Source organism: Oerskovia sp. Root22 (genome assembly GCF_001429135.1).
Taxonomy (GTDB): Bacteria; Actinomycetota; Actinomycetes; order Actinomycetales; family Cellulomonadaceae; genus Oerskovia; species Oerskovia enterophila.
In genome coordinates, this window is the sequence record NZ_LMIL01000007.1 from 692060 (window position 1) to 749730 (window position 57671).

The 57671-nt window shown below is 72.8% G+C and carries 49 protein-coding genes, 3 pseudogenes and 1 riboswitch (2 of these 53 running past the window's edge); of the genes and pseudogenes, 30 read left to right on the forward strand and 22 right to left on the reverse strand.

Annotated features, from left to right (window positions below; all coding sequences use genetic code 11):
• Window positions 1-1815, reverse strand: partial view of a DNA helicase PcrA gene (pcrA, locus tag ASE15_RS07955; RefSeq protein ID WP_056647585.1) — the 5' portion only. The gene continues 846 nt to the left of window position 1, outside the view; only the first 1815 of its 2661 coding nucleotides appear in the window; it begins with the start codon at window positions 1813-1815; its stop codon lies beyond the left edge, outside the window.
• A gap of 186 nt (window positions 1816-2001) precedes the next feature.
• Between pcrA and ASE15_RS07960 the strand changes: the two genes are divergently transcribed.
• Both ASE15_RS07960 and ASE15_RS07965 read left to right on the forward strand, forming a co-directional pair.
• Window positions 2002-2385, forward strand: coding sequence for a VOC family protein (locus ASE15_RS07960; RefSeq protein ID WP_056647582.1), 384 nt, complete (start codon window positions 2002-2004; stop codon window positions 2383-2385).
• Between the two features lie 162 nt (window positions 2386-2547).
• Window positions 2548-3150 (forward strand): GNAT family N-acetyltransferase, encoded by a 603-nt coding sequence (locus tag ASE15_RS07965; RefSeq protein WP_056647579.1) that lies wholly within the window; start codon window positions 2548-2550, stop codon window positions 3148-3150.
• Between the two features lie 124 nt (window positions 3151-3274).
• Here the strand turns inward: ASE15_RS07965 and ASE15_RS07970 are convergent, their stop codons facing one another.
• Both ASE15_RS07970 and ASE15_RS07975 read right to left on the reverse strand, forming a co-directional pair.
• Window positions 3275-3757, reverse strand: a complete 483-nt coding sequence (locus tag ASE15_RS07970) for a DUF456 domain-containing protein (protein WP_056647576.1) — start codon at window positions 3755-3757, stop codon at window positions 3275-3277.
• An 89-nt stretch (window positions 3758-3846) separates the two neighbouring features.
• Complete coding sequence (locus tag ASE15_RS07975; RefSeq protein WP_056647571.1) at window positions 3847-4197, reverse strand: hypothetical protein; 351 nt, start codon at window positions 4195-4197, stop codon at window positions 3847-3849.
• Window positions 4198-4465: 268 nt separating this feature from the next.
• On the opposite strand from ASE15_RS07975, the gene erm reads away from it, so the two are divergent.
• From erm to cobA, 9 genes are all read left to right on the forward strand, one after another.
• Window positions 4466-5287, forward strand: a complete 822-nt coding sequence (gene erm, locus ASE15_RS07980; RefSeq protein WP_056647888.1) for a 23S ribosomal RNA methyltransferase Erm — start codon at window positions 4466-4468, stop codon at window positions 5285-5287.
• A 398-nt stretch (window positions 5288-5685) separates the two neighbouring features.
• On the forward strand, window positions 5686-7509 hold the full coding sequence (locus ASE15_RS07985; protein WP_157277171.1) for a nitrite/sulfite reductase: 1824 nt from the start codon (window positions 5686-5688) through the stop codon (window positions 7507-7509).
• On the forward strand, window positions 7506-8423 hold the full coding sequence (locus ASE15_RS07990; protein WP_082618287.1) for a phosphoadenylyl-sulfate reductase: 918 nt from the start codon (window positions 7506-7508) through the stop codon (window positions 8421-8423). The genes ASE15_RS07985 and ASE15_RS07990 overlap by 4 nt, the downstream gene beginning before the upstream one ends.
• Window positions 8420-9460: a sulfate adenylyltransferase subunit CysD gene (cysD, locus tag ASE15_RS07995; protein ID WP_082608609.1), complete on the forward strand. Its 1041-nt coding sequence runs from the start codon at window positions 8420-8422 to the stop codon at window positions 9458-9460. Before ASE15_RS07990 ends, cysD begins: the two co-directional genes overlap by 4 nt.
• Window positions 9461-9483: 23 nt before the next feature.
• A complete protein-coding gene (locus ASE15_RS08000; RefSeq protein ID WP_082618318.1) occupies window positions 9484-10860 on the forward strand; it encodes a GTP-binding protein in 1377 nt (458 codons plus the stop codon).
• Window positions 10861-10989: 129 nt separating this feature from the next.
• Window positions 10990-12120: an ABC transporter substrate-binding protein gene (locus tag ASE15_RS08005; RefSeq protein ID WP_056762546.1), complete on the forward strand. Its 1131-nt coding sequence runs from the start codon at window positions 10990-10992 to the stop codon at window positions 12118-12120.
• 4 nt (window positions 12121-12124) lie between these two features.
• Window positions 12125-12940, forward strand: coding sequence for an ABC transporter ATP-binding protein (locus ASE15_RS08010; protein ID WP_082618288.1), 816 nt, complete (start codon window positions 12125-12127; stop codon window positions 12938-12940).
• Window positions 12930-13979 (forward strand): ABC transporter permease, encoded by a 1050-nt coding sequence (locus ASE15_RS08015; RefSeq protein WP_082618289.1) that lies wholly within the window; start codon window positions 12930-12932, stop codon window positions 13977-13979. The genes ASE15_RS08010 and ASE15_RS08015 overlap by 11 nt, the downstream gene beginning before the upstream one ends.
• A 7-nt stretch (window positions 13980-13986) precedes the next feature.
• Entirely contained in the window at window positions 13987-15378 is a 1392-nt protein-coding gene (cobA, locus tag ASE15_RS08020) for a uroporphyrinogen-III C-methyltransferase (RefSeq protein ID WP_056762549.1), read from the forward strand.
• 274 nt (window positions 15379-15652) lie between these two features.
• On the opposite strand, the pseudogene ASE15_RS21830 reads toward cobA, so the two are convergent.
• The 5 genes and pseudogenes from ASE15_RS21830 to ASE15_RS08035 form a co-directional block, all read right to left on the reverse strand.
• A pseudogene (locus ASE15_RS21830) lies at window positions 15653-15734 on the reverse strand (ferredoxin family protein); the annotation flags it as partial.
• Between the two features lies 1 nt (window position 15735).
• Window positions 15736-16035 (reverse strand): annotated as a pseudogene (fdxA, locus tag ASE15_RS20320) (ferredoxin); the annotation flags it as partial.
• Between the two features lies 1 nt (window position 16036).
• Window positions 16037-16283 (reverse strand): annotated as a pseudogene (fdxA, locus tag ASE15_RS20325) (ferredoxin); the annotation flags it as partial.
• Window positions 16284-16429: 146 nt separating this feature from the next.
• Window positions 16430-17113 (reverse strand): response regulator transcription factor, encoded by a 684-nt coding sequence (locus ASE15_RS08030; protein ID WP_056762732.1) that lies wholly within the window; start codon window positions 17111-17113, stop codon window positions 16430-16432.
• 5 nt (window positions 17114-17118) lie between these two features.
• A complete protein-coding gene (locus ASE15_RS08035) occupies window positions 17119-18633 on the reverse strand; it encodes an ATP-binding protein (RefSeq protein ID WP_082618290.1) in 1515 nt (504 codons plus the stop codon).
• A gap of 156 nt (window positions 18634-18789) precedes the next feature.
• On the opposite strand from ASE15_RS08035, the gene ASE15_RS08040 reads away from it, so the two are divergent.
• Complete coding sequence (locus ASE15_RS08040) at window positions 18790-20484, forward strand: PspC domain-containing protein (RefSeq protein ID WP_056762551.1); 1695 nt, start codon at window positions 18790-18792, stop codon at window positions 20482-20484.
• Entirely contained in the window at window positions 20481-21185 is a 705-nt protein-coding gene (locus ASE15_RS08045; protein WP_056762553.1) for a hypothetical protein, read from the forward strand. The genes ASE15_RS08040 and ASE15_RS08045 overlap by 4 nt, the downstream gene beginning before the upstream one ends.
• Before the next feature lie 149 nt (window positions 21186-21334).
• Here ASE15_RS08045 and ASE15_RS21835 read toward each other — a convergent pair whose 3' ends face one another.
• A complete protein-coding gene (locus ASE15_RS21835) occupies window positions 21335-22096 on the reverse strand; it encodes a hypothetical protein (RefSeq protein ID WP_369800572.1) in 762 nt (253 codons plus the stop codon).
• Between the two features lie 139 nt (window positions 22097-22235).
• Here ASE15_RS21835 and ASE15_RS08055 point away from each other — a divergent pair, with 139 nt between their 5' ends.
• Window positions 22236-23399, forward strand: coding sequence for a glycosyltransferase family 4 protein (locus tag ASE15_RS08055; RefSeq protein WP_056762556.1), 1164 nt, complete (start codon window positions 22236-22238; stop codon window positions 23397-23399).
• A gap of 4 nt (window positions 23400-23403) precedes the next feature.
• Here the strand turns inward: ASE15_RS08055 and ASE15_RS08060 are convergent, their stop codons facing one another.
• The 3 genes from ASE15_RS08060 to thiE form a co-directional block, all read right to left on the reverse strand.
• A complete protein-coding gene (locus tag ASE15_RS08060) occupies window positions 23404-24096 on the reverse strand; it encodes a DUF2314 domain-containing protein (protein ID WP_056653932.1) in 693 nt (230 codons plus the stop codon).
• Between the two features lie 200 nt (window positions 24097-24296).
• Window positions 24297-25874, reverse strand: coding sequence for a glutamine-hydrolyzing GMP synthase (guaA, locus tag ASE15_RS08065; protein ID WP_056653929.1), 1578 nt, complete (start codon window positions 25872-25874; stop codon window positions 24297-24299).
• A gap of 73 nt (window positions 25875-25947) precedes the next feature.
• Window positions 25948-26568, reverse strand: coding sequence for a thiamine phosphate synthase (thiE, locus tag ASE15_RS08070; protein WP_056654008.1), 621 nt, complete (start codon window positions 26566-26568; stop codon window positions 25948-25950).
• 207 nt (window positions 26569-26775) lie between these two features.
• A riboswitch (TPP riboswitch) is annotated at window positions 26776-26853 on the forward strand.
• A 6-nt stretch (window positions 26854-26859) separates the two neighbouring features.
• Between thiE and thiO the strand changes: the two genes are divergently transcribed.
• The 3 genes from thiO to ASE15_RS08085 all read left to right on the forward strand — a co-directional run bounded on the left by thiO (window position 26860) and on the right by ASE15_RS08085 (window position 29478).
• A complete protein-coding gene (gene thiO / locus ASE15_RS08075; protein WP_082609117.1) occupies window positions 26860-28170 on the forward strand; it encodes a glycine oxidase ThiO in 1311 nt (436 codons plus the stop codon).
• An 83-nt stretch (window positions 28171-28253) separates the two neighbouring features.
• A complete protein-coding gene (thiS, locus tag ASE15_RS08080) occupies window positions 28254-28565 on the forward strand; it encodes a sulfur carrier protein ThiS (protein WP_082609116.1) in 312 nt (103 codons plus the stop codon).
• Window positions 28566-28641: 76 nt separating this feature from the next.
• The gene (locus tag ASE15_RS08085) at window positions 28642-29478 is read left to right on the forward strand and encodes a thiazole synthase (RefSeq protein WP_157277186.1); all 837 of its coding nucleotides are present in this window, start codon (window positions 28642-28644) and stop codon (window positions 29476-29478) included.
• Window positions 29479-29564: 86 nt separating this feature from the next.
• Here ASE15_RS08085 and moeB read toward each other — a convergent pair whose 3' ends face one another.
• Complete coding sequence (gene moeB / locus ASE15_RS21460) at window positions 29565-30968, reverse strand: molybdopterin-synthase adenylyltransferase MoeB (RefSeq protein ID WP_056653926.1); 1404 nt, start codon at window positions 30966-30968, stop codon at window positions 29565-29567.
• Complete coding sequence (locus ASE15_RS08095; RefSeq protein ID WP_056653922.1) at window positions 30965-31402, reverse strand: DUF3817 domain-containing protein; 438 nt, start codon at window positions 31400-31402, stop codon at window positions 30965-30967. Before ASE15_RS08095 ends, moeB begins: the two co-directional genes overlap by 4 nt.
• Window positions 31403-31460: 58 nt before the next feature.
• Between ASE15_RS08095 and ASE15_RS08100 the strand changes: the two genes are divergently transcribed.
• The 3 genes from ASE15_RS08100 to ASE15_RS08110 all read left to right on the forward strand — a co-directional run bounded on the left by ASE15_RS08100 (window position 31461) and on the right by ASE15_RS08110 (window position 35882).
• On the forward strand, window positions 31461-33323 hold the full coding sequence (locus tag ASE15_RS08100) for an ABC transporter ATP-binding protein (protein WP_056653919.1): 1863 nt from the start codon (window positions 31461-31463) through the stop codon (window positions 33321-33323).
• Complete coding sequence (locus ASE15_RS08105) at window positions 33320-35053, forward strand: ABC transporter ATP-binding protein (protein ID WP_056653916.1); 1734 nt, start codon at window positions 33320-33322, stop codon at window positions 35051-35053. Before ASE15_RS08100 ends, ASE15_RS08105 begins: the two co-directional genes overlap by 4 nt.
• A gap of 118 nt (window positions 35054-35171) precedes the next feature.
• On the forward strand, window positions 35172-35882 hold the full coding sequence (locus ASE15_RS08110) for a YceI family protein (protein WP_056653913.1): 711 nt from the start codon (window positions 35172-35174) through the stop codon (window positions 35880-35882).
• Here the strand turns inward: ASE15_RS08110 and ASE15_RS08115 are convergent.
• A complete protein-coding gene (locus tag ASE15_RS08115) occupies window positions 35863-36840 on the reverse strand; it encodes an SURF1 family protein (RefSeq protein WP_235534258.1) in 978 nt (325 codons plus the stop codon). The two genes, ASE15_RS08110 and ASE15_RS08115, sit on opposite strands and share 20 nt — an antisense overlap.
• A gap of 243 nt (window positions 36841-37083) precedes the next feature.
• Here ASE15_RS08115 and ASE15_RS08120 point away from each other — a divergent pair, with 243 nt between their 5' ends.
• The 5 genes from ASE15_RS08120 (at window position 37084) to ASE15_RS08140 (ending at window position 45102) form a co-directional block, all read left to right on the forward strand.
• Window positions 37084-39579 (forward strand): phosphoketolase, encoded by a 2496-nt coding sequence (locus ASE15_RS08120; protein ID WP_056653910.1) that lies wholly within the window; start codon window positions 37084-37086, stop codon window positions 39577-39579.
• Window positions 39576-41777 (forward strand): phosphate acetyltransferase, encoded by a 2202-nt coding sequence (pta, locus tag ASE15_RS08125; RefSeq protein ID WP_056653906.1) that lies wholly within the window; start codon window positions 39576-39578, stop codon window positions 41775-41777. Before ASE15_RS08120 ends, pta begins: the two co-directional genes overlap by 4 nt.
• A complete protein-coding gene (locus ASE15_RS08130) occupies window positions 41774-43135 on the forward strand; it encodes an acetate/propionate family kinase (RefSeq protein WP_082618293.1) in 1362 nt (453 codons plus the stop codon). Before pta ends, ASE15_RS08130 begins: the two co-directional genes overlap by 4 nt.
• Window positions 43136-43251: 116 nt before the next feature.
• A complete protein-coding gene (locus ASE15_RS08135; protein WP_056762558.1) occupies window positions 43252-44250 on the forward strand; it encodes a DUF4031 domain-containing protein in 999 nt (332 codons plus the stop codon).
• A 114-nt stretch (window positions 44251-44364) separates the two neighbouring features.
• Window positions 44365-45102: a vancomycin high temperature exclusion protein gene (locus tag ASE15_RS08140; RefSeq protein ID WP_235534260.1), complete on the forward strand. Its 738-nt coding sequence runs from the start codon at window positions 44365-44367 to the stop codon at window positions 45100-45102.
• A 72-nt stretch (window positions 45103-45174) separates the two neighbouring features.
• On the opposite strand, the gene ASE15_RS08145 is transcribed toward ASE15_RS08140, so the two are convergent.
• Together ASE15_RS08145 and ASE15_RS08150 are read right to left on the reverse strand one after the other, a co-directional pair.
• Window positions 45175-46812 (reverse strand): succinic semialdehyde dehydrogenase, encoded by a 1638-nt coding sequence (locus ASE15_RS08145; protein WP_056762733.1) that lies wholly within the window; start codon window positions 46810-46812, stop codon window positions 45175-45177.
• A gap of 121 nt (window positions 46813-46933) precedes the next feature.
• Window positions 46934-47548, reverse strand: coding sequence for a TetR family transcriptional regulator (locus ASE15_RS08150; protein ID WP_056762561.1), 615 nt, complete (start codon window positions 47546-47548; stop codon window positions 46934-46936).
• A 93-nt stretch (window positions 47549-47641) separates the two neighbouring features.
• On the opposite strand from ASE15_RS08150, the gene ASE15_RS08155 reads away from it, so the two are divergent.
• Complete coding sequence (locus ASE15_RS08155; protein ID WP_056653897.1) at window positions 47642-48403, forward strand: SDR family NAD(P)-dependent oxidoreductase; 762 nt, start codon at window positions 47642-47644, stop codon at window positions 48401-48403.
• A 103-nt stretch (window positions 48404-48506) separates the two neighbouring features.
• Here ASE15_RS08155 and ASE15_RS08160 read toward each other — a convergent pair whose 3' ends face one another.
• A complete protein-coding gene (locus tag ASE15_RS08160; RefSeq protein WP_082618295.1) occupies window positions 48507-49016 on the reverse strand; it encodes a GNAT family acetyltransferase in 510 nt (169 codons plus the stop codon).
• Window positions 49016-50140: a GuaB3 family IMP dehydrogenase-related protein gene (locus tag ASE15_RS08165; protein WP_056653894.1), complete on the reverse strand. Its 1125-nt coding sequence runs from the start codon at window positions 50138-50140 to the stop codon at window positions 49016-49018. The genes ASE15_RS08160 and ASE15_RS08165 overlap by 1 nt, the downstream gene beginning before the upstream one ends.
• Before the next feature lie 292 nt (window positions 50141-50432).
• Between ASE15_RS08165 and ASE15_RS08170 the strand changes: the two genes are divergently transcribed.
• Both ASE15_RS08170 and ASE15_RS08175 read left to right on the forward strand, forming a co-directional pair.
• Window positions 50433-51131, forward strand: a complete 699-nt coding sequence (locus ASE15_RS08170; protein WP_056762562.1) for an exonuclease domain-containing protein — start codon at window positions 50433-50435, stop codon at window positions 51129-51131.
• A gap of 123 nt (window positions 51132-51254) precedes the next feature.
• On the forward strand, window positions 51255-52796 hold the full coding sequence (locus ASE15_RS08175) for a UDP-N-acetylglucosamine 1-carboxyvinyltransferase (protein WP_082609110.1): 1542 nt from the start codon (window positions 51255-51257) through the stop codon (window positions 52794-52796).
• 73 nt (window positions 52797-52869) lie between these two features.
• Here the strand turns inward: ASE15_RS08175 and guaB are convergent, their stop codons facing one another.
• Both guaB and ASE15_RS08185 read right to left on the reverse strand, forming a co-directional pair.
• Window positions 52870-54393, reverse strand: coding sequence for an IMP dehydrogenase (guaB, locus tag ASE15_RS08180; RefSeq protein WP_056653888.1), 1524 nt, complete (start codon window positions 54391-54393; stop codon window positions 52870-52872).
• 94 nt (window positions 54394-54487) lie between these two features.
• Window positions 54488-55594 (reverse strand): MerR family transcriptional regulator, encoded by a 1107-nt coding sequence (locus ASE15_RS08185; RefSeq protein WP_056653884.1) that lies wholly within the window; start codon window positions 55592-55594, stop codon window positions 54488-54490.
• A gap of 210 nt (window positions 55595-55804) precedes the next feature.
• Between ASE15_RS08185 and ASE15_RS08190 the strand changes: the two genes are divergently transcribed.
• On the forward strand, window positions 55805-56092 hold the full coding sequence (locus ASE15_RS08190; protein WP_056653881.1) for a WhiB family transcriptional regulator: 288 nt from the start codon (window positions 55805-55807) through the stop codon (window positions 56090-56092).
• A gap of 182 nt (window positions 56093-56274) precedes the next feature.
• On the opposite strand, the gene groES is transcribed toward ASE15_RS08190, so the two are convergent.
• On the reverse strand, window positions 56275-56571 hold the full coding sequence (gene groES, locus ASE15_RS08195; RefSeq protein WP_056653879.1) for a co-chaperone GroES: 297 nt from the start codon (window positions 56569-56571) through the stop codon (window positions 56275-56277).
• Between the two features lie 207 nt (window positions 56572-56778).
• Between groES and ASE15_RS08200 the strand changes: the two genes are divergently transcribed.
• Window positions 56779-57671, forward strand: partial view of a class I SAM-dependent methyltransferase gene (locus ASE15_RS08200; protein ID WP_056762563.1) — the 5' portion only. Its footprint extends 406 nt past the window's final position; 893 of the gene's 1299 nt are visible here — the first part of the coding sequence; its start codon is at window positions 56779-56781; its stop codon lies beyond the right edge, outside the window.

Genomic DNA, 57671 nt, shown 5'->3' on the forward strand with positions numbered 1-57671 from the left:
CTCGCTCGCACGGAGCTCGGCGAGGTAGCCCGAGCGGTCGAGGACCGCACCGAGGATCTCCGCGGGCGTCGCGCCCGTCGCGTACAGGTCGAGGAGCCCGTGGAACAGCTCGCGGAAGGTGCGCAGCGGGTTGAGGGTCCGGGTCGTCATGCCCGGGATCTCCTCGGCGCGGTCGAGCGACGCGGCGAACGAGATGCGCTCGCGCTCGGCGAACGCCGCGACGAGCGCCTCTGCGCGGTCGCCGAGCCCGCGCTTGGGCACGTTGAGGATGCGCCGCAGGTTCACGTCGTCGTCGGGGTTCGCGATGGCGCGCAGGTAGGCGATCGCGTCCTTGATCTCACGCCGCTCGTAGAAGCGCGTGCCACCGACGACCTTGTACGGCAGGCCGACGCGGATGAGCACCTCCTCGAGCGCACGGGACTGGGCGTTGGTCCGGTAGAAGATCGCGACGTCGCCCGGGCGCACGCCGTCCGAGTCGCCGAGGCGGTCGATCTCCTCGGCGATGAACCGCGCTTCCTCGTGCTCGTTGTCCGCGACGTAGCCGATGATCTTGACGCCCGCCCCCGCGTCGGTCCACAGGCGCTTGGGCTTGCGGTCGATGTTGCGCGAGATCACGGCGTTCGCTGCCGAGAGGATGTTCTGCGTCGAGCGGTAGTTCTGCTCGAGCAGGATGGTGCGTGCGTTCGGGTAGTCGGCCTCGAACTCGAGGATGTTGCGGATGGTCGCACCGCGGAACGCGTAGATCGACTGGTCGGCGTCACCGACGACCGTGAGCTCCCCGGGGGGGACGGTGCCCGGCGCCCACGTGCCCTCGCCGTCCTCCGGCGCGGGGGCCGAGGCCCCTGCGAGCTCGCGCACCAGCACGTACTGCGCGTGGTTGGTGTCCTGGTACTCGTCGACCAGCACGTGCCGGAACCGGCGGCGGTAGTGCTCCGCGACCGCGGGGAACGCCTGGAGGAGGTTGACCGTGGTCATGATGATGTCGTCGAAGTCGAGCGCGTGGGCCTGCGCGAGGCGGGCCTGGTATCGCGTGTAGACGTCGGACAGGACCTGGTCGAACGCGTTGGCGGGGGCGTGATCACCGGGAGCGCCGTCGGCAGCCGACGCGCCGCTCTCCCGCGCGTAGCGCTCGGGGTCGATCAGCTCGTTCTTGAGGTCCGAGATCTTGTTGGACAGCGTCCGCGCGGGGTACTTCTTCACGTCCAGGTTGAGCTCGCGGCTGACCAGCGTGATGAGTCGCTGGGAGTCCGCCGCGTCATAGATGGAGAAGCTCGACTTGAGCCCGAGCGCCGAGGCCTCCTTGCGCAGGATCCGCACGCACGCCGAGTGGAACGTCGAGACCCACATGTACTTGGCCGCCGGGCCGATGAGCGACTCGACGCGCTCGCGCATCTCCGCCGCAGCCTTGTTGGTGAAGGTGATCGCGAGGATCTCGCCCGGCCGGGCACGCCCCGTCGCGAGCAGGTAGGCGATGCGGTGCGTGAGCACGCGCGTCTTGCCCGAGCCGGCCCCCGCGACGATGAGCAGAGGGCTGCCCGAGTGCACGACGGCCTCGCGCTGCTCCGGGTTGAGCCCGTCGAGGAGCGACTCCGGGTCGATGTGCGAGAACCCGCCCGAGCGGTGCCCGTCCTCGTCGTGCGCCCCGGCGCCGCCCGCCCCCGACGAGCCGCGCGCGGGGCGCTTGCCCGCGCGGGCGGAACCTCCGCCGTCGGGCGCCTCGTCCCACCGCGGCGCGGTGGACGGCAGGCGCGACGAGTCCCCGAGGGACGCGAGGTCGAATCCGGGCAGCGGCAGGTTCTCGAAGAGCGATGTCATAGCCCTCCAAGGGTAGGCGCGGGCACCGACACTTCCGGCATCGAGGTCCGTGCCGCCACCGGCACCAGGTCTCGCGCGTCCGCCTCCACCCGACGCCGCGGGCCCACGACCGATGACTTCGCGGCGGCCACGCGGTCCTACCGACGACGCCCTCGCCCGAAGGCGTACCGCAGCGAGGGAGGAATCATGACGACGACCCACTTCACAGGACTGCACACGGTCGCGGTCCCGGTCGACGACCAGGACGCCGCGCTCGCGTTCTACCGCGACACCCTGGGCTTCGAGGTCCGCATGGACGGCGACCTGCAGGAGGGCTTCCGCTGGATCGAGGTCGCCCCGCCGGGCGCAGCGGTCTCGGTCGCGCTCGTCGCGGCCGGCCCGGACCAGACCGCTGGCGTCGACACGGGTATCCGCCTCGCGACCTCGGACGCCGCGGCCGACCACGCGACGCTCGGCGCCCGCGGCGTGCGCGTCGAGGAGCTGCTGCGCTGGGACGGCGTGCCGCCGATGTTCTCGATGCGCGACCTCGACGGCAACGTGCTCTACGTGACGGAGATCTCGGCGGGCTGAGAGGGCGGGCGGTCACCCGGCCCGGCGAGACGGCTCGGGCGCAAGATCGGGGCGGTTGCAGCGCTGAGGGCGACCGTGGACACTTCTCGGCACGCGACCACCCGCCGACCACGATCAGGTCCTCCGGACCAGCCGGGCCCCGCGCCCGATAGTGTCCGAGGCGTGAACGCCTTCACCGAACCAGTGACCCTGACCGGCCCCCTCGTGCGCCTCGTCCCGCTGCGCCCGGACCACCACGACGCGCTGGTCGAGGCCGTGCGCGACGGCGAGCTGTGGAACCGCTGGTACACCTCGGTCCCGACCCCCGAGGAGATGGCGGTGTACATCCAGGACAAGGTCGCGGCCCGCGAGGCGGGGACGGCGAACCCCTGGGTCGTGGTCCGCAACGCCGACGACCAGGTGCTGGGCGTCACGACGTTCCTCGGGATCGACCCGCTCAACCGCCGGGTCGAGATCGGCGCGACGTGGCAGCGGGCGGGCGCCCAGGGCACGGGCGCGAACCCCGCCGCCAAGCTCCTGCTGCTCGCGCACGCGTTCGACGACCTCGACGCGATCGCGGTCGAGTTCCGCACGCACTTCCACAACCGGGAGTCCCGCTCCGCGATCGAGCGCCTGGGTGGCAAGCTCGACGGCGTGCTGCGCAGCCACCAGATCGGGTACGACGGCACGCTGCGGGACACGGCCGTCTACTCCGTCACGGCCGCCGAGTGGCCGACCGTGCGTGTGGGCCTGGAGTACCGGCTGCGGGCGCGGCTCGAGGCCTGAGCCTCTGGGGGCCTACGCGAACCTGCCGAGGAGTTGCCGAGGGACTGCCGAGAACGACGTTGCGGTCGTCCTGCCGCTCATTGCGACGGCAACCTCGTGCTCGGCACCGCGAGGCCTCCGGGTTTCACGTCAGCGCGAGCCCCACACCCCACGCCGCCGTCGCGAGCAGTCCGCCCAGGAGCTGGACCACGATCGTGATGCCGGTCGCCTGGAGCGCGGCGACCGTGGCCCGCCAGGCCGCCCGGCGGTCACGACGGCGCAGCAGCTCGGCGACGAACACCGCGAGCACGAACCCGATGAACAGCCCGACCACGGGGATCACGAAGAAGCCGACGACGCCCAGGAGCCCGCCCCAGGCGAGCGTCGACCAGGGCACGTCCGCCCGGCGCATGTGCCGTCCCGCGAGCAGGAGCTGCCCGCCCTCGGCCGCCACGATGAACGTGGCAGCGACCGCGAAGCACACCCAGGCCGTGGTGCCGCCCGTCATGATCGCCCAGACGAGGATCGCACCGCCCACGAGGGTGTTCCCCGGCAGCACCTGCACGACGATCCCGGCCAGCCCGACCAGGATCACCAGCCCGACGACGATCTCTCCAGCGATGCTCACGGGGCCAACCTTCGCACGACGAAGGCCCCCGGCGGTCGATCCGCCGGAGGCCTGGTCCCGTGCCGGCGCGCCGTGCGCGCCGCAACCCGTCAGACGAAGACGGCCACGATGATGTTGACGAGCGTGAGGCCGCCGATCGAGTGCTTGAGCGCGGGCGAGATCTTGTCACCCTGACGCACGCCGACGAACGCGAGGACGGCGATGATCACGGCGATGACCAGCTTGATGCCGATCTTGACCATGCTCGGCCCGCCGTCGTCCCACATGCCGCTCATCTCGGCCACGCCGACCATGAGGATGCCCGCGACGGCAGCCGTCGCAGCACCGTGGAAGACGCCCTTGTTGAGCGCCGCGGACTTGAGCGACACGAAGTAGCCGCCGAGGACGATGGCCCAGCCGACGAAGTGCAGGACCGCGAACACGTTGTAGACGATTTCCATGGCTCCATCCTAGTTTGCTGACGCGACTGTCGGAAAAATCTCCGCGTGTCGCCGCACGCCATGACGCGCCCCCAAAAAACCCTGGCAGCTCAGCGCGGGACCGCCGTACGGTCGCCCTATGTCAGCCTCCGGCGCGTCCTGCGCGTTCTACGCCCGCCTTCGCCGCTCCTAGCGGCGGGCCCTCTCCTCTCGGCTCCGCCGCCCCGGTCCCTGCCGGAGCGGTCACCTCGTGCTGCCCGGCGCCCTCCACGCCCTGCGGAGCCCCACGTTGCGCCACCTTGAGCACCTCCCGTCCGACGGCCGGCACGAGAACGGCCAGAACTTCCTCACCGACCCCCGCGTCCCGCGGCAGATGGTCGACCTCGTCGCCCGGACCTCGGGCCCGATCCTCGAGATCGGCGCGGGGGACGGAGCGATCACCGTCCCGCTCGCGCGCCTCGGCCGCCCGGTCGTCGCGGTCGAGATCGACGAGCGCCAGGTGCGACGCCTGCGTCGTCGGCTGCCACGGACGGTCGAGGTCCGGCACGCCGACTACCTCCGGTCCCCCCATCCTGCCGAGCCCCACGTGGTGGTCGGCAACGTCCCGTTCCACCTGACGACCGCGATCCTGCGCAGGCTCCTCGACGAGCCCGCCTGGTCCCGGGCCGTGCTGCTCGTGCAGTGGGAGGTGGCCCGACGACGCGCAGGCGTCGGCGGTGCGACCATGCTGACCGCGCAGTGGTGGCCCTGGTACTCGTTCGACCTGTGCGCCCGCGTCCCGGCGCGAGCGTTCCGCCCGGCACCGTCGACCGACGGGGGCCTGCTGAGCATCTCCCGCCGCAGGTCCCTGCCCGCGAGCGAGCGCGTCGCCTACCAGCGGTTCGTGGCCGAGGTCTTCACGGGCCGAGGGAGGGGCCTGTGCGACGTCCTGCGGCGACGCGGTCTGCTGGACGACGCGGTGCGCGCCTGGCTCGCCTCGCACCGGGCCGCGACCGCCCTCCCCCGAGACCTCACCGCCGATCAGTGGGTCACGCTCTGGCGTGCCGTCCGGGGTCCGGACGCCGCGCGCGGCGACCACGGCGGCATCCGCGGCGGCGTCCGTGCGCGATAGGCGGTCCGGCCTCGCCGGGCCGCCGCCGACCACCTGACGCGCGCACCGAGCAGGGCCGTCGGCACCCCGGCCCTGCTCGGCCCCGGGGGGCCGAAGTCTGAGACACCCATCCACCATGCGGACAGGGGCTACCCATACGGTCGCGGCCTCTGTAGCGTTCCCGCCATGACCACGGCAGCGCACCTCCTCCTCGTGACGGCACGTCACGAGTCGACGGCGTGCGCCCGCAACAGCTTCTGCTGTTGTTGTTGACCCGCGCCTGACTCAGCCCGAGCCGTCCTCGCCGACCGCTCGCCATCTTTCTGAGCCGAGGGCGCGCGTGGTCGGCCCTCAGCCACTCCCCTCGTCGCGCTGAGACCTCTGGCCCCGTGTGCCCATGTCCCCCCATGAGGAGCACGATGACGCCGCCGCACACCACCACCGAGGCGACACCCGTCGCCGACCGGTCGGCTGGCAGCAGCCGGGCCACCCCGGCGGACGCCCCCGCCGGCACGGCCGCTGGAACCACCGCGCAGACGCCCGACGGCGCCGCTCCCCCCGCGCGTCCGGCCCGCCCCGCACGCGTGGCCCGGCCCAACGGCCAGTGGGCCGTCGACGGCAAGGAGCCGCTCAACGGCAACGAGAAGTGGAAGCAGGAGGACGGCGGGCTCTCGGTGCGGCAACGCATCGAGGAGGTCTACTCGCGTGAGGGCTTCGACTCGATCTCGGGGGACGACCTGCACGGCCGTTTCCGCTGGTGGGGCCTCTACACGCAGCGCAAGCCCGGGATCGACGGCGGGCGCACGGCCCAGCTCGAGCCGCACGAGCTCGAGGACAAGTACTTCATGCTCCGCGTGCGCATCGACGGCGGCGCGGTCAGCACCGAGCAGCTCCGGGTCATCGCGGACATCTCGCGGGACTTCGGTCGCGACAGCGCCGACATCACCGACCGCCAGAACATCCAGCTCCACTGGGTCGAGGTCGAGAACGTCCCGGAGATCTGGCGCCGGCTCGAGTCCGTGGGGCTGCAGACGACCGAGGCCTGCGGCGACGTGCCGCGCGTCGTGCTCGGCAGCCCCGTGGCCGGGATCGCAGCCGACGAGCTGATCGACCCTGCCCGCGTCATCAAGGAGATCACCGACAAGTACATCGGCGTCCCCGAGCTCGCGAACCTTCCCCGCAAGTTCAAGACCGCCGTCACGGGCCACCCGTCCCAGGACGTGGTCCACGAGATCAACGACGTCGGGTTCGTCGCGCTCGAGCACCCCGAGCTGGGCGTCGGGTTCGACCTGTGGGTCGGCGGAGGCCTGTCCGCGAACCCCCGCCTGGGCGAGCGCCTCGGCGCGTTCGTGACCGAGGCGCAGGTCGCCGACGTGTGGCACGGAGTGGTCCAGATCTTCCGCGACTACGGGTACCGCCGGCTGCGCAACAAGGCGCGCCTGAAGTTCCTGCTCGCGGACTGGGGGCCCGCGAAGTTCCGCGAGGTCCTCGAGACCGAGTACCTGGGCTACGCGCTCCCGGACGGCCCGCCCGCCCCGCAGCCCACCCAGCCGGGCGACCACGTCGGCGTGCACAAGCAGAAGGACGGCCTCAACTACGTCGGCGCGGCCCCGTACGTGGGTCGGGTCTCGGGCAGCATCCTCGCGGCCGTCGCGGACCTCGCCGAGTCGGCCGGATCGCAGCGCGTGCGGTTCACTCCCCACCAGAAGCTGCTCGTGCTCGACGTCCCCGACGAGCACCTCGAGCGCGTCGTCTCGGGGCTCAAGGAGCAGGGCCTCGACGCCAACCCGAGCCCCTTCCGCCGCAGCACCATCGCGTGCACGGGCATCGAGTACTGCAAGCTCGCGATCGTCGAGACCAAGGCCTCGGCGAGCCGCGCGATCGACGACCTCGAGAAGCGCCTGGGCGACCTCTCCGCGATGAAGCCGCTCTCGCTGCACATCAACGGCTGCCCCAACTCGTGCGCCCGCATCCAGACCGCGGACATCGGTCTCAAGGGTCAGCTCGTGCTGGACGACGAGGGCAACCAGGTCCCCGGCTTCCAGGTGCACCTCGGTGGCGGGCTCGCCTCCGACGACCGCGCCGAGGCGGGCATGGGCCGTACGGTCCGTGGCCTCAAGGTCACCAACGACGACCTGCCCGAGTACGTCGAGCGTGTCGTGCGTCAGTTCGAGAAGGAGAAGGACGGCACCGAGACCTTCGCCCAGTGGGCGCACCGTGCGGACGAGGAGTCGCTGCGATGAGCGGGACGACCACGACCCCGAGCGGCGCCCTCGACGCGACGGGTGGGACGCCGTCGGGCATCCCGGTCGCCACGGGCAACGACCCGCTCGCCGCGCTGCGTGCCGCCGCCAAGGCGCGCACCGAGGCGCGCGCGGCGTCCAAGGCCGCGCACGCGGCCCGCCGGGCACAGGACGCCCGCCCCAAGCGGTCCGCCGACGAGCTGCGCGCCATCGTCGAGCGCGGCCAGGCCGAGCTCCACGGGCGCGGCACGCCCGGCGTCGTCGACAGCGACCACCCCGAGGCGACCGCCGAGCAGGTCGTCGCGTGGGCCGTGCGCGAGTTCGGGGACTCGATCGCCGTCGCGTGCTCCATGGCCGACGCGGTCCTGCCGCACGTCGTCGCGCAGCAGGCACCCTGGGTCGACGTCCTGTTCCTCGAGACCGGCTACCACTTCCCCGAGACCACGGGGACGCGCGACGCCGTCGAGCAGCAGATGGAGGTCACGATCGTCGACGTCCTGCCCCAGCTCACCGTGGCCGAGCAGGACGAGGCGCACGGCAAGGACCTCTGGTCGCGCGACCCCGCCGCGTGCTGCGCGATGCGCAAGGTCGAGCCGCTGACCCGCACGCTCGGCGGGTACGAGGTCTGGGTCACGGGCGTGCGCCGCGACGAGGCACCGACCCGCACGAGCACCCCGCTCGTGACCTGGGACGAGAAGAACGGGCTGGTCAAGATCAACCCGCTCGCCGCGTGGTCGTTCGACGACCTGCTCGGCTACGCGGCCGACCACCAGGTGGTCCTCAACCCGCTTCTCAACGACGGGTACCCCTCGATCGGCTGCGCGCCCTGCACGCGGCGGGTCGCCCCCGGCGAGGACCCGCGCGCGGGCCGCTGGTCGGGGCTCGACAAGACCGAGTGCGGGCTCCACGTATGAGCGCGCCCACCGCGACCACGGCGGCGTCCCTGCCGACCGCACCGACCACCGCGACCGCACCCCCCACGCACACCGACGAGAAGAGCGACGCCGTGACCGCCCCAGTGGCTTCCCCAGCGGATACCGCCCAGACGTACCGCCTGACCCAGCTCGAGTCCCTCGAGTCCGAGGCCATCCACATCATCCGCGAGGTCGTCGCGGAGTTCGAGCGCCCCGTGCTGCTCTTCAGCGGCGGCAAGGACTCGGTCGTCATGCTGCACCTGGCGACCAAGGCGTTCTGGCCCGCCCCCGTGCCGTTCCCGCTGCTGCACGTCGACACGGGCCACAACTTCCCCGAGGTGCTCGCGTACCGCGACGCGACGGTCGCCCGCCTCGGCGCCCGTCTCGAGGTCGCGAGCGTCCAGGACTACCTCGACGACGGCCGCCTGCTCGAACGTGCCGACGGCACACGCAACCCGCTCCAGACCCAGCCCCTGCTCGACGCCATCACGGGGCACAAGTTCGACGCCGTGTTCGGTGGCGGCCGCCGCGACGAGGAGAAGGCGCGCGCCAAGGAGCGCGTCATCTCGCTGCGCGACGAGTTCGGGCAGTGGGACCCGCGCAACCAGCGTCCCGAGCTGTGGAACCTGTACAACGGCCGCCACCGCCCGGGCGAGCACGTCCGCGCGTTCCCCCTGAGCAACTGGACCGAGCTCGACATCTGGCGCTACATCGCCGCCGAGAAGATCGACCTGCCCAGCCTGTACTACGCGCACGAGCGAGAGGTCTTCGAGCGCGACGGCATGCTGCTCGCCGTCGGGCCGTACTCCCAGCCGCGCACCGACGCCGAGGCCGCGAACGTCCGCACCGAGACCGTGCGCTACCGGACCGTGGGCGACATGTCGTGCACGGGCGCCGTGGAATCCGACTCCTACACGGTCGACGACGTCATCACCGAGGTCGCTGCGACCCGCATCACCGAGCGCGGCGCGACGCGCGCCGACGACCGGATCTCCGAAGCCGCCATGGAAGACCGCAAGAAGGAGGGGTACTTCTAGTGAGCGCCGCCACCACGCACCCGCTGCCCGCCGAGGGCGCCTTGCCCGCCGAGACCACGGACCAGTCCCCCGTGCTCCCCACGAGCACGCTGCTGCGCCTCGCGACCGCCGGATCCGTCGACGACGGGAAGTCGACGCTCGTCGGCCGCCTGCTGTTCGACTCCAAGTCCGTGCTCGCGGACCAGCTCGACGCCGTCGAACGCGTCTCGCGCGACCGCGGCCTCGCGACGGCCGACCTCGCGCTGCTGACCGACGGCCTGCGCGCCGAGCGCGAGCAGGGCATCACGATCGACGTCGCCTACCGCTACTTCGCGACCGCCAAGCGCTCGTTCATCCTGGCCGACTGCCCCGGGCACGTGCAGTACACGCGCAACACCGTCACGGGCGCCTCGACGGCCGACGTCGTCGTGCTGCTCATCGACGCCCGCAAGGGCCTGCTCGAGCAGACGCGCCGCCACCTCGCGGTCGCGAGCCTCCTGCGCGTCCCGCACGTGATCGTGGCCGTCAACAAGATCGACCTCGTCGACTACAGCCAGGAGCGCTACGAGGAGCTCGCCGACCAGATCCGCGAGGCCGCGGCCTCGCTCGGCGTCGCCCACATCCTCACGCTGCCCGTCTCGGCGCTCGAGGGCGTCAACGTGGTCGACCGCTCGGGCGGCCCCGAGGGCAAGACCCCCTGGTACGACGGACCGAGCCTGCTCGACCTGCTCGAGGAGCTCCCCCCGGCCGAGACCCCGGACACCGAGGCGTTCCGGTTCCCCGTCCAGGTCGTCCTGCGCCCCCAGGGCGCGGCGCTCGAGGAGCGGTTCCGCGACTACCGCGGGTACGCCGGTCAGATCGCCTCGGGCGTCGTCCGCGTGGGCGACGAGATCGTGGTCCTGCCCAGCGGGAAGAGGAGCACGGTCGAGGGCATCGACACGGCCGACGGCACGCTCGCCGAGGCCTTCGCCCCCCAGTCGGTCACGATCCGCCTCGCGGACGAGATCGACATCGCCCGCGGTGACCTCATCGCGGCCGCGGCCGATGCCCCGCAGGTCACGCAGGACGTCGAGGGCACCGTCGCGTGGCTCAGCGACAAGACGCTGCGCCCCGGCACCCGCGTCCTGCTCAAGCACACGACCCGCACCGTGCAGGCCGTGGTGCGCGACGTCGTCGGGCGCCTGAACCTCGACACGGCTGAGCTCGAGCCCGCCGAGGCGCTCGACCTCAACGACATCGGGCGCGTCACGCTGCGCCTGGCCTCCCCCGTCGCGGCCGAGGAGTACATCACCTCGCGTCGCACCGGTGCCTTCCTCCTGATCGACGGTCAGGACGGCGGCACCCTCGCAGCAGGAATGGTCGGAGACGCTCTGGCGGCCGTGCGATGTCCTTCGCAGCGTCCCGTGCAGTACGCGATCTGAGGTCCCCCGACCACCGCAGGTCGGGGCCCGGACCCCCGGGCCCTCGGATCGCGTACTGCATGGATCGGCGCTGCCGGGACACGACACGTCCACCGCCAGGCAACCACCGACCATCCCGAAGGAAACTCCATGAACACGTCGTCCCGCCCGACCCGCCTCACCCGAGCCGGCACGTCACGACACCGCTTCGCCCGCACCCGCTCCGCGGTCGCGGCGCTCGCCGTCGCGCCCCTGCTCCTGCTCGCCGCCTGCTCGACGGGCACGTCCGACGCCGCCGACAGCCCCGCCGCGTCCTCCGGCCCGGCCGACGAGCTGCGCCTCGGCTACTTCGCGAACGTCACCCACGCCCCCGCGCTCGTCGGGGTCGCGGGCGGCCAGTTCGAGGAGGCGCTGGGCGACACCAAGCTGACGACCCAGGTCTTCAACGCCGGGCCCGCCGCGATCGAGGCCCTCAACGCCGGGGCCATCGACGCCACGTTCATCGGCCCCAACCCCGCGATCAACAACTTCGTGAAGTCGAACGGCGAGGCCGTGCGCATCATCGCGGGCTCCACGTCGGGCGGCGCGCAGCTCGTCGTGCGCGACGGGATCGACACGGCCGCCGACCTCAAGGGCACCAAGATCGCCTCGCCCCAGCTCGGCGGGACCCAGGACGTCGCGCTGCGCGCCTGGCTCACCGAGAACGGCCTGGAGAACGACATCCAGGGCGGCGGGGACGTCGCGGTCACCCCGACCGAGAACGCCCAGACCCTCACGCTGTTCCAGAACGGCGAGCTCGACGGCGGCTGGCTGCCCGAGCCCTGGGCCTCGCGCCTCGTGCTCGACGCCGGTGCGCACGTCCTGGTCGACGAGAAGGACCTGTGGGACGACGGCCAGTTCCTCACCACGCACCTGATCGTCCGCACCGACTTCCTCGAGGAGCACCCCGAGACGGTCGAGGCGCTCCTGCGCGGCGAGGTCGCGGCGATCGACTGGCTCGACGCCAACCCCGACGAGGCCAAGACGCTCGTCAACGGCGAGATCGAGAAGATCGCCGGCAAGCCGCTGTCGGACGCCGTCCTGGACCGCGCCTTCACCAACATCACCTTCACGACGGACCCGCTCGCGGGAACGCTCAACACCTTGCTCGAGGACGGCGTGACCGCCGGGACCACCACCGAGGCGGACCTGAACGGCATCTACGACCTGAGCCTCCTCAACAAGGTGCTGACGGAGGCCGGTCAGCCGACCGTCTCCGCCGCCGGTCTCGGCAAGGAGTAGCACCATGACCACCACGTCCCCCGCCCGCACGGGCTCCCCGGCCGGCACCCCTCTCGACGAGGGCGCCGGCCCCACGACCGGCGTCCGCCTGCGCGGCGTGTCCAAGCGGTTCTCCCCGGCGGGCGCCCCGGTGCTCGAGGGGATCGACCTGGACATCGCGCAGGGCGAGTTCGTCTGCCTGCTCGGAGCCTCGGGCTGCGGCAAGTCGACGCTGCTCAACATCGTCGCGGGTCTGGAGCGCCCGACCACGGGGGACGTGGAGGTCGCCGGGGGCGGCGCGGCCCTGATGTTCCAGGAGTCCGCGCTGTTCCCCTGGCTCACCGCGAGCCGCAACATCGAGCTCGCGCTGAAGTTCCGCGGCGTCCCGCGCGCGGAGCGCCGTGAGCGGGCCGCCGAGCTGCTCTCGCTCGTCCGGCTCGACGGCTCGGGCGACAAGCGCGTCCACGAGCTCTCGGGCGGCATGCGCCAGCGCGTCGCGCTCGCCCGCTCGCTCGCCCAGGAACGGGACGTCCTGCTCATGGACGAGCCCTTCGCCGCGCTCGACGCGATCACGCGCGACCTGCTCCACGACGAGCTCGAGCGCGTCTGGGAGCAGACCGGGCGCACCATCGTCTTCATCACGCACAACGTCCGTGAGGCCGTACGGCTCGGGCAGCGCGTGCTGCTCATGTCGTCACGCCCCGGACGCATCGTGCGCGAGTGGGACGTCGACGTGTACGGCGCGGACGAGCAACGCAGCATCGAGGCCGCCGCCGCGTCGCGCCTCGCGACCGAGATCACCAACGACCTCCGTGAGGAGATCCGCCGCCATGCCGTCTGAGACCCTGACCCCGCGCGACGAGGCCCGCTCCGGCGCCGGCCCGGCCGAGAGCCCCACCACCCGGCCCCAGGACGAGGTGAGCACGCCCCGCGAGGCGAGCGCCGCCGTCGGGCACGCCAAGGACGTGGGCGACATCGAGGCGGGGCTCGACGCCCTCCAGACGAGCGTCGCGCCCACCGCGAGCCGGTGGTCCACGGTCTTCCAGGCCGTGTACCCGCCCGTGCTCGCGATCGCGATCCTGCTCGCGGTCTGGCAGCTCCTCGTGTGGCTCGAGGTCCAGCCCATCTACAACCTGCCCGGCCCCACCCAGGTCTGGGAGGCCGTGACCCGGGCCGCCGCGAGCGGCACGCTGTGGCAGGCCCTCGGGACGAGCCTCTCGCGCGGCGTCCTGGGCTTCCTCGCGGCCGTCGCGATCGGTACCCCGCTGGGCATCGTCGTGGCGCGCGTGCGCTGGGTGCGCGTGTCGTTCGGGCCCATCATCACGGGCCTGCAGGTGCTGCCGTCGGTCGCCTGGGTGCCCGCGGGCATCATCTGGTTCGGGCTGTCGGACGCCACGGTCTACTTCGTGATCCTCATGGGCGCGGTGCCTTCGATCATCAACGGGATCGTGTCGGGCGTGGACCAGGTGCCGCCGCTGTACCGGCGCGTGGGCCAGGTCCTGGGCGCGGGCCGCTTCCAGATGATCAAGGACGTGATCCTGCCCGCGGCGTTCCCCGGCTACCTCGCGGGCCTCAAGCAGGGCTGGGCGTTCTCGTGGCGCTCGCTCATGGCCGCGGAGATCATCGCGGTCGGCGGGGGGATCGGGTTCGGCCTGGGCGCGTTCCTCCAGCAGGGGCGCGAGCTGTCCGACATGGCGCTCGTCTTCACCGCGATCCTGCTGATCCTCGTGGTCGGCATGGTCATCGAGCTGCTGTTCTTCGCTCCGGTCGAGAAGACCATGCTGCGTCGCCGCGGCCTGGCTCCCGAGACCTCCGCGAGCAAGGGCTCGGGGTGGCTGCTGCGCCGGCGTGAGCTGGCTTCGGCCGCTCTCGGGCGATGATGGGCGCATGAACACTGAGCTCTACCCCCTCGGTCTGCGGATCGCGGGCCGTCCGGTCGTCGTCGTGGGCGGTGGGCCCGTGGCCGCGAGGCGCGCGCGGTCCCTCGTGGGTGCGGGCGCGCACGTGCGCGTCGTGGCTCCCGAGGTCTGCGAGGACCTGGCGGCGCTGGTCGCCCTCCCCGGGCCCGGCAGCGCGGCTCGCCTGCCCGACGGCGCGCGTCCCCTCGACGGGTCCGGCGCGCCCGGGCCCGTGGTCGGGTGGGACGCGCGTGCGTTCCGCCCGGGCGACCTCGAGGGCGCGTGGCTCGTGCACACCGCGACGGGATCGCCTGAGGTCGACGCGCAGGTCGCGGCCGAGGCCGAGGCGCTGCGCATCTTCTGCGTGAACGCGGGCGACGCCGAGGCCGGGACCGCCTGGGTGCCCGCGGTCGCACGGGTCACGGTGGGCGGCTCGGCAGCCGGCTCGGCAGCCGGTGCGTCGGCCGCGGCAGACGCGCCGAGCACCGACAGCACCGACAGCACCGACAGCACCGACAGCACCGACAGCACCGAGATCACCGTGGCCGTCAACGCGGGGCGCGACCCGCGACGGGCGCAGCGCATCCGTGACGCGATCGACGCCCTGCTCGCGACGGGCGAGCTCCCCCTGCGTCAGGTCCGCCCGAGCGCGGGCGGCGTCGGGACGGTCGCCCTGGTCGGCGGCGGCCCCGGCGACACCGGGCTCATCACGGCGCGCGGGCGGCGGCTGCTCGCGCAGGCCGACGTCGTGGTCACCGACCGGCTGGGCCCGCGTGCCCTGCTCGACGAGCTCGGGGACGACGTCGTGATCGTCGACGTCGGCAAGACGCCGGGGTTCCACCCGGTCCCGCAGGACGAGATCAACGCGCTGCTGGTCGAGCACGCGCTCGCCGGGCGCCGCGTCGTACGACTCAAGGGCGGCGACCCGTACGTGTTCGGGCGCGGGGGCGAGGAGCTCATCGCGTGCGAGGAGCACGGCATCCCCGTCGAGGTCGTGCCGGGCGTCACGAGCGCGGTCTCGGTGCCCGCTGCGGTCGGGATCCCGGTCACGCACCGCGGCTGGTCGCGCGGGTTCACGGTGCTGACCGGGCACGAGGACATCGGCAAGGTCCCGGCGGCGGCCGACCACACCGTGATCCTCCTCATGGGTGTCTCGCGGCTGCGCGACTCGGCCGCGGCCCTCGTAGCCTCCGGGCGGTCACCGCGGACGCCGGTCGCCGTGGTCGAGGACGGCTACGGCCCGCGCCAGCGCTCGACCGTCGGCACGCTCGAGACCATCGCCGACGTCGCCGCGGCCGCCGGGGTCCGCGCCCCGGCCGTGACCGTGATCGGGGACGTGGTCCGCGTCAGCCCCGCTTGGCGGGCGGCCGGGCTGGACTGAGGCCCGCGGTCGGCCGGGGACCCGCTCGAGCAGGCTGAGCCGTCCGGAGAACGCGAGAACGTCGAGGGGCCCGTCATCCACAGGATGACGGGCCCCTCGGGGTTCGGGAGTGGCTGCGCTCAGGCCTGAGGGGCCAGGGCAGCGATCATCGGGTCGTCCTTCTCGATCATGCCCATCTTCGCCGCACCACCCGGCGACCCCAGGTCATCGAAGAACTCCACGTTCGCCCGGTAGTAGTCCTCCACTCCGAGGGCACGTCGTCCTCGTAGTAGATCGCCTCCACCGGACACACCGGCTCGCACGCACCACAGTCCACACACTCGTCAGGATGGATGTACAACGACCGCTTGCCCTCANCGGCCGGGGACCCGCTCGAGCAGGCTGAGCCGTCCGGAGAACGCGAGAACGTCGAGGGGCCAGGGCAGCGATCATCGGGTCGTCCTTCTCGATCATGCCCATCTTCGCCGCACCACCCGGCGACCCCAGGTCATCGAAGAACTCCACGTTCGCCCGGTAGTAGTCGCTCCACTCCGAGGGCACGTCGTCCTCGTAGTAGATCGCCTCCACCGGACACACCGGCTCGCACGCACCACAGTCCACACACTCGTCAGGATGGATGTACAACGACCGCTTGCCCTCGTAGATGCAGTCCACCGGNCCGGCGACCCCAGGTCATCGAAGAACTCCACGTTCGCCCGGTAGTAGTCACTCCACTCCGAGGGCACGTCGTCCTCGTAGTAGATCGCCTCCACCGGACACACCGGCTCGCACGCACCACAGTCCACACACTCGTCAGGATGGATGTACAACGACCGCTTGCCCTCGTAGATGCAGTCCACCGGACACTCCTCGATGCACGCCTTGTCCTTCACGTCCACACAAGGCTGAGCAATCACGTACGTCACGTCGGAGGTCCTTTTCGTCGGGCCGGAGGGCTTCACCCGGCTCCCTCCAGGCTATCGCCCCACCCGGCTGCGGCGAACCGCTTCTCACCTGCTAATACGGCCAGATCTCGCGGTTCGTCAGGTGTCCCCGGAGCGGACCGACGGGCTCAGAGGAGGCGCCGGGCCGCGGCCCACCGCGTGAGCTCGTGGCGCGAGGAGAGCTGGAGCTTGCGCAGCACCGACGACACGTGGGTCTCGACCGTCTTGACCGAGATGAAGAGCTCCGAGGCGACCTCGCGGTAGGCGTAGCCGCGCGCGATGAGCCGCATGACCTCCTGCTCGCGGGCCGAGAGCCGGTCGAGCTCGTCGTCGGCGACCGCGACGTCGGCCTGCCCGGTGCCGAACGCGTCGAGCACGAACCCCGCGAGCCGCGGCGAGAAGACCGCGTCGCCGCTCGCGACCTGGACGACCGCGCCCGCCAGGTCCGGACCCGAGATCGCCTTGGTCACGTAGCCGCGTGCCCCCGCCCGGATGACCGCCACGACGTCCTCGGCCGCGTCGGACACGGACAGGGCGAGGAACCGCGTGGAGCCCAGGAGGTCGGAGCAGCGGGTGATGACCTCGGCCCCGCCTCCGCCGTTGCCGCCCGGGAGGTGCACGTCGAGCAGGACGACCGGTGGCCGCAGGGCGCGGATGGCCTCGACGGCGCCGTCGACGCTGTCGGCCTCGCCCACGATGTCCACGCGCGCGTCGAGGCTCGCACGGACCCCCGCGCGGAACATGTGGTGGTCGTCGACGAGCACGACCGGGACGGGCGCGCCCGGGAGCGTGGCCGGTTCGGGGTTCGGGATGGTGGTCACGTGCGCTCCTGGGTCGTGCGGGCGATGGGCTCGGGCTGCGGCGCGGGTCCCGTGAAGGGCGTCGGCGCAGGCCGCGCCCCGTTCCGGGCCGGTCCGACGGGCGTCGTGCCCGCGTCGGGCTCCCCCGGCATCCTAGGTGCGGTCGCACCCGCGGCGGCCGTCGAGGCCGTCGACTCGCCCTCGGCCTCGGCCGCCCGGGGCACCTTGAGCCGCACCTCGGTCCCCCACCCCGGCCGCGACACGACCTCGGCCTGTCCTCCGCGCCGCGTCACTCGCCCGATGATCGACTCGCGCACGCCGAACCGGTCCTGGGCGATGTCCTTCATCTCGAACCCGTCGCCGCGGTCGCGCACGAACACCTCGACCATGTCGGCGGACACCTCGAGGTAGACCGAGACGGGCGGACGCCCGTGCGCGACGGCGTTGACGAGCGCCTCGCGCGTGGCCTGGAGGAGCGCCGTGGTCTCGTCGGTCGGCACGCAGTCCCCCACGACGACGACGTCGACCACGACCGCGGCCGTCCCGGCCGACCCGCCGTCGCCGACCGTCCCCGCAGCGCTCATGCCCGCGGTGCTCGCGGCGCCGGCCGCGAGCCGCCAGCTCTGGCGGTCCTCGACCTCGCCCACGAGCGTCCGGAGCTCGGCCGCGAGCGACGTACCAGGAGCCGGTCGGTCGTTGTACAACCACTCGCGCAGCTCGCGCTCCTGGGCCCGCGCGAGGCGCGCGACGGTGTCCGCGTCGGCGGCGCTAGCCCGGATGAGCGCGAGCGTCTGCAGGACCGAGTCGTGCAGGTGGGCCGCGATGTCCGCCCGCTCGGCCTCGCGTGCCCGGGCAGCGCGCTCGTCGCCGAGCTCGCGCACGAGCCGCAGCCACCACGGGGCGAGCACGATCGCAGCGCCCGCGAGTACGGCGAGCGACGCCACGGTCGCCCGGACCATGTCCGAGGCCGTCGAGTCCTGACCCACCAGGAGCAGGACCCCGACCAGGACGAGGACCAGACCGCCCGCGAGCCGCAGGACCCCGGCGGGCGTCCTGCCCCCCGCGCGCGAGAGCCAGCGGCCCCGCTGCGCGGCGTCGAGCTGCGACCACGCGAGGGCCGTCCCCGCGAGCGCGATGAGCACGGGCAGGACCCAGGAGACCTCGACGTCGACCCCGGCACGGGCCGCCAGCAGGACAGCGGCCCCGCTCAGCAGGACCACGCCGATCGCGACGTCACGCACCGGGAGCTTGCGCACGCGCCCCTGCAGACGGGGCGCGATCCGTCGGAGCGAGGCGGGGCGCTCTTCGTCGGCGGCCTGCGCAGGGTCGCCCACGGGCACCGTGACCCAGAGGAAGACGTACAGGACGATCCCCGCGCCGCCCGCGAGGGCGAGCAGGACCATCACGAGGCGCATCGCGCCCACGGGCAGGTCGAGGTGCAGCGACAGCCCTCGGCACACACCACCGACCCAGCGTCCCTGCTCGGGGCGCCGGAGCGGGAGTCGCCTGGCTGGTTGCGCGGTCTGTGTCACCCTCTGATGGTCACACGTCCCGGCGACCCCACCGGGCGAAACGCCCCCTTGGTCCCATCCCTGACCGGAAGATCAGGGTCCCGCGGCGCGGGATTCAGGGTCGGCTCAGGGGAACACCCGATACCGTCCGGCGGAGGTGCGCGGCAGGCTGGAGCCATGAACACCGAGGACACCTCCCCAGAACCCCCGGCCGGGAGCTCCGCACCGACCGGGGCGGCCCAGCAGACCGCCGGGACGCCCTATCCGACGAACGGTCCGGCGCCCGTGGGTCCCGACGGTCCGCCCGCGAACCCGCCGGCCCAGTCCACCGGGATGGACAGCTTCTTCGACGCCGTCCGACGTCTCGGCATCTCCCGCTCGGACGACCGCTGGATCGGTGGCGTCGCCGGCGGGATCGCCGACCGGTTCGGGATCGACCCCCTCATCGTGCGTGGTCTCCTCGTCGTCTCGGTCTTCCTCTCGGGAGCCGGCCTCGTCCTGTACGGCGTCGCCTGGGCCCTTCTCCCCGAGTCCCGGGACGGCCGCATCCACCTGCAGCAGACGATCCGCGGCGACTTCGACGTCGCGATGCTCGGGGCGGCCGCGACGACCATCGTCGGCCTGAGCTGGAGCACCGGCTGGTCGTCCTGGTGGCACTTCGCAGGGCTCGAGTGGCTCAACGGACTGTTCTGGACCGCCGCGGTCGTCGTCGTGATCGTGCTGGTCGTCAACCGTCGCAACGACAAGCGCGCCGCCTACACCGCGGCCCAGCACACGCAGCAGCAGGCCCCGCCGGTCGCTCAGCCCGGACAGCCCTACCCCGCGCAGCCGTTCGGACCGGGCGCGGCGCCGTCGCCCCAGCAGGGCCACCACGGGGCAGCCTGGCAGCACGGCCGACCCGGCCAGCCCACGCAGCCGCGACCTCCGTACGGAGCTCCCGCGCCGGGCGCCCAGCCCGCCCCCGGGGCGACGTACCCCGCGTCCCCCGCGGCGTCGTCGGGCCCCGCGTACTCCGCCTCCGCTCCCCTGCCCCCGCAGGGCTATGCGGGCCAGCGCCCCACCCCGCCCGTCCCGCCCCAGGCCTACGCCGCCCAGCAGGCCGCCGCGCAGCAGGCCGCGCGCGCCCAGGAGCAGGCCCGACGCCAGGCCCAGCGCGAGGCCGACCGGCTGCGCCGCCTCGAGGAGCAGCGCGCCCGCGCCGCCCGGCGCCCCCGCGGCCCGGGCACCGCGATCGTCGGGATCACGCTCGGCGTGAGCCTGCTCGGCGCAGCGGTCCTCATGCTGCTCGAGCGTCGTGACGTGATCGACGTGCCGTTCTTCTACACGTGGATCGGCGCGACGATCATCCTCCTCGGCCTCGGCGTCGTGATCTCGGGCCTGCGTGGCCGCACGAGCGGAGCCCTGGGTGGCCTCGCGATCGTCGCGACGATCATCGCGCTCCCGATCGCCGGCTGGAGCTCGGTCGACCGCTTCGACGTGAACCTCCAGGGCCGCGCGTCGGACTCGACCTACACGGTCACCTCGGTCGAGGACGCGGAGAACGGGTTCGCCTTCACGTTCGGCGACCCCGTCGTCGACCTGAGCCGGCTCGACCTGAGCGCGGTCGGCGAGGACCCCGTCGTCGTCCCCGTCGACCTGCGGGCCGGGGACCTGACCGTGATCGTCCCCTCGGGCGTCCCGGTCGAGGCCGAGGTCCGCGTCCTCGCGGGCAACGCGACCTGGACCGTCGACGGCGAGCGACGCAGCGTCAACGGCGTCAACACCCGCCCGTACACCTTCACCACCGACTCCGTCTCCGACGGCGCCGACCCCGTGCTCCTGCTCGAGGTCGACGTCGCCGCGGGAGACGTCACCATCCGGGAGGAATCATGACCACCGAGAAGACCCCCTACGAGTCCGACGACAGCGACGAGACTCAGGCCCTCCCCCCGGTCGACCCGACGATCGAGCTCGCGGTCACGCCGAGCGAGGCCACCGAGGAGGCGCGAGCCGGGGCCGACGAAGCCGACGGCGACCCCGACGCGACGCAGGTCCTGGAGGCGGCCGCTCCGTCCGAGGCCGACCTGGCCGACGAGCTGTTCCGGACCGAGGCGACCCAGGCGCTGCCCGCCGCCGAGCCCACCCAGGCTCTCCCCGTGACTCCCCCGACTCAGGCACTGCCTGTCTGGGAAGCGGCGCCGACGCACACGCAGGCCTACCCCGTGCAGGACGCGCCGGTCACCCCAGAACCGGTCGTCCCGGCGGCAGCAGCTCCCGCAGCGGCCCCGGCACCCACCCCTGCGGTCGACCCGGCCGCGCAGTGGAACACCACGGCGCAGCAGAAGGCGAACCTCGCCCCCAGCAGCACGGTCCCCGGCGAGGACCCGCGCAACCGGGGCCTGCGCGTGGGCACGGTCGTGTGGGGCTTCATCATCGTCGCGGTGGGCGCGGGCATCCTCGCCCTGGCCCTCGGCGCGACGTACGACCTGGACGTCGCGCTCATCGCCCTGCTGAGCGTCGCGGGCCTGGTGCTCGTGGTCGGCTCGATCGTGTCGAGCAGCCGGCGCAGCGCCCGTGAACGAGCCCACCGGTGACCGTCCTCGCGTGAGTGCATGGTTCGGCTGCGACACGCCCGGCGTGTCGCAGCCGAACCATGCACTCGGCACCGGAAGAGGTGAGCACGACGGCGGCGCACCGGTCGAAGGACCGGTGCGCCGCCGTCGTGCTTCCGTGCGAGAGTGCCTCAGCGCGGGGGCGTGCCCTCCGTCGGGGGTGTTGCGGGAGGCGTGTCGGTACCGGTCGGCGGGACGCCCGGGCTCTTGGGCTCGACGACCGGCGGGACCTGGGTCGTGGGGACGCCCGGGCTCTTGGGCTCCTCGACGGGAGCCGTGTGGGTCGACGTGCGGGTGGGCGGCGTGACCGGCGGCGTCGTGGGTGCCGGCGTCGTGGGCGTCGTCGGGGCGGGCGTCACGGGCGCTGCCGGCGCCGCGTGCGCGGGGGTGTGCGCGGGCGGTGCGGCGGACGACAGACCGCCGCCCGAGGTGTAGCCGCCCGGCGTCTCGACCGCGACCGCCGGACCGCTCGCGATCTTGCGGAGCGCGATCCCGATGAGGATGAACATGATGCCCAGGCCGATCACGAGGGCAGCGACGCCGAACGCGACGACCGACGTGAAGAGCGAGGCACGCAGGAACGACGCGTTCATGACCGTGGCGCGGCGCTCGTCGTCCTGCGGGAGCTCGGCGTAGGTCTGGCCGTCGCTCATCTCGAGCGCGTGCTTGTTGATGACCTCGGCCTGCGCGTAGGCGGAGAACGGACCGCTGACGTGGGCCCCCGCGAGGAACGACGCGTCGTCGGACACCGTGATGTCCTCGGCCGACAGCTGCGAGGACACGACACCCCAGGTGACACCACCCGCGATGATCATGACGATCCCTGCGATGACGCTGAGGAGCCCGATGACTCCTACGCCCTTCGCGGGCCGAACCGTGACAGTGCTGGACATTGCGGTATCCCTCCCCGAGCCGGACCTTTGGTGTCAACGTAGCGACGTTTCGTCGTTTCCGCCGGACGAAAGGTCTGTTCGACGTCGAAACGGCGCACGCACGGGCAGGTCGGACACCGCGTGATGGGAGAATCCGGGGGTGAGGATCACCCATGTGACGGACTGCTACCTGCCCCTTCTCGGCGGCATCGAGACCCAGGTGAGCCGCCTCGCGGCCCAGCAGGCCGCGGCGGGCCACGCCGTCGAGGTGATCACCACGACGCCCGCGGCGCGGGGCGAGCACGGGGTGAGCACCGAGGTGCACGACGGCGTCACGATCCACCGCGTCGCGGCCCGGATCCCCGGTGGCTACCCCGTGCACCCTCGCGCTGCCCACCACGTGACGCGCCGCCTGCGCGCGTCACGGCCCGACGTCGTGCACCTGCACATGGGCGTCCTGACGCCGTCGGTGCAGGCGTCCCTCCACCCCGTCGCGCGGCTCGGGCTGCCCGCGGTCCTGACCGTGCACAGCGTGTGGGGCTCGGCCGAACGCTGGTTCGCGGCGCTCGACCGCGTCACGCACTGGTCGCGTCTCCCGATCCTGCCGTCGGCCGTGAGCGAGCTGACCGCGGCCCCGCTGCGACGCATCGCGGGGCCGGGCGTGCCCGTCGAGATCCTGCACAACGGGCTCGACCTCGACGAGTGGGCCGTGCCGCGCGTCGAGAGGGGCGCGCGCGGCGAGGGCAAGGCCGTGCACGTCGTCGCCGCGACCCGGTTCGCGCCGCGCAAGCGGGTGCTCCCCCTGCTCGAGTCGATCCGGCAGGCCGTCGAGCGACTCCCCCACGATGCTTTGTTCGCGACGATCGCGGGCGAGGGACCCGAGCTCGACGCGGCCCGACGGTTCGTCAAGGAGCACGGGCTCTCGTCGACGGTCAGCCTCCCGGGGCGCCTCGGAGCGCACGAGCTCAAGCGCCTCTACTCGCGCGCCGACGTGTTCCTGGCACCGGCGGTCCAGGAGTCGTTCGGCATCGCGGCGCTCGAGGCACAGGCAGCGGGGCTCGCCGTGGTGACCCGCAAGGAGTCAGGGGTGGCCGAGCGGCTCACGGACGGCGTCGACGGGCTGCTCGCCGCCGACGACGCCGAGATGACGGACCAGATCGTGCGGCTCGTGACGCAGGACGGCCTGCTCGACCGGATCGTCGCGCACAACCGCGAGGTCCGGCCGTCGAGCGGATGGCCGAGCGTGCTGGCGGACGTCGAGAAGGCGTACGAGAAGGCGGCGGCGTACCGCGAGGAACGGGTGGGGCGCACCGCGCGGGACTGACCGGTCAGCCCGTGGGTCGGGTGTCCAGGTCCAGGACGTGCCGGCGCTCGAACTCGACCCGGTCGCCGGCGAGCAGGCCCACGACGGCGGCCGGGTCGTTGTCGAGCACGCCGACCATGCGATCGCCGTCGACCTCCGTCACAAGCACCCACATGCGCTCCCCGATCCCCTCGTCGGGGAGGAACACGAGCTTGGCAAGGGTTCCGGGGATCACGCCCGACGTGTCCTCGGGGACCTGGTACGTCCGGGGGTGCTGCACGTTCCAGGCGACGACGTCGCGGAGCGACCACGGCTCGGGGTCCGGCCGTGACCCGGGGCCGCCGTCCTCCGGAAGGTCTCTCAGCATCCCGTCCTGCTTGCGGTCGAACGTGCCGTCGCCCAGCATCTGCTCCACGATCCGGGTGCTGTACGGCCCGAGGACGGCCCACGGCCCGACCGTGCCGACGCGGGTGGCCCGGATGGCGACCTGCGCCCGACGGAGCGGGAGCCTCGCGAGCCCGGGATCGAGCACGAGCACGTCCTGGAAGTGCACGAGCACGGGCTGTGACGTGTCGGGCTCGACCGCAGCGAGGTACGTCCATCCGTCGCGCCACCGGACGACCCGGGTCACCGGCAGCCCGAGCTCCAGGACCTCGACGCTCGAGACCACGAGCTCGTCGAGCGCGGGAACCTGCGACCGCCGGGAGCGGCCGAGCATCAACGGTCCACGACGAGGCGAGGGCGGGCTGCGCGAGGGTCCATGACGGGCAAGGTACCGCAGGACCGGCAGGCCGTCCGCATGTGGCGCGCTCCGCCGTCGGGCTCCCGTCCACCCCGGACGAGAACGGCCCAGGAACGCCGAAGGGCCGGCCCCGCAGATTCCTCTGCGCGGCCGGCCCTTCACGGCTCAGCGGGAGGTCACTCCCACTCGATGGTGCCCGGCGGCTTGCTCGTCACGTCGAGCACGACGCGGTTGACGTCCTTGACCTCGTTCGTGATGCGCGTCGAGATGATCGCGAGGACGTCGTACGGCAGGCGCGTCCAGTCCGCGGTCATGGCGTCCTCCGAGGAGACGGGGCGCAGCACGATCGGGTGACCGTAGGTACGGCCGTCGCCCTGGACGCCTACCGAGCGGACGTCGGCCAGGAGCACCACGGGGCACTGCCAGATCTCGTCGTCCAGGCCGGCCTTCGTGAGCTCCTCGCGCGCGATCGCGTCCGCTGCGCGCAGGATCTCCAGGCGCTCGGCCGTGACCTCGCCGACGATGCGGATGCCGAGCCCGGGGCCGGGGAACGGCTGACGGGCCACGATGACCTCGGGCACGCCGAGCTCGCGGCCCACGGCGCGCACCTCGTCCTTGAACAGGGCCCGCAGCGGCTCGACGAGCGAGAACTGCAGGTCGTCGGGCAGGCCGCCCACGTTGTGGTGGCTCTTGATGTTGGCCGTGCCCTCGCCGCCGCCGGACTCGACGACGTCCGGGTACAGCGTGCCCTGGACGAGGAACTTGACCTCACCACCGTGATCGCCCGCGTCCGCGACGATGTCGCGCGCCGCCTGCTCGAACGCGCGGATGAACTCGCGGCCGATGATCTTGCGCTTGGTCTCGGGGTCCGAGTGGCCCGCGAGCGCGGCGAGGAAGCGCTGCTTCTCGTCCATGACGACGAGCTTGACGCCCGTGGCCGCGACGAAGTCGCGCTCGACCTGCTCGACCTCGCCCGCGCGCAGCAGGCCGTGGTCGACGAACACGCACGTGAGCTGGTCGCCCACGGCCTGCTGGACGAGGGCCGCGGCGACCGAGGAGTCGACGCCTCCGGACAGGCCGCAGATGACGCGCGCGTCGCCGACCTGCTCGCGGATGAGCGCGATCTGATCGGCGATGACGTTGCCCGGGGTCCAGTCGCCGGCGAGGCCCGCGCCCTGGTACAGGAAGTTCTCGAGAGCCTTCTGGCCCAGCGGGGAGTGCTTGACCTCGGGGTGCCACTGCACGCCGTAGAGGCGACGCCCGGTGTCCTCGAACGCTGCGACCGGGGAGCCGGCCGAGGTCGCGAGGACCTCGAAGCCCTCGGGGGCCGCGTGGACGGCGTCGCCGTGGCTCATCCAGGCGGTCTGCTGGTCGGGCGAGCCCGCGAGCAGCGCACCGGCCTGGCAGACCTCGACGGCCGTGCCGCCGTACTCGCTGAGGCCGGTCTGCGCGACCGTGCCACCGAGCGCCTTGGCCATGGCCTGGAAGCCGTAGCAGATGCCCAGGACGGGCACGCCGGCGTCGAACAGCGCGGGGTCCACGAAGGGCGCACCCTGCGCGTACACGGACGAGGGACCACCGGACAGGATGATCGCTGCCGGGTTCTTGGCGAGCATCTGCTCGACGGTGAAGGTGTGGGGGACGATCTCCGAGTACACCTTGGCCTCACGCACGCGACGCGCGATCAGCTGGGCGTACTGTGCGCCGAAGTCGACGACCAATACGGGCCGGGGGGCTGAGGGGGTGGGTGTCACCAGCCCAGGATAGTTGGCTCGGCGCCGATCCCCGGCATCGGTCCACGACGTGCGACGGGGATCACTGCGCGCGTCAGGCGGGCAGCCGTCCGCGCAGCTCGCGAGCGGCCCGCTCGGGGTCGGCCGCGCCCGTGATCGCACGCACCACGACGATGCGCTCGGCCCCCGCGTCGAGCACCTCGTCGAGCCGCGCGGCGTCGACACCGCCGATCGCGAACCACGGCGTGGTCGGCGCCGTCGCGGCGACCTGTCGCAGCAGGTCGAGCCCGACGGCGTCGCGCCCCGGCTTGGTCGGCGTCGCCCAGAGCGGTCCCACGCAGAAGTAGTCGACCTCGGGATCCGCCTCGGCGGCCGTGGCCTGGGCGAGCGAGTGCGTCGAGCGGCCCAGCAGCGGGCCCGCACCCAGGAGCGACCGCACCGCGGGCACGGGCAGGTCGCCCTGACCCATGTGCACCACCGGGGCTCCCGTCAGGAGGGCGACATCGGCCCGGTCGTTGACCGCCCACAGCGCCCCGTGCTCGGTCGCGACGCGCGCGACGACCTCCTGCAGCTCGAGCTCGCGCGCGACGTCGAGCCCCTTGTCGCGGAGCTGGACCACGTCGACCCCGCCCGCGAGCGCCGCGTGCAGGAAGTCCTCGAGGTCGCCGCGCTCCTCGCGGGCGTCGGTGCACAGGTACAGCCGGGCCGCCCGCAGGCGCTCGACGGCCGCCGGGCGGGCCCGCCCGGCAGGAGCCGTGGGGCTGGTGCGCTGGGGCGAGGTGTGCTGTCGGGGCTCGGCGTCGCCGGTCGGAGCAGTGGTCACGGCGCCCAGGATAGGCGCGGCCCGCCCGGGACACGGTCGCGGCGCAGCCCGTGGGCACGCCCCGAGCGTGGCCGGCGTGCGTTGTAGGGTGGTCGCGAAGCACGGGAGCCCCGCACGGGGCTGAGAGGGCGAGAGCCGACCGTCGAACCTGATCTGGGTCATGCCAGCGAAGGGAGCGAGCGCATGTGCGCAGCCCTGTCCACCGACCACCCCGCCCTGCCCGCGCGTCCGCCGGGGCGCGACGGGAGCCTGGGGGGCGCGGCGCCGTCGGGCCCCGTGAGGCGCGTCGCGCCCGGCGACCGGACGACGATCACCACGCCCGACGGCGCCACGGACGTCCTCGTCGTGGGCGGCGGCATCGTGGGGCTCACCGCGGCCTGGCGGGCCTCGCGTGCTGGCCTGCGCGTGACCGTCCTGGACCCGGCCCCGGGCGACGGCGCGACCCACGCCGCGGCCGGGATGCTCGCGCCCGTGACCGAGGCCGACTTCGGCGAGGAGACCGCGCTGCGCCTGGGCGCCGACTCGGCGGCACGGTGGCCAGCGTTCGCGGCCGAGCTCGAGGCGGACTCGGGGCTCGACGTCGGGCTGCGCGCGACCGGCACGCTCACGCTGGCCTACGACGGCGACGACCTGGCGCTCGGGCGCCGCGTGCGCGCGCTCCAGGAGGCCTGGGGGCTCGACTCGACCGAGATCTCGGTCGCGGCGGCGCGCGAGCGCGAACCGCTCGTCGGGCCGCGCGTGGCCGGTGCGTTCTGGGCACCGGGCGACCATCAGGTCGATCCCCGCGCGGTGCACCGCGCGCTGACCGCGGCTCTCGCGCGGGACCCGCGCGCCGCCGTCGTGCGCCGCCGGGCGGTCCGGCTGCTGCGCGCGTCCGGACCCGGCTCTCCCGTGACCGGGGCGCTCGACGACGCGGGCGTCGAGCACCGCGCGGGGACCGTGGTCCTCGCGGCGGGTGCGGACTCGGGGGACCTGCTCGCGGACGTCCCCGAGGTGTGCGCCCCGACCCGTCCGGTGAAGGGGCAGACGCTGCGGCTCGACGCCCCCGCGTGGTTCACGCTCGACCACGTGGTGCGAGGGATCGTGCAAGGGCGTCCGGTGTACGTCGTACCGCGTACGCCCGGGCCCGGCGGGCACCGCGAGGTCGTCGTCGGCGCGACGAGCGAGGAGCACCCCGACGACCGGCGCGCGACCGCGGGCGGCGTCTTCGCGCTCCTGCGCGACGCGCGCGCCCTGCTGCCCGGGCTCGACGAGCTGGCCCTCGTCGAGGTCACCCCGCGCGTGCGCCCGGGCACGCCCGACAACCTGCCGTTCCTAGGGCCCACCACCGTCCCCGGCCTGGTCCTCGCCACGGGCCACTACCGCAACGGCGTGCTGCTCGCCCCCGTCACGGGGGCAGCGATCGACGCGGTCCTGACCGGCCAGCCGCTGCCGCCCGCGGTCGCGGCGATCGACCCCCTGCGCTTCTCGCCCACCCCTACCCCCGCGAGATAGAGGGCTCGCGTCGAGGTAGCGGGGTGGGGCCCTCTACCCCGACGGCACACCTCTACCTCGGCTCCCACCTCCCGGAGGACCACATGACCCACCCGACTCCCCCGTCCACGACGACCGGCGCGCGGCCGACGACCCCTCCCGCAGGCATCACCGTGCACCCGCGCTCGACCGCGAGCGCCCTCGTCAACGGCGAGCCCTACCCGCTCACCGCCCCCACGACCGTCGCAGCGCTGGTCGCCGCGCTCCTGCCCGAGCTCGTCGGGGACACCGGGGACGTCCCCCGCGGCGTCGCGGTCGCGATCGACGACGCCGTGCTCCCCCGCAGCACGTGGTCGTCCACGACCCTGCGCGACGGCGACCGTGTCGAGGTCGTCACGGCGGTGCAGGGTGGTTGACACCAGGCAGGACACGGACCGCGCACCCGACGACTCCCTGGTCGTCGCGGGCGTCCCCCTCGGCTCCCGCCTGGTCATGGGCACGGGCGGCGCGGCCAACCTGCTGACGCTCGAGGACGCCCTCGTGGCGTCCGGGACCGCGCTCACGACCGTCGCGATGCGCCGCGTCGCGCGGGTGCGTCCGTCGGGTGGCGCGGGCGGCGACGGGGGTGCGGGCGAGACCGGCATCTGGGGCCTGCTCGACCGCCTCGGCATCCGCGCCCTGCCCAACACCGCGGGCTGCTTCTCGGCCAAGGAGGCAGTCCTCACGGCCCACCTCGCGCGCGAGGCCTGCGGCACGGACTGGGTCAAGCTCGAGGTGATCGCCGACGACGTGACGCTCCTGCCCGACCCGATCGGGCTCGTCCAGGCCGCCGAGACCCTGGTCCGCGACGGCTTCACGGTGCTGCCGTACACCAACGACGACCCCATCCTCGCGCGCCGCCTCGAGGACGTGGGGTGCGCGGCCGTCATGCCGCTCGGTGCGCCCATCGGGTCGGGGCTCGGCATCCTCAACCCGCGCAACATCGCGGCCATCGCGTCGGCCGCCCGGGTGCCCGTGATCCTGGACGCGGGGATCGGGACCGCGTCCGAGGCCGCGCACGCCCTCGAGCTCGGGTGCGACGGGGTTCTCCTGGCGACCGCGGTCACCCGCGCGGCCGACCCCGTGCGGATGGCCACGGCCATGCGGCTCGCGGTCGAGGCCGGGCGCCTCGCCGCGCTCGCGGGCCGCATCCCGCGGCGCGAGCAGGCGCTCGCGAGCTCACCGGTCGACGGGATGGTGGGCCGGACCGGGTCGGGCGGCGCCGGGCTGGCGGCCGGTCTCACGGGGGCCGGTGTGCTGGGCGGCGGGAACCTCGACCTGGCGCTGTGACCGGTTCGCCGAGGTAGAGGCTTCTCGTCGAGGTAGAGGCCTCTGGCCCTCTACCTCGACGGCAGGCCTCTACCTCAGCGGAGCGATCAGTACGTCGGGCGCCCCGGCTCGACGTCCCGCACCCACGCCAGGACCCCGCCCTCGACGTTGCGCGCGTCCACGCCCACCGCTCGTGCAAGCCCCGCGACCCGGTCCGACCGGCCCCCGACCTTGCACAGCACCGCGACCGTCCGGTCCCGGGGAAGGTCCGCGAGCGCGGCCCGCGCGTCCGGCCCGGCGTAGACCCCGCTCGGCACGACGCGGGCGCCGTCGATCCCGACGATCTGCGTCTCCCAGTCCTCGCGCACGTCGAGCAGCAGCAGGTCGTCGTCGGGGTCGGCGAGGCGGGCGGCGAGCTCGCGGGGGGTCAGGCTCGTCGGGGCCGGGCCAGCTCCGGCCGGAGCACCCACGGGGCCCGACGACGCCACGCCCGGCCCGCGGACCGGCGCACCGAGGACCGTGCCCGCCCCGGGCAGCCCGCGCCCGCCCGACTCCTCCGAGACCTGGGCGAGGTCGACCGCGAGGCGACCCTCCGCCGTCGGGCCCGAGAGGCTCTCGAAGAGGCCCCCCGCGACCGCAGGACGCGCCGTGCCGGCGCCCGCGGGAACCGGCGCCAGCCCGCAGAACGCCTCGTAGGCCTGGTCCCCGGACAGCAGCCCCGTGACGGGGACGCGCTGCGGGTCGGCACGGACCGTGAGGTGGCGCCACGTGAGCTCGAGCGAGTCGTAGACCGCGAGGCGTCCCAGGAGCGTGCGGCCCGCGCCCGTGACGAGCTTGACGGCCTCGGTCGCCATGACCGAGCCGATCGTCCCGCACATGGCACCGAGCACACCGCCCGTGGCGCAGTCGGGGACCGTGCCGGGGGGCGGCGGCTCGGGGAAGACGTCGCGGTAGACCACGCCCTCGCCCCCGGGGGGCGTCGCCCAGAAGACGCTCACCTGGCCCTGGAACCGGAAGATCGAGCCCCACACGCACGGGATGCCCGCGATCTCCGCGGCGTCCCCCACGAGGTAGCGGGTCGCGAAGTTGTCGGTCCCGTCGAGGACCAGGTCGTAGCCGGCCAGGACGTCCAGGACGTTGCCCGCGTCGAGGCGCTGCTCGTGCAGGCGGACGGTCACGTGCGGGTTGACCTCGGCGATCGCGTCCCGCGCGGAGTCGACCTTGGACCGCCCCACGTCCGAGCCGCCGTGGATCACCTGGCGCTGGAGGTTGGAGACCTCGACGCGGTCGTCGTCGACGATCCCGATCGTGCCGACCCCGGCCGCCGCGAGGTAGAGCAGCGCGGGGCTGCCCAGCCCGCCCGCGCCCACGACCAGGACGCGCGCGGCGCGCAGCCGCTGCTGGCCCTCGATCCCGATGCCCGGCAGCGCGAGGTGCCGCGAGTACCGGGCGAGCTCCTCAGGGCTGAGCGGCTCGGTCGAGGGCACGACCAGCGGCGGCAGCGAGGTCATCGTGCGTACTGCTCCACGAGCGCGTCGAGCTTGGCCTCGGCCTCGCGGTGGACCTTCTTCTCCAGGACGAAGGACATGACCGGCACGACACCGGCGAACACCATGCTGGTCAGGCGGCCCCAGCTCCAGCGCATCTTGGACCACAGGTCGAGGACCGTGACGAGGTAGACCACGTAGATCCACCCGTGCGCGAACGGGATCCAGCCGACGAAGCGCATCACGCCGTCGACGTCGACGAACGCGCCCACGCCGTACTTGACGATCATCTCGACGCACAGGATCAGGAGCATCACACCGGTGATGAGAGCCATCACGCGGTAGCGCGCGAGCGCACCGCGGGCCTTGCGGACCGCGGTGTCGACGACCTCCTGCGTGGGGGCCTGCGCCACGGCGTCGGAGGTCTGCTGCGTGCCGGCGGGGTCGGGCGTGGTCATGGGAAGGTTTCCTTACGCTGTGCGAAAATCCGTGGCTCGGTGTCGGTGGCCACACCTAATGTTAGTGACCGTGCGACCCCTCCCCCTCCCCGACCCGGGCACCCCTCCGCTCACCGGCCCTGGCGCCCTCCTCTGGTGGCTCGCCCGCCGCCAGTGGGGCATCCTCACGATCGCCGTCCTGCTCGGCATGGTCACGTTCGGGTGCCAGGCCGTCATGCCCTACGTGCTCGGCCGAGCCCTCGACGAAGGACTGAGCGAGGGCTTCGGCGCAGTCCTGCTGGGCTGGGCCGCGGTCATGCTCGGGATCGGCGTGGTCCAGGTGGCCGCCGCCGCGGTGGGGCACCGCTTCGACATCGAGAACTGGCTGCGCTCGGCCTTCACCACGTCGCAGCTCGTCGGGGACACCGTGGCCCGTTCGGGGCACACCATCACCGACGAGCTCCCCACGGGAGAGGTCGTCTCGGCCGTCGCGTCGGACGCCCTGCGCGTGGGCGAGGTCTACGCGATCGCGGCGCGGTTCGCGGGCTCGCTCATGGCGTACGCGGTCGTCGCGGGCATCATGCTGAGCACCTCGTTCCAGCTGGGGCTCGTCGTCGTCCTGGGCCTGCCGGTCGTCGCGGGCATCCTCGCGTTCCTCGTCAAGCCGCTCCAGCAGCGCCAGGCCGCCCAGCGCGAGGCCTCGGGCCGGCTCACGACGCTCGGCGCGGACACCGTCTCGGGCCTGCGGATCCTGCGCGGCATCGGCGGCGAGAAGGTCTTCACGGACCGGTACCGGACCCAGTCGCAGGACGTGCGCCGCACGGGCGTGCGCGTCGCGACGACGCAGTCCTACCTCGACGCGCTCCAGGTCCTGCTGCCCGGGCTGTTCGTGGCCCTGGTCCTGTACCTGGGCGCGCACGCCGCGGTGCGCGGGGAGATCAGCCCGGGGCAGCTCGTGGCGTTCTACGGCTACGCGGCGTTCCTGTCGTGGCCCTTGCAGATCGCGACGCAGACGCTCCAGGCCACGACGCGCGCGCACGTCGCCGCGAAGAAGCTCATCAAGGTCCTCTCGGTCGTCCCCGCGACGGGCGCGACGCCCGGCACGGCCGCGACGCCGCCCGTGGGCTCGGTGCTGGTCGACGACGCGAGCGGCGTCGAGCTCGCACCCGGCCGGGTCGTCGCGCTCGTGAGCGTGGACCCGGACGAGTCGGCGCGCATCGCCACGCGCATGGGCCGGTTCGACGACGTCGCGGAGGCGGGCACGCCCGTGCACCTGGGCGGGGTCCGGCTCGCGGACCTCGACAAGGACGTGGTGCGCGAGCGCATCGTCGTCGCCGAGGCCACGCCGCACCTGTTCTCGGGCGTGCTCGGCGAGGAGCTCGACGTGCGCGGGGGGAACCTCGAGGCCGAGCTGATGCGCGCCATCATGATCGCCGACGCGCACGACGTCCTGGACTCGGTCCCGGACGGCCTCGCGGGCGACCTCCCGGAGAAGGGCCGGTCCCTGTCCGGCGGCCAGCGTCAGCGCGTGGCGCTGGCCCGCGCGATCCTCACCGACCCGGAGATCCTGATCCTGATCGAGCCCACGAGCGCGGTCGACGCCCACACCGAGGCACGGATCGCCGAGCGCCTCGCCGAGGTCCGGCGCGGTCGCACCACGCTCGTCGTGACCGCGAGCCCGCTCGTGCTCGACCACGTGGACGACGTCCTGTTCGTCGAGGACGGCCGCGTCGTGACCCACGGGACGCACCGCGAGCTCCTGCACCGCCCGCGCGGCGCGCACCAGGGCGAGCAGGCCGCGCGCTACCGCGCCGTCGTCGGGCGCTCGATGGACGAGCCCGCGGCCGCGCCGCCCGGCGAGGTCGCCGAGGACGCGCACGGGACCGACCACCTGACCTCGAGCTCCCCCGAGCTCTCCGACGCCTCGAAGGGCGTGTCATGAAGCTGCCCATCGCCGACGGCCCCACCGTCCGCAAGCACACCGCCTACCTGGTCCGCGAGCACCGCGGGACGCTGATCGGGCTCGCGGTCCTGCACACCGTCGCGGCGGTCGCGGGGCTCGCGGGCCCGTGGATCCTGGGCAGGCTCGTCGACGCGGTCACCCAGGGCACCACGGCCACCTACGTGAACCAGGTCATCGCGATCGGCGTGGTCGCGGTCATCGTCCAGGCCGTGCTCATCCGCTACGCCCAGAAGGCCTCGATGATCTTCGGTGAGGCCGTCTTCGCCGAGCTCCGCGAGGACTTCCTCGAGACCGTCACGACCCTGCCGCTGTCGACCGTCGAGCGCGCGGGCACGGGCGACCTCGTCGCGCGCACCACGAACGACGTCAACCGCATCCAGCACGCCGTCCGGTTCGGCGTCCCGCGCCTGATCGTCGCGGTCGTGACCATCCTGCTCACGGTCGTCGCGAGCCTGCTCACGTCGCCGCTCGTCGCGGTCTCGCTGTTCGTCGGCGTGCCGCTCATGGTCGTCGTCTCCCGCTGGTACCTGCGCCGGGCCTCTCCGGGCTACCAGCGCGAGTCCGCGGCCTACGCGGCACTCAACGGCACCATCACCGAGTCGGTCGAGGGTGCGCGGACGGTCGACGCCCTGCGGCTGGGCGCACGCCGTCGGGCACGGGTCCAGGCGGACCTGCAGGAGGCCTTCGCCGCCGAGAGGTACACGCTGAACCTGCGGACCGTGCTGTTCCCCGCGGTCGACTTCACGTTCGTCCTCGCGCCCGTCGCGGTCATCGTGTGGGGCGGCTACATGATCTCCACGGGGCACGCGACGCTCGGCGCCGTGACGACCATCGCGATGTACGCGTTCCAGCTCGCGGGGCCCGTGTGGGAGCTCATCTTCTGGCTCGACGAGATCCAGGTCGCGGCGACGTCGCTCGCCCGCATCGTGGGCGTCAAGCTCGTCGACAGCGACCGCGAGGCTGGGGACGACGTCCCCGCCGACGAGCACGTCGTGGCGCGAGACGTCGAGTACGCGTACCGCGCGGGGCACAACGTGCTGCACGGGATCGACCTGGACCTTCGCGTCGGTGAGCGCCTGGCCGTGGTCGGCCCCTCGGGCGCGGGCAAGTCGACCCTGGGCCGCATGCTCGCGGGCATCCACCCACCCACGGGTGGGTCGGTGCAGGTGGGCGGTGTCGACCTGGTCGACCTGCCGCTCGACGACCTGCGCCGCCACGTCGCCCTGGTCACCCAGGAGCACCACGTGTTCGTGGGCTCGCTCGCGGACAACCTCCGCCTGGCCGACGAGGGAGCGGACGACGAGCAGCTGCTCGCCGCGCTGGCCGCGGTCGACGCCCGCGGGTGGGTCGAGTCGCTCCCCGAGGGCCTCGCGACCGAGGTCGGCTCGGGCGGCCACGTCCTGACCCCGGCGCAGGCCCAGCAGGTCGCGCTCGCCCGGCTCGTGCTGCTCGACCCGCACACGCTGATCCTCGACGAGGCGACCTCGCTGCTCGACCCGCGGGCGGCCCGGCACCTCGAGCGCTCGCTCAACGCGGTGCTCGAGGGACGCACGGTCGTGGCGATCGCGCACCGCCTGCACACCGCGCACGACGCCGACCGGGTCGCGGTCGTCGACGGGGGCCGCATCACCGAGATCGGACCGCACGAGGAGCTCGTCGCCGCAGGGGGCGACTACGCGCGCCTCTGGCACTCCTGGCAGCAGGAGTAGTCGGCGGGCCCGCGGCACGGCACCCGGGTTCACAGCGCTCGCGACGCCCTGCTCCCAGGCAATCCTCAGGCAACCCGACAAGGCTTAGTTGATCGTTCAACTAGGGAGTAGGGCTGCCATGAAGAAGACCGTCGCGCTGACCATCGGGATCGTGCTGCTCTGCGGCGCCCTGCTCCTGGGCGGAACCTGGGTCTACGCCCGCTCGCAGGCCGGGACCGAGGCCGCCCCGCTCGCCCTGACGTCGGTCGCGCCCAGCGCGTCGTCGGACTCCGCGGACGACTCGGGCGGCACGGCCGGCACGGCGGGTCCTGTTGCTGACGGCACCTACGCCGTCGACACCGGGTCGCAGGCCGGCTACCGCGTGGACGAGGTCCTCTCGGGACAGGACGTGACCGTGGTCGGGCGGACGAGCGACGTGCGCGGCGGGGTGACGATCGAGGGCGGCACGCTCACGGCGGCCAGCATCGAGGTCGACATGACGACCATCGAGACCGACGACTCGGGCCGCGACCGACAGTTCCTCGGGATCCTCGACACCTCGGCGCACCCGACCGCGACGTTCGTCCTCACCTCGCCCGTCGACCTGTCGGGCCTCGCGAGCGGCACCGCGACCGTCCAGGCGACCGGGACGCTCACGATCAAGGGCGTCTCGCACGAGGTCACCGTGACCCTCGACGCCCAGACCGTGGGCGGCGGGGCGCAGGTCAGCGGGTCCATCCCCGTGACGTTCTCCGACTACGACGTGAGCGCGCCGAACCTCGGCTTCGTCACGGTCGAGGACGCCGGGACCGTCGAGCTGCTGCTCGAGCTCACGCCCTCTGGTTCCTGACGGGGCCGTCCGGGGCCTCGCCGGCCGCCTCTCCCGGCGCCTCGCCTGCCGGCTCGCCCGCTGTCCCCCGCGGCGCGGCCGGCAGGTCGGGCAGCCCCGCGATCCCGCTCGAGACGCCGTCGCCGCGCTTGCGACCACCGGCCGCCTCGTCGCGGACCAGGCGGACCCACAGCAGGACCGCGAACGCCCCGAAGATCCACCACTGGAGCGCGTAGAACGCGTTCTGGACGTTGACGCCCGTGCCGCCCTCGATCGTGGGCCGGGGCAGCACCTGCGGGCCGCCCTCGGACGCCGCGAGCTGGGACGGGTCGGAGTCGATCAGGACGAGGTAGCCGCCGTAGATGGGGTTGCCCCACACGTTCGCGAGCGCCGCGGACGAGATCGAGTCGGTCTGCCCCTCGGGCAGCCCTCCGGTCCCGTCGGCCTCCGAGGCCTGGAGGTACGCGGTGACGCGCACCTGGCCGGAGGGTACGGCGAGGGCCACGTCGTCCTCAGCGTCCGCCGTCGGGACCCAGCCGCGGACGACCGGGACGACGGGCGAGCCGGACAGGTCGGCCCAGGACTCGCCGCCCGTCCCGTCGTCGGACACGCGCAGGGGCGTCAGGACGAGGAAGCCCGTCTCGCCGTCGAGCGCGCGGCCCGCGACCAGGAGCTGCCCCTCGGCCTCGTACTCGCCCTCGACCCAGACCTTGCGCCCCACGAGCTCGCCCGGGAACGTCGACTGCGGACGCAGGAGCTCACCGAGCCCGTCGGGCCCCTGGGCCTCGGCCTCCGCCTCGGCCTCCGCGAGGGCGTGCTGCTGGGCGAGCTCGGCACGCTCGTAGGCGCGGTCGAGCTGCCACATCCCGAGCCGTCCGCACACGCCCGCCGCGAGGAGGAAGAGCAGCAGGAAGCCGATCATGCGGGGGCTGCGGGCGACGGCCCAGAAGCCTGGGCGAGGGGAGGCCTGGTCGGACACGCCCCCACGGTAACCGGGCGCGAGTTGCCCCGGAGAATCCGTGCGGGGAGACGTGACCCACACCACTCCCGGCCGCGTCGACGACCCGATCGGGACTTCCTGACCAGCCGGTCGGGGACCTTCGTCCTTTTCTGCCGTTTCGGGCGCACCTCACACTCCGTGGGACCACCGAAACCATGCGTCACCCCAACCGATGGGGTTGTATGAAGGGGCCACCATCCCCCGGTACAGCTGGAGCGTGCGATGACTACGACCACCTCGCGTCCGACAGAAGGAACACCTTGGCGATCCGGTGAGGTCGTCCCTCTCTCCGAGGAGACCCTCGCCCGCGTCGACGGCTGGTGGAGGGCGGCCAACTACCTCTCGGTGGGGCAGATCTACCTGCTCGCGAACCCCCTGCTGCGCGAGCCCCTCGACCGGGACGACGTGAAGCCCCGTCTCCTGGGTCACTGGGGCACCACGCCCGGTCTCAACTTCCTCTACGCGCACCTCAACCGTGCGATCGTCGAGCGCGAGCAGTCCACGATCTACGTCACGGGGCCCGGCCACGGCGGCCCCGGCCTCGTCGCGAACTCCTACCTCGAGGGCACGTACTCCGAGGTGTACTCCGACATCACGCAGGACACCGAGGGCCTGCGCCGCCTGTTCCGGCAGTTCTCGTTCCCCGGCGGCATCCCCTCGCACGTGGCCCCGGAGACGCCCGGCTCGATCCACGAGGGTGGCGAGCTCGGCTACGCGCTCTCGCACGCGTACGGCGCGGCGTTCGACAACCCGGACCTCCTGGTCGCGGCGGTCGTGGGTGACGGCGAGGCCGAGACCGGACCGCTGGCCACGAGCTGGCACTCGAACAAGTTCGTCAACCCGGTCAACGACGGCGTCGTGCTGCCGATCCTGCACCTCAACGGGTACAAGATCGCGAACCCGACGATCCTCGGCCGCATCAGCGACGACGAGCTGCACGACCTCATGGTCGGCTACGGGCACACGCCCTACTTCTTCTCGGGCGGGTTCGACGGCGAGGACCACTACGAGGTGCACCGCCGGTTCGCGACCCTGCTCGACGAGGTGCTCAACCACATCGCGCGGATCAAGGCCGACGCCGCGGCGGGCAACGACGAGCGCCCGTTCTGGCCCATGATCGTGTTCCGCACGCCCAAGGGCTGGACGGGACCCAGGTCCATCGACGGCAAGAAGACCGAGGACTCCTGGCGCTCGCACCAGGTGCCGCTCGCGAGCGCGCGCGACACCCCCGAGCACCTCCAGGACCTCAAGGACTGGCTCGACTCCTACCGGGTCCACGAGCTGTTCGACGACAAGGGCCGGCTCGACGCCGACATCGCGCAGCTCGCCCCGCGCGGCACGCTGCGCATGAGCGACAACCCGCACACCAACGGTGGCCTGCTCCTCAAGGACCTGCGCCTGCCCGACTTCCGCGACTACGGCGTCGAGGTCACGGCCCCCGGCGCGGGACTCTCCGAGGCGACCAGGGTCCTGGGGCAGTGGCTGACCGACGTGGTCCGCCTCAACCCGGACAACTTCCGGATCTTCGGACCGGACGAGACAGCGTCCAACCGCCTCCAGGCGGTCTACGAGGTCACGGACAAGCAGTGGAACGCCGAGTTCTTCGGGCCCGACGTCGACGAGCACCTCGCGCGCGCGGGTCGCGTCATGGAGATGCTCTCCGAGCACCAGTGCCAGGGCTGGCTCGAGGGGTACCTCCTCACGGGGCGCCACGGGCTCTTCTCGTGCTACGAGGCCTTCATCCACATCATCGACTCGATGTTCAACCAGCACGCCAAGTGGCTCAAGGTCACCAACGACATCCCGTGGCGCCGACCCATCGCGAGCCTCAACTACCTGCTCTCGAGCCACGTGTGGCGCCAGGACCACAACGGGTTCAGCCACCAGGACCCCGGCTTCATCGACCACGTGGTCAACAAGAAGGCCGAGATCGTCCGCGTCTACCTGCCGCCGGACGCCAACACGCTGCTCTCGACCTACGACCACTGCCTGCGCTCGCGCCAGTACGTGAACGTCGTGGTCGCGGGCAAGCAGCCGGCGCCGAACTTCCTGACCATGGACCAGGCCGTGGCGCACTGCACGCGCGGCCTGGGCATCTGGGAGTGGGCGGGCACCGAGGTCCCGGGCGAGGACCCGGACGTGGTGCTCGGCTGCGCCGGGGACGTCCCCACGCTCGAGACCCTGGCCGCGGCAGACCTGCTGCGCCAGCACCTGCCCGAGCTCAAGGTCCGCGTGGTCAACGTCGTGGACCTCATGCGCCTGCAGGACGAGAAGGAGCACCCGCACGGGCTCTCCGACCGCGACTTCGACACGCTGTTCACCACGGACAAGCCGGTCGTGTTCGCGTACCACGGCTACCCGTGGCTCATCCACCGCCTGACCTACCGCCGCAACGGGCACGAGAACATCCACGTGCGCGGCTACAAGGAGGAGGGCACCACCACCACACCGTTCGACATGGTCATGCTCAACGACCTCGACCGGTTCCACCTGGTGATCGACGTGATCGACCGCGTGCCCTCGCTGCGGTCGAAGGCGGCCGGGCTGCGCCAGAAGATGGTGGACGCTCGTCTCGAGGCTCGTCAGTACACGAGGGAGCACGGCGAGGACATCCCCTCGGTCCGTGACTGGGTGTGGCCCGACGCGGGCGACACCGCAACTGCAGAAGGCGGGCCGGCGTACGACGCGGCCGCCGCTACCGGAGGCGACAACGAGTGACCAGCACCGCCCGATCCATCTACCTCGCCTCACCCGAGGGTGAGACGGGGAAGTCGACGATCGCCCTGGGAGTCCTCGACCTGCTGACCCGCAGGGTCCAGCGGGTCGGGGTCTTCCGCCCCGTGACCAGGACCTCGCCCAGCGCCTTCACGGGGGCGACGGTCCCCGTCGAGGCCGTGGGCGCCCCGGGTGGGTCTGCACCGGCCGACGCCGGCTCACGCGAGCAGGACCGCGACTACGTGCTCGAGCTCCTGCTCGCGCACGACGGCGTCGACCTCACCTACGAGGAGGCCATGGGCGTCACGTACGACGACGTCCACGCCGACCCCGAGGCCGCGCTCGCGCAGATCGTCTCGCGCTACCACGAGGTCGCCAAGCAGTGCGACTTCGTGGTCGTCGTCGGGACGGACTACACCGACGTCGCGGGACCGACCGAGCTCGCGTTCAACGCGCGGATCGCCGCCAACCTGGGAGCACCCGTGCTCCTGGTCGTCTCGGGCCGCGAGCGCTCCCCCGAGGCCATCGCGAACCTCATCGAGGTCAGCGTGTCCGAGCTGCGCTCGAACCACGCCCAGCCCATCGCGGTCATCGCGAACCGCTGCCTGCCGGCCAGCATCGAGGACGTGCGCGCCCAGCTGGCCACGCTGTCGTCGGGCACGCTGCCCGGCTGGGCCATCCCCGAGGACCCGTTCCTCAACGCGCCCACCGTGGCCGCGCTCATGGAGGCCGTGGGCGGCGAGCTCGCCCTGGGCGACCCCGAGCTGCTCGGCCGCGAGGTGCTCGACGTGCTCGTGGGCGCCATGTCGCTCGAGCACCTGCTCGACAAGCTGGTCGACGGCGCCGTGGTCATCACGCCCGGCGACCGCAGCGACATCCTCATCGGGCTGCTCGCTGCCCAGCAGGCGCGCAACTTCCCGTCGCTCGCGGGCATCATCCTCAACGGCGGGTTCTACCCGCCCGACTCGACCGGGCGCCTCGTCGAGGCCCTCGACCCGAGCCTGCCGATCATCCGCACGGACCTGGGGACGTTCCGCTCGGCGAGCGCCGCGTCGCGCGCGCGAGGCCGGGTGTCCAAGGAGTCGCAGCGCAAGGTCGACACCGCGCTCGCGCTGTTCGAGCAGAACGTCGACGGCGCGGCGCTGCTCGCGGGGCTCGACGTCCCGCGCCCGGAGGTCGTCACGCCGCTCATGTTCGAGTACGAGCTCCTGTCACGGGCCCGCGCGGACCGCAAGAACATCGTGCTCCCCGAGGGCGAGGACGACCGCATCCTGCGCGCGGCCTCGACGCTCCTGGGCCGTCAGGTCGCGGACCTCACGATCCTGGGCGACGAGCAGTCGATCCGGGCGCGCGCGACCGAGCTGGGCCTCGACATCGACGCCGCGACCGTGATCGACCCGCACGACCCCGAGCTCGTCGAGCGGTTCGCCGAGGAGTACACGCGGCTGCGCGCCCACAAGGGCATGACGGTCGAGCGGGCACGCGAGATCGTGCCGGACGTGTCCTACTTCGGCACCATGATGGTCCACCTCGGCCTGGCAGACGGCATGGTCTCGGGCGCCCGGCACACCACGGCGCACACCATCAAGCCGTCGTTCGAGATCATCAAGACCGTCCCGGGCGTCTCGGTCGTCTCGTCGGTGTTCCTCATGTGCCTCGAGGACCGGGTCCTGGTCTACGGCGACTGCGCCGTGAACCCCGACCCGACCGACACGCAGCTCGCGGACATCGCCATCTCGTCCGCGGCCACGGCGCTGCAGTTCGGGATCGACCAGCGCGTCGCGATGCTGTCCTACTCGACGGGCGAGTCCGGCTCGGGCGTCGACGTCGACAAGGTGCGTTCCGCGACCGAGCTGGTGCGCAGCCGTCGCCCCGACCTGTTCGTCGAGGGCCCCATCCAGTACGACGCCGCGGTGGACGCCTCGGTGGCGGCCTCCAAGATGCCGGGCTCGGACGTGGCCGGCAAGGCGACCGTCTTCATCTTCCCGGACCTCAACACGGGCAACAACACCTACAAGGCCGTGCAGCGCTCGGCCGGAGCGGTGGCCGTGGGACCGGTCCTGCAGGGCCTCAACAAGCCCGTGAACGACCTCTCGCGCGGTGCCCTGGTCCAGGACATCGTCAACACCGTGGCCATCACGGCCATCCAGGCACAGGCAGGGTCGACCGCCCTGACCAGCACGAACGGAGCATCCGCATGACCGTCCTCCCGGAGCACGAGCGCACCAACCCGTACTCGGCGTACGGCGCGCACGGCTCGGTGCTCGTGATGAACTCGGGCTCGTCCTCGCTCAAGTACCAGCTGGTCAACCCGGTGGGCGGCGAGGCCATCGCCGCCGGGACGATCGAGCGCATCGGCGAGTCGAGCGGGGTCATCAAGCACCGCTTCGCGGGGAACACGACGACGCGCGAGGAGCACGTCGCGGACCACGGCGAGGCGCTGCGCATCGCGCTCTCGCTCTTCGACGAGGTCGGGCCGCGGCTCGCGGACGCCAACGTCTACGCCGTGGGGCACCGCGTGGTGCACGGCGGCGCGACGTTCTCGCGTCCGGTCCTGGTCGACGACGACGTGGAGCGCCAGATCCTCGACCTGGCCCCGCTCGCGCCGCTGCACAACCCGGCCAACGTCACGGGCATCTCGGTCGCGCGCCGGCTCCTGCCCGACGTCCCGCACGTCGCGGTGTTCGACACCGCGTTCTTCTCGTCGCTGCCCAAGGCCGCCTCGACCTACGCGCTCGAGAAGGAGACCGCGGAGAAGTACGGCGTGCGCAGGTACGGCTTCCACGGCACGAGCCACCACTACGTGTCGGGCAAGGTCGCGCGCGTCCTGGGCCGCCGCCTGCAAGACCTCAACATCATCGTCCTGCACCTCGGCAACGGCGCGTCGGCATCGGCCGTGCGCGGCGGGATCGCGGTCGACACCTCGATGGGGCTGACGCCGCTCGAGGGCCTGGTCATGGGGACCCGCACCGGGGACATCGACCCCGCGGTCATCTTCCACCTCGCGCGCAACGCGGGCATGTCGATCGACGAGCTCGACGACCTGTTCAACAAGCGTTCGGGCATCAAGGGCCTCGCGGGGGAGAACGACTTCCGTGCGCTGCACGAGCTCATCGCGGCGGGAGACGAGGACGCCCGGCTGGCCCTGGACGTCTACATCCACCGCCTGCGCAAGTACATCGGCGCGTACATGGCCGTGCTGGGGCGCATCGACGTGATCGCCTTCACGGCGGGCGTGGGCGAGAACGACGACATCGTGCGCGCCCAGGTCGTCGAGGGGCTCGCAGGGCTGGGCATCGCGGTCGACCCCGAGCGCAACGCGGTCCGCAGCAGGGAGCCGCGCGTCATCTCGCCCGACTGGACGAGCACGCTCGTCATGGTCGTCCCCACCATGGAGGAGCTCGCGATCGCCCGCCTGAGCGTCGAGGTCGTCGAGGAGACCGAGAAGGCGGGTCGACCTGTCACGTTCCCGCCGGCTGCGCTAGCCTCCGAGACGGTGGCCACCGAGGTCCCGGCCGAGGACGGCGCGTCCGAGCCGACCCTCGCCGTGGAGAGCTGACCTCACCACCCCGCTGACGCCGTCGGGCAGGGAGCACCGCCCGACGACGACAGTGCACCGGCACGGCACTGCCGGCGCACGACCCGAGCCACGCCTCGACCCTCTAGGGTCGAGGCGTGGCTCTTCTCATCGACCCGCCGACCTGGCCGGCCCACGGGACCCTCTGGTCCCACCTCGTGTCCGACTCCTCGCTCGACGAGCTGCACGCGTTCGCCGAGCGCCTGGGACTGGGGCGGCGCGCGTTCGACCTCGACCACTACGACGTCCCGGCCGACCGGCACGCGGACTGCGTCGCCGCGGGCGCGCACGAGGTCTCGGGCCGCGAGCTCATCGTGCGGCTGCGCGCCTCGGGCCTGCGCGTCCCTGCGCGCGAGCGCGGGGCCGCGAAGGCCGCCGCGCTCGGGGCCCGCTGGGACACGCTCCTGCCGGGCGTCCCGGGCGCGACCGAGGTCGGCGCGGACCTCGTGCGCCGGTGGCACGAGCCGCACCGCGCCTACCACGGCCCCTCGCACCTGGTGCACGTGCTCGACTCGCTCGCTGTCCTCGAGGGACGCTCGCCGGGCGTACCTGCGCGCGGCGAGCCGGCGCCGTCGGGCACGTCGCTGCGTGCGCAGCTCGCGCTGTGGTTCCACGACGCGGTCCACGAGGGCGTCGCGGGCGACGACGAGGAGGCGTCCGCTGCGCTCGCGGTGGCGAGCCTCGGCCCGCTGGTCGCCGGCCCGACGACGACGCCCGGCCCGGGCGCGGACCCCGCCGCAGGCAGCACGCACCTCACGGCCGACGACGTGGCGGAGGTCGCCCGGCTCGTCCGGCTCACCGCGAGCCACGACCCCTCCCCCGGCGACACCGCGGGCGCACTCGTGTGCGACGCGGACCTCGCGATCCTCGGCGCCATGCCCGACCGCTACGCCCGCTACGTGCGCCAGGTCCGTGCGGAGTACGCGCACGTCCCCGACGACCTCTTCCGCGCAGGACGCGCCGCGGTGCTCGAGCAGCTCCTCGCGTTGCCGGAGCTCTTCCGGACGCCGCTCGGGCGCGAACGCTGGGCCGCGCGCGCCGAGGAGAACCTCCGGACCGAGCTCGCGGGTCTCCTCGGGGCCCCGGGAGCCGTCTGACCGCTCCCCCGGGTCACAGTCTCGTCGGGTCCTTGCGGCCCGGCCTCGACGTCAGGCGGCGACGCGCGCGGTGGCGAGGCCCCTGACCCGTGACCGGCCGCTAGGCTCGCCCGCGTGAGCGAACTGCAGGGGAGCACGGCACCGACGGAGTCGACGGAACAGACAGCCCCGCCCGTCCCGACCTCTCGACGGCGTCGGCGCGTGCTCGCGCTCGGCGCTGCCGCGCTCGTGCTCGTGGTCGCGGCTCCGCTCGCCTGGGTGCAGGTCAGCGGTCAGTCCCGGGTCAGCCCCGGCGTCGCCTCGACGCCCGACCGCCCCGTAGCCCTCGTGCTCGGCGCGGGCCTGCGACCCGACGGGTCGCCGTCGACCTTCCTGCGTCGCCGCCTCGACGCGGCCCGCGAGCTCTACGAGCAGGGGAAGGTCCAGGTCGTCCTCGTGAGCGGCGACAACTCCCGCGAGGGGTACGACGAGCCGACCGCGATGCTCGACTGGCTCGTGGAGCAGGGTGTCCCGGCCGAGCACGTCGTCCGCGACTTCGCCGGGTTCGACACCCACGACACGTGCGTCCGTGCGCGCGAGATCTTCGGGGTCACCGAGGCCGTGGTCGTGACGCAGGACTACCACCTGCCGCGTGCCCTGTTCTCGTGCTCGCGGGCGGGGATCGATGCCGTGGGTGTGGGCGTCTCCTCGACGAGCGTCGAGCCCGCGAAGGCCGTGATGTACCGCGTCCGCGAGGTGCCGGCCTCGCTCAAGGCAGCCTGGGACGCCGTCACGCACCGCGAGCCCGTGCACCTTGGCACGAAGGAGACCGCGGTCACCGACGCCCTGGAGTCGCTCTCCACGGCGCCCTGACACCCACGGCAGAGCGCCCGTCCCGGAGACGGGACGGGCGCTCTGCCGTGGGTGTCGGCCGGTGCGACGCCGCTACGGCAGGCGCAGCTTCTTCATGACCGAGAACGCGGCCGTGAGCAACCGGCTGGGCCGGTCCCCCGGCTGGGCGTACAGCGTGTCGAAGCTCAGCCCGCGGGACACCCCGCGCTGGACCACGATCGTCTGGGGCTCGGTGAGCGCCTCGATGCCCTCGCGTCCGTGCCTGCGCCCCTGGCCCGACGACTTGAATCCGCCCATGGGGGCCGAGACCGACCCGAACGCCGAGGCGTAGCCGTCGTTGATGTTGACGGCGCCGGCCTCGACCTGCGCCGCGAGGCGGCGCCCACGGGCCGTGTCCTGGGTCCAGATGCTCGCGCTGAGCCCGTACTCGGAGTCGTTCATGACGCGGATCGCGGTCGCGTCGTCGGGCACGCGGGTCACCGAGACGACCGGGCCGAACGTCTCCTCGTGGGCGCAGTCCGCGGTGGGCGGGACGTGGTCGAGGACCGTGGGCGCGTAGAAGAAGGGGCCGATGTCCGCGCGGTGGACACCGCCTGCCAGCACCCGCGCGCCCTGCGCCAGGGCGTCGTCGACGTGCGCGACCACACGGTCGAGCTGTGCCTGGGACGTGAGCGAGCCCATGTCGACCGAGTAGTCGAGCGCGGTCCCGAGCGTGAGCCCGCGCACGAGCGGGACGAACGCGTCGAGGAACTCCTCGGCGATGTCCTCGTGGAGGATCAGGCGCTCGATCGAGACGCACAGCTGGCCGCTGTTCGAGAAGCAGGCGCGGACCGCGCCCTGGGCGGCCGACGGGACGTGCGCGTCCGCCGCGACGTACAGGGGGTTCTTGCCGCCGAGCTCGAGCGTGGTCCCGATGAGGCGCTCGCCCGCCTGTGCGGCGACCTTGCGCCCCGTCGCGGTCGAGCCCGTGAAGGCGATGTGGTCGACGTGGCCGGTCAGGGCGGCACCGATGTCGCCGCCGCCCGCGACGACGAGGAAGAGGTCGCCGGGCAGCCCGGCCTCCTCGAGGAGCTCGGCGGCCCACAGCGCGGTCAGGGACGTCTGCGGGTCCGGCTTGAGCACGACCGCGTTGCCCGCCACGAGCGCGGGCAGGGCCTCGGCGAGACCGAGAGTCAGCGGGTAGTTCCAGGGAGCGATGGCGCCGACGACCCCCACGGGCCGGCGGTGCACCGTGGCCCGGGTCAGGACCGGGAGCATGCCACCCACGCGACGGTCCGCGAGGTACGCGCCCGCCCGCACGCCGTAGTGCCGCGTGACCTGGGCGATGTCCGCGACCTCCTCGAACGCGCTGCGCCGCGACTTGCCGGTCTCCATCTGCAGCAGGTCCAGGACCTCGGACTGCCGCTCCAGGACCAGGTCGTGGAAGCGCAGGAGCACGGCCGCGCGCTCGGCGACCGTGGTGTGCGCCCACGAGCGCTGCGCACGCCGAGCGCGCCCGACCGCGTCCGCCACGTCCTCGACCGAGGACAGGGGGATCGCCGCGAGCGGGGCGCCCGTGAACGGGAGGAGCGAGCGGTGGTCGCCCGCGGTGTGGGAGGTGACGATCCGGGCCACGAGGGGAGCGACGACGTCGGGCTCCAGGACGTACGTGGCCGAGGGGTCCTCGGGGTCGATGAGTCCGTCGATCGCGGCGCTGCCGCCCTGGCCGCCGTCGGCTGGTTCGCTTGCCATGCGTGACAGGTTACGCGTCGCCACCCCCACGCAGGACATCCTTCACACAATCCCCCTGGCCTCACCGTCCGGGCGCAGTGCCGGGAGGCGCGGCGGGCCCGGCAGCCGGTGCCCCCGCTGCTCAGGCCTGCGCGGCCCAGGTGCGCGCGCCGTCGAGCAGGTGCGTGAGCGCTTCCTCGACGACCCGGGCGGGGTCCCGCCCGGGGGCGTACTGCGCCCACCAGACGAGCGCTGCGAAGTTCGCCGCAGCGCAGGCCCCGGCCAGCGACCGGGCGCGCAACGAGGGCTGCTCAGCCCCCTCGGCCCGCCCCAGGAACTCCGCGACCAGGACGGCCGAGGTCCCGATGCTCGACGTGCCCCAGGAGAGGAGCTCCTCGTCCGCCGCGATGAGGCACAGCCGCTGGCGCGTGACCTCGAGCGCCTCGGGCGGGAAGGTCGACGACGCCACGAACGCGTCCCGCACCACGTCGAGGGCCTCGGGCAGCCCGACGTCGCCCGCGGCGTCGAGCGCGCCCGTGATGGTCTCGCGGGCCTCGCCCGACCCGCCCCAGACCATCGCGGCCTTGGAGGGGAACAGGCGGAACAAGGTCCGACGGCCGACGCCGCACGCCTGCGCGACGTCGTCCATCGTCACGTTGCCGAACCCCTCGTCGGTGAAGAGGCGCAGGGCCGTGGCCGCCACCCGGTCCCGGTCGACGGTGGCCGGCCGACCTCGGCGCGCGGTTGTCTCCGACATCACATCTCCTCGAGGCATTTCTTTATGGCACTCAGTGTTAAAAAGGTAGCAGGGGCCACACCCGGTCCCTCCATCCGGCGGAAGGACCCCATCATGACCACGTCGACCATCCCGAACCGCTTCGCAGGAGCGACCGTCGTCGTCACCGGCGCAGGCTCCGGCATCGGCAAGGCCACCGCGACCCGGCTCCTCGCCGAGGGCGCCCGCGTCATCGCGAGCGACCTCGACGCCGAACGGCTCGATGCGCTCAGCGTAGAGGTCGGCGACGCCCCCCTGATGACCGTCGTGGGCGACGTGTCCGACGACGCGGTGATCGCGCAGATCGTCGAGGTCGGCGAAGGGCGCATCACGGGCCTCGTCAACAACGCCGGGATCATGGACGCGTTCGTCCCCACGGCAGAGATCGACGACGCCCTGTGGGAGCGTGTCCTGCGCATCAACGTGACCGCACCCATGAAGCTCATGCGCGCCGTGCTGCCCGCGATGGTCGAGGCTGGCCACGGACGAATCGTCAACGTCGCGAGCGAGGCCAGCATCCGCGCCGGCGCGTCGGGCACGCCCTACGCGACCTCCAAGCACGCGGTCGTCGGCCTCACCAAGAGCACCGCGCTCTTCTACGGCCCGGCAGGCGTGCGGGTCAACGCGGTCGCCCCGGGGGCCGTCGCGACCAACATCGAGGCGCCGTTCCGCTCCGAGCTGGGCGCCCAGCGCCTGGGCCCGATCATGCAGGCGACCGTGCCCGCGCCCGCGACCGCCGAGCAGCTCGCGGCCTCGATCACGTGGCTGCTGTCCGAGGACTCCGCCAACGTCAACGGCGCACTCCTGATGTCGGACGGCGGCTGGTCGACGATCTGACGGCACACCTTCCAGGGGCGCGGACCGGAGCGCGACCGGTCGGCTCGGTCGAGCCGACCGGTCGCGCTCGGGCTCGGCGCCGGTCCCGACGCACTGGTCCGGCTCAGACGAGGTCTCGCCCCAGGACCGTGCACTCGGCGTCGGAGTAGCCCAGCTGCTCGTAGAACCCCAGGACGGGGGCGTTGGTCGTGCGGACCATGAGCCGCACCTTGCGGGCACCGGCTGCCACGAGCCACGCCTCGGCCGCCACGACGGCATCCCTGCCGAGTCCCGCGCCCCGGAGCGCGGGCGCCACCGCCACGTAGTAGATCCAGCCGCGGTGCCCCTCGTAGCCGGCCAGCGCCGTCGCGACGACGGCCCCGCCCTCGCCGTGCGCGACCAGGACGGTGGACGTCGGGTTGGCCCGCGCGTCCGCGACGTCCCGGTGGGCGTCGTTCCACGGGCGCACCAGACCGCACTGGTCCCACAGGGCGACGACCTGCTCGACGTCGTCGTCGGCGATCTCACGGAAGTCCACGCCGCCGACCCGCAGGTGCTCGGTCGCGGCGTCGGGCGCACCCGCGGCGAGGGCGTTCGTGAGAGCGACCCCGTCGCGGATGCGGCCCGGAGCCATCAGCGCGGCTGGTACGGCGAGACGACGACCTCGACGCGCTGGAACTCCTTGAGGTCGGAGTAGCCCGTCGTGGCCATGGCGCGCTTGAGCGCACCCACGAGGTTGAGCGTGCCGTCGGCCTGGCGGCCCGGGCCGAACAGGATCTCGTCGAGCGTGCCGGCCGTGCCGACGCTCACACGCTCGCCGCGGGGAAGCTGCGGGTGGTGCGCCTCGGAACCCCAGTGCCAACCACGCCCGGGAGCCTCGGAGGCGCGCGCCAGGGCGGCACCCAGCATCACGGCGTCCGCACCGCACGCGACGGCCTTGACCAGGTCGCCCGAGCGGCCCACGCCGCCGTCGGCGATGACGTGCACGTACCGGCCGCCCGACTCGTCGAGGTAGTCGCGGCGGGCAGCCGCGACGTCCGCGACGGCCGTCGCCATGGGGGCGTGGATGCCGAGGCTCACGCGCGTCGTGTGCGCCGCGCCGCCGCCGAACCCGACGAGGACGCCCGCGGCACCCGTACGCATGAGGTGCAGGGCCGCGGTGTACGTCGAGGCGCCACCGACGACCACGGGGACGTCCAGCTCGTAGATGAAGCGCTTGAGGTTGAGCGGCTCGGCGTTGCCCGAGACGTGCTCGGCCGAGACCGTGGTGCCACGGATGACGAACAGGTCCACGCCGGCGTCCACGACCGTCTTGTAGAACTCCTGCGTGCGCTGCGGGGACAGCGCGCCGGCGACCGTGACGCCCGTCGCGCGGATCTCCTTCAGGCGCTGGGTGATCAGCTCGGCCTTGATGGGCTCGGCGTACACCTCCTGCATGCGGCGCGTCGCGCTCGCGGCGTCGAGCGTCGCGATCTCCGCGAGGATCGGCTCCGGGTTCTCGTAGCGCGTCCACAGGCCCTCGAGGTCCAGGACACCCAGGCCACCCGCGTTGCCCAGGGCGACCGCGGTCGACGGGCTCATGACGGAGTCCATGGGTGCTGCCAGGATCGGCAGGTCGAAGTGGTAGGCGTCGATCTGCCACCCCACCGACACGTCCTCCGGGTCACGCGTACGCCGGGAGGGGACCACGGCGATGTCGTCGAAGGAGAAGGCGCGCCGTCCGCGCTTGCCACGACCGATCTCGATCTCGTTGCTCACCCGACGAGGATACCGGCCCACGCCGCTCCCCCGCCCGCCCGTGCCGCCGGGTGGACTCCGCACGTCCAGCCCCGGGCACCCTGGAGCCCGCCAGACGGACCGGGCCGACGAGGCTGCCGCGGTGCCGGACGGGGCCCGGCCTCACCCTGGATGACGCGCACGCGCCCCGTGCCACGCGCGGGCGCCCGTGTCAGTGGCCGCTGGCATGCTCACCACCAGAGACCAGGACAGGTCGGGCACGGCGCAGTCGGCCGGGCCCGCCGTCCACAGGACCACCGCAAGGAGCACGACGATGAGCTGGACCACCAGGCCCCTGCTGGGCTTCGACACGGAGACCACCGGCGTGGACGTCCACAACGACCGCATCGTGACCGCGGCCCTCGTCCGGCGCGTGCCGGGCGAGAGCACCGAGGTACGGACGTGGCTGATCGACCCGGGCGTCCCCATCCCCGCGGAGGCCGCGGCGATCCACGGGATCTCGACCGAGCACGCGGTCGAGCACGGGGAGGCCCCGGGCCCGGCGCTCGAGGAGATCGCGTCGCTCATCGCCGCGGACCTCGCGCTGGGGGTACCCGTCGTCGCGTTCAACGCCGCGTTCGACCTCTCGCTGCTCGACGCCGAGCTCACGCGGCACGGGCTGCCGACGCTCGGCGAGCGCCTGGGCCGCGAGGTCACCCCCGTGATCGACCCGCTCGTGCTGGACCGCTCGCTCGACCGCTACCGCAAGGGCAAGCGCAAGCTCGGCGACCTGTGCGCGCACTACGGCGTGTTCGACGGCGGCAACCTGCACACCGCGGACGTCGACGTCCTGGCGACCCTCGACGTGCTCGAGGCCATGACCCGCACGTTCCCGGAGATCGTGGACCAGGACCTGGACGCGCTCCACCGTCACCAGATCACGGCCCACCGCGCCTGGGCGGAGAACTTCAACTCCTGGCGCCAGCAGCAGGGGTACGTCGGGGCGGGAGCCAGCACCGCCTGGCCGTCCTGACCAGCGGCGACACACCGTCTTGAACTCATAGAACAGATGAGCCAGGCGTGATGATCTCGTGAAACTGCCGCCACGCGCCAGGATCGACGCGTCAATATCTCATGCATGAGTTACGGTCGGTCCATGACCATGGTCGACGAAGCACCCCAGCACCTCGCACAGGTCGCCGCGCTCATCCGCGGCGCGCGCCAGAACAAGGGCCTGACCCAGGCTCAGCTCGCCGAGAGGCTCGGCACCAGCCAGAGCGCGATCCACCGGATCGAGCAGGGCTCGCAGAACGTGAGCCTCGACATGCTCGCGCGGATCAGCGCAGCCCTCGACTCCGAGATCATCACGTTCGGAGCCCCCAAGCACTCGCACCTGCGGGTCAGCGGCGGGCACGAGCTGTCCGGACGCATCGAGGTCAACTCCTCGAAGAACGGGGCCGTCGCCCTGCTCTGCGCGTCGCTGCTCAACCGCGGCCGGACCACGCTGCGGCGCGTCGCCCGCATCGTCGAGGTCGACCGCATCGTCGACGTCCTGCGCAGCATCGGCGTGCAGGCGACCTGGTCGACCGACGGCCGCGACCTCGAGATCGTCGTGCCCGAGCAGCTCGACCTGGCCTCGATCGACGTCGACGCGGCTCGTCGCACTCGATCGATCATCATGTTCCTCGGCCCGCTCCTGGGCCTCGAGCGCGAGTTCGCCCTCCCCTACGCCGGGGGCTGCGACCTGGGCACGCGAACCGTCGAGCCGCACATGATCGCGCTGCGCCCGTTCGGGCTGTCGGTCACGGCGGCGTCGGGCAACTACGAGGCCCTCGTGACCCCGGGCGGCTCGGAGGACCTGAGCGTCGTCCTGACCGAGCGCGGCGACACCGTCACGGAGAACGCGATCATGGCGGCCGCGTCGCGCGACGGCGTCACCACGATCCGCAACGCGAGCCCCAACTACATGGTCCAGGACCTGTGCTTCTACCTCGAGCTCGTCGGGGTCCGCATCGAGGGCATCGGCACCACGACCCTGCGCATCCACGGCCGCACCGACATCGACGCCGACGTCGAGTACGCGGTCTCCGAGGACCCGGTCGAGGCCATGAGCCTGCTGACCGCGGGGATCGTGACCGGCTCGGAGATCACCGTGGCCCGCGTGCCCATCGAGTTCATGGAGATCGAGCTCGCGACGCTCTCCGAGATGGGGCTGCGCTACTCGCTCACGCCCGAGTACCTGGCGCTCAACGGACGCACGCGCCTCGTCGACGTGACGGTCCACCCGAGCGAGCTGCACGCCCCGATCGACAAGATCCACCCCATGCCGTTCCCAGGGCTCAACATCGACAACCTGCCGTTCTTCGCGGTCATCGCCGCGTGCGCGAGCGGCCACACGCTCATCCACGACTGGGTCTACGAGGGCAGGGCCATCCACCTGACGGACCTGACCCGGCTCGGGGCCGACGTCCGGCTGCTCGACTCGCACCGCCTCGACATCACGGGCCCCACCCACTGGTCGGGCGCCGAGGTCAGCTGCCCGCCCGCGCTGCGCCCCGCGGTCGTGATCCTGCTCGGGATGCTCGCCGCGAAGGGCACCTCGGTGCTCCGCAACGTCGACATCATCTCGCGCGGCTACGAGCAGCTCCAGGAGCGCCTCATCGAGCTGGGCGCACGGATCGAGACGTTCCGCGACTGACCGCCTCTGCATGCCGGAACGGGCGTGACCCCCACCAGGGGTCACGCCCGTTCTGACGTCAGGGAGGAGCGGGTCAGCGTCCCGTGTAGTTGGGCGCCTCGACCGTCATCTGGATGTCGTGCGGGTGCGACTCCTTGAGCCCGGCCGGCGTGATGCGCACGAACTTGCCGCGCTCCTGGAGCTGGGGGATGGTGTGCGCGCCGACGTAGAACATCGACTGGTGCAGGCCACCGACCAGCTGGTGGGCGACCGCACCGAGCGGGCCGCGGTAGGGCACCTGGCCCTCGATGCCCTCGGGCACGATCTTGTCGTCGCTCGCGACGTCCGCCTGGAAGTAGCGGTCCTTGGAGTAGGACACCTTCTTGCCACGCGAGGCCATGGCGCCGATCGAGCCCATGCCGCGGTAGAGCTTGTACTGCTTGCCGTTGACGAACACGAGGTCGCCGGGGCTCTCGTCACAGCCCGCGAGGAGCGAGCCCAGCATGACCGTGTCGGCTCCGGCGACGAGCGCCTTGGCGATGTCGCCCGAGTACTGCAGGCCGCCGTCCCCGATGACCGGGACGCCGGCCGGGCGGCACGCGAGCGAGGCCTCGTAGATCGCGGTGACCTGCGGGACGCCGACGCCCGCGACGACGCGGGTCGTGCAGATCGAGCCCGGCCCGACGCCGACCTTCACGCCGTCCGCGCCCGCGTCGACGAGCGCCTGCGCGCCTGCGCGCGTCGCGACGTTGCCGCCGATGATCTGGACGTCCTTGAACGCCGGGTCCGCCTTGAGCTTGCGGATCATGTCGAGCAGGAGGCGGGCGTGCCCGTTGGCCGTGTCCGCGACGAGGACGTCGACGCCGGCCTCGGCGAGCGCCGTCGCGCGCGTCCAGGCGTCACCGAAGAAGCCGATCGCGGCACCGACGCGCAGACGACCCTCGTCGTCCTTGGTCGCGCCCGGGTACTGCTCGGTCTTGACGAAGTCCTTGACCGTGATGAGCCCGCCCAGGCGGCCCTCTGCGTCGATGAGGGGGAGCTTCTCGATCTTGTGCTTGGCCAGCAGCGCTGCGGCGTCGTCGCGCGCGATGCCGATCGGGGCCGTCACGAGGGGCATGGGCGTCATGATCTCGAAGACGCGACGCTCCGCGAAGTCCGCGGGGTTGACGAAGCGCAGGTCCCTGTTCGTGATGATGCCCAGGAGCTTGCCGGTCTCGTCGACCACGGGCAGCCCCGAGACGCGGTACTGACCGCACAGGGCGTCGAGCTCGGAGAGCGTGGCCTCCGGGCCGACCGTGACCGGGTCGGTGATCATGCCGGACTCCGACCGCTTGACGAGGTCGACCTCCTTGGCCTGCGCCTCGATCGACAGGTTGCGGTGGATGATCCCGATCCCGCCCTGGCGTGCCATCGCGATCGCCATGCGCGACTCGGTGACCGTGTCCATCGCGGCCGAGAGCAGCGGCGAGGACATGGAGATCTCGCGCGTCAGCCGCGCGGTCGTATCGACCTCGCTCGGGATGACGTCCGTCTCGTTCGGGAGCAGGAGGACGTCGTCGTACGTCAGTCCGGTGAATCCGAAGGGGTCGTGTGCGGGGGCTGCGAGAGAGTCGGTCACATCAAGATTCTACGCCGAGGGCCTCTGACATATTCCCGGCCGTCCCGCCACCGGACGGCCGGGAGGCCTGCCTCCGGTGCGCACGTGCCACGCGTCACCGGACGACGGCGAGCGCCTCGTGGAGGAGCCCCGTGAAGCTGCGCACCCGTTGGACGGTCGCGGCGAGGGGCAGATCCGTCGCCGCCTCGTCGTTCTGGAGCCCGACGAAGATGGGCAGGTCGGGGTTCGCCTCGTGCACCGTCCGCACGACGTCGAGGTCCGGCCGGGGCTGGGTCGTCACGACCGCGACCGCCGCAGGACGCACCATGGCGACGAGCTCGAGCGAGCGGTGCATGGTGGCCGACCCGGTCACGATGCGGGCCATCGCTCCCTGGGCCCCCAGGGCAGCGGCGAGCGCGTGGGCCGCGAGCGGCACCTGCTCCCCCGGCGCCGCGAAGATGAGGACGATGCGCCGCATCCTGCTCGGGTGGTTGGGCGGAGGTCCGCCGCCCGCGACGAGGGCGGCCTCGGACTGCTGGGTGTACTCGCGCAGCGCGGCCAGGGTCGCGTTGCTGAAGACGACCTCCGGCATCTCTCCCGGGGAGGCGAGGAACGTGCGCTCGGCGATGCGATGGAGGGCCGGCTCCACGAGGCTCGACCACCACTGACCGGGATCGGTGCCGGGTGCGATGCGCAGGAGCCTGTCGCACCGCTTCTGGTCGAACGAGATCGCGGCGTCGACCACGTCGGACACGCCCGCGGCGCGGATCGCGCCGACGCGCACCGGTTCGTCGTCCGCACCGCGAGGGACCGCGCGCAGGAGGCGCAGGCCCCCACCGGGCGTCTCGCCCGACGGTTCGCCCTCGGTCCCGGCCTCGGCGGAGTCGTCGTCGGCGGCGGTGGGCTGCTCGACCGGGCTGCTCTCGAGCGCGAGCTCTGCCTCGTCGGCGTCGAGCGCTGCGCGCGCGGCGTCGACGGGCGCGACCCCCTCGAGCGTGAGGCGACGCATGATGACGAGGCGCGCGACGTCGTCGGCGGTGTATCTCCGGTGCGAACCGGCAGTGTGCTCGGAGGGACCCAGACCGTAGCGACGGTCCCAGGTACGCAGGGTGGCGGGGGCGACGCCCAGCCTCTTGGCGACGGCTGCGACAGCGAGTGCAGGAACCTCGGTCACCTTCCGTCGGGGCCCGCCGGAGGTCGGGGCGGACCGGAGTGAAGTCATGCACCGATTCTGCCGACCGGCTCACCCCCTCGCCACTTCGGGCGCGGCGTGTCTCGGTCCGCGAGCCCGGTGTGTCCTGTCACACAGTGGACAACGCCGTAGTTCGCGCCAGGTTCACCGTGAATCGGTGCACACAGAGGCAAAGCCGGTCAGAAACTCATCCACCCCTGCTACTTGAACAACTTCTGCAACGCTTGTAGGTTGTTCGACATGACAGAGATCTCGAGGCTCCCCGGACCGGTGATGGAACTGTGGGAATGGCAGTACCAGGGCTCGTGCCGCGACGCGGACGACACCCTCTTCTTCCACCCGGAGGGCGAGCGAGGCTCCACCCGACGACGCCGCGCGGAAGCAGCCAAGGCCATCTGCGCCTCGTGCCCCGTGCTGATGCAGTGCCGCGAGCAGTCGCTCAAGGTCCGCGAGCCGTACGGCGTGTGGGGCGGCCTCAGCGAGGACGAGCGCTCCGCGATCCTGGCCGGGGTCTCGAAGACCGCCTGACCTGCCGCCTGGCCCCGGGCGCGACCTGCGCGTCGCCACGCCCCCGTCGGCCCGCACCACGACCAGCTTCACCACGACCTGCACCACTCCGAGGACCCAGCAGACCCCTGACATGACGAAGGGCCCCGCAACCGAGGTTGCGGGGCCCTTCGTGCTGGCAGCTGCCAGCCGTCAGCCGATGATCAGGCGACGACCACGGCGAGGATGTCGCGCGCGGAGAGCACCAGGTACTCCTGGCCCCCGTACTTGACCTCGGTGCCGCCGTACTTGCTGTAGATGACCTTGTCGCCGACGACGACGTCCAGGGGGACGCGGTTGCCGTTGTCGTCGATACGACCCGGACCAACGGCCAGGACCTCGCCCTCCTGGGGCTTCTCCTTGGCGGTGTCCGGAATGACCAGGCCGGATGCGGTCGTGGTCTCGGCCTCGAGGGCCTTCACGACGATCCGGTCCTCGAGCGGCTTGATGGGGACCGACACGTCGGACCTCCCCTTTCGCTATGAGAACTGCAACGGATGAGTGTCGAGCGCTGCCTGCCGTCCGTCGTCGCGGGTGCCGGACCGGCGGGTGTCGCTCTGGTGTTCGTCCACGCCCGAGGGCCTGAACGTCCTACGCACAATCTAGGTCCGCATTAGCACTCGGTCAAGGCGAGTGCCAACGCGTGCCGGGCGTGGAAAGATCGACGCATGGACGCGTCGGCACTGACCAAGCTGCTCAGCCCCACGGGGTGGGCGCTCCTCAACGCGCTCCCCCCGTACGACGAGCGGCAGGCCATGGTGCTCGCGACCGGCCTGCGGGCCAAGGGGGTCGACCCGGAGCTCGCCGCGGCGGCTCTCACCCAGTCGCGCCTGCGCGCCAAGGCGCACCTGAAGTTCGACACGTTCGCCGACGGCATGCTCTTCACCCAGGACGGCCTCGAGCAGGCCACGCGGCTCGTGGTCGCCGCGCGCCACGCGCAGCGGTACCACGCGGCCGGGGTGACCAAGGTCGCCGACCTGACGTGCGGCATCGGTGCGGACTCCATGACGTTCGCCGGGACCGGTCTGCGCGTGCTCGCGACGGACATCGACGAGGTCACGGCGTCGATCGCCACGGTCAACCTGCGCCACTTCCCCGAGGCGGAGGTCCGTCACGCGGACGGCCTGAGCATCGACCTGGCCACCGAAGGCGTCGACGGTGTGTTCGCCGACCCCGCGCGCCGCACCCGCTCGGGCACCCGGATCTTCGACCCGCGCTCGTACGCTCCCCCGCTCGACGACGTCTGGGCCCTGCGCTCGGTCGTGCCCGCGGTCGGCATCAAGGTCGGCCCCGGCATCCCGCACGCGGGCCTGCCGACCGACGCCGAGACGCAGTGGGTCTCGGTCGACGGCGACGTGGTCGAGGCCGCGCTGTGGTTCGGCCCGCTCGCCCCCGAGGGGCCCGGGCGCACCGCGCTGGTCCTGCGGACCGTCACGGACGACGACGGCACGCGCCGCACCACGTCGCGCACCCTGCGCCACTCCCAGGGTGACGACGAGCTCGTCCCCGACGTGGGCGCCGTCGGGCACTACCTGTACGAGCCCGACGGCGCGATCATCCG

Bases quoted from the DNA above. Each gene is read 5' to 3' on its own strand.
- ASE15_RS07960 (WP_056647582.1), top strand. From the start codon at position 2,002: ATGACGACGACCCACTTCACAGGACTGCACACGGTCGCGGTCCCGGTC.
- ASE15_RS07975 (WP_056647571.1), bottom strand. From the start codon at position 4,197: ATGGAAATCGTCTACAACGTGTTCGCGGTCCTGCACTTCGTCGGCTGG.
- ASE15_RS07985 (WP_157277171.1), top strand. From the start codon at position 5,686: ATGACGCCGCCGCACACCACCACCGAGGCGACACCCGTCGCCGACCGG.
- ASE15_RS07990 (WP_082618287.1), top strand. From the start codon at position 7,506: ATGAGCGGGACGACCACGACCCCGAGCGGCGCCCTCGACGCGACGGGT.
- cysD (WP_082608609.1), top strand. From the start codon at position 8,420: ATGAGCGCGCCCACCGCGACCACGGCGGCGTCCCTGCCGACCGCACCG.
- ASE15_RS08005 (WP_056762546.1), top strand. From the start codon at position 10,990: ATGAACACGTCGTCCCGCCCGACCCGCCTCACCCGAGCCGGCACGTCA.
- ASE15_RS08010 (WP_082618288.1), top strand. From the start codon at position 12,125: ATGACCACCACGTCCCCCGCCCGCACGGGCTCCCCGGCCGGCACCCCT.
- ASE15_RS08015 (WP_082618289.1), top strand. From the start codon at position 12,930: ATGCCGTCTGAGACCCTGACCCCGCGCGACGAGGCCCGCTCCGGCGCC.
- cobA (WP_056762549.1), top strand. From the start codon at position 13,987: ATGAACACTGAGCTCTACCCCCTCGGTCTGCGGATCGCGGGCCGTCCG.
- ASE15_RS08040 (WP_056762551.1), top strand. From the start codon at position 18,790: ATGAACACCGAGGACACCTCCCCAGAACCCCCGGCCGGGAGCTCCGCA.
- ASE15_RS08045 (WP_056762553.1), top strand. From the start codon at position 20,481: ATGACCACCGAGAAGACCCCCTACGAGTCCGACGACAGCGACGAGACT.
- ASE15_RS21835 (WP_369800572.1), bottom strand. From the start codon at position 22,096: ATGTCCAGCACTGTCACGGTTCGGCCCGCGAAGGGCGTAGGAGTCATC.
- ASE15_RS08060 (WP_056653932.1), bottom strand. From the start codon at position 24,096: ATGCTCGGCCGCTCCCGGCGGTCGCAGGTTCCCGCGCTCGACGAGCTC.
- thiO (WP_082609117.1), top strand. From the start codon at position 26,860: ATGTGCGCAGCCCTGTCCACCGACCACCCCGCCCTGCCCGCGCGTCCG.
- thiS (WP_082609116.1), top strand. From the start codon at position 28,254: ATGACCCACCCGACTCCCCCGTCCACGACGACCGGCGCGCGGCCGACG.
- ASE15_RS08085 (WP_157277186.1), top strand. From the start codon at position 28,642: ATGGGCACGGGCGGCGCGGCCAACCTGCTGACGCTCGAGGACGCCCTC.
- moeB (WP_056653926.1), bottom strand. From the start codon at position 30,968: ATGACCTCGCTGCCGCCGCTGGTCGTGCCCTCGACCGAGCCGCTCAGC.
- ASE15_RS08095 (WP_056653922.1), bottom strand. From the start codon at position 31,402: ATGACCACGCCCGACCCCGCCGGCACGCAGCAGACCTCCGACGCCGTG.
- ASE15_RS08100 (WP_056653919.1), top strand. From the start codon at position 31,461: ATGTTAGTGACCGTGCGACCCCTCCCCCTCCCCGACCCGGGCACCCCT.
- ASE15_RS08105 (WP_056653916.1), top strand. From the start codon at position 33,320: ATGAAGCTGCCCATCGCCGACGGCCCCACCGTCCGCAAGCACACCGCC.
- ASE15_RS08110 (WP_056653913.1), top strand. From the start codon at position 35,172: ATGAAGAAGACCGTCGCGCTGACCATCGGGATCGTGCTGCTCTGCGGC.
- ASE15_RS08120 (WP_056653910.1), top strand. From the start codon at position 37,084: ATGACTACGACCACCTCGCGTCCGACAGAAGGAACACCTTGGCGATCC.
- ASE15_RS08130 (WP_082618293.1), top strand. From the start codon at position 41,774: ATGACCGTCCTCCCGGAGCACGAGCGCACCAACCCGTACTCGGCGTAC.
- ASE15_RS08145 (WP_056762733.1), bottom strand. From the start codon at position 46,812: ATGGCAAGCGAACCAGCCGACGGCGGCCAGGGCGGCAGCGCCGCGATC.
- ASE15_RS08150 (WP_056762561.1), bottom strand. From the start codon at position 47,548: ATGTCGGAGACAACCGCGCGCCGAGGTCGGCCGGCCACCGTCGACCGG.
- ASE15_RS08155 (WP_056653897.1), top strand. From the start codon at position 47,642: ATGACCACGTCGACCATCCCGAACCGCTTCGCAGGAGCGACCGTCGTC.
- ASE15_RS08160 (WP_082618295.1), bottom strand. From the start codon at position 49,016: ATGGCTCCGGGCCGCATCCGCGACGGGGTCGCTCTCACGAACGCCCTC.
- ASE15_RS08170 (WP_056762562.1), top strand. From the start codon at position 50,433: ATGAGCTGGACCACCAGGCCCCTGCTGGGCTTCGACACGGAGACCACC.
- ASE15_RS08175 (WP_082609110.1), top strand. From the start codon at position 51,255: ATGACCATGGTCGACGAAGCACCCCAGCACCTCGCACAGGTCGCCGCG.
- ASE15_RS08185 (WP_056653884.1), bottom strand. From the start codon at position 55,594: ATGACTTCACTCCGGTCCGCCCCGACCTCCGGCGGGCCCCGACGGAAG.
- ASE15_RS08190 (WP_056653881.1), top strand. From the start codon at position 55,805: ATGACAGAGATCTCGAGGCTCCCCGGACCGGTGATGGAACTGTGGGAA.